The organism is Halalkalibacter oceani, from assembly GCF_023715605.1.
In the GTDB taxonomy this organism is placed as follows: domain Bacteria; phylum Bacillota; class Bacilli; order Bacillales; family Bacillaceae_D; genus Halalkalibacter; species Halalkalibacter oceani.
The window spans coordinates 1-57,671 of record NZ_JAMBOL010000017.1; the positions used below are offsets into that span (position 1 = coordinate 1).

Sequence of the window (57,671 nt, forward strand, 5' to 3'; positions counted from 1 at the left end):
AAGGAATCAATCAGGTTCATCCGCTCGACTTGCATGTATTAGGCACGCCGCCAGCGTTCGTCCTGAGCCAGGATCAAACTCTCCATAAAAATGGTGAGCTGATTAAGCTCTTACGTTAATAATTTGACAGTCGCTTCACACTGCATCCTGTGCAGGCTCCGCTGACTTTTTTGTGGTGACATTCGTCACCTTTTTTTCGCTTGGCTTTTGTTCAGTTTTCAAAGAACTCGTTTTTATCGCCGTTCATCAGCGACGATTACTATCTTAACATAACTTAAGTTTCTGTGCAATAACTTTTTAAAAGTTTTTATCTCAACAGCAAACAAGATTAAAACAATGTAGATAAACATACTTTTTTCATGCCCAGATATATAAATTTATCACACTTCACAGGGAATGACAATAGTTAATGAGAAATGTTTTATCTGCTTTATATTTTTATTATAAGACGGAGTGATAAAAGGGTACAGGTCGCTTTAGAGCTTCCTGCCCTTGCGCCTATTTCTAAGTCTTTTTAACATTGCCTTATCCTCACTCGAAACTGCAACGCAATAACGGCAAAACAGTACGTATTGCCACTCCTGTGAAAGAGGCCATCCCAAGTTCTTTAATGGCGTCACTATGTCTGTTCCTGTTCTTATCTGTCCCTAAACTATATCTTTGAGGTAAGCTCCCAAATCGCCGGAGCGGTTACGGATTCCACCACTCGGTCTCCATCGAAACATTCGACAGTGGCTTGTCCGGTAAATCGAATATACACTCCGTCCATACTAATGATGCGCGCCACCATCCGGAGCGGCCTCGACATCGTATCTATGGCGCGAACGAACTCAATATCCTCTTCACGTTCGTACGTAACCCGATAATGCTGTTGGCCATCGTTGTAATCGTAGATCAGCCGATTGAAGAACGTTTGGCCCGTTTTACTGTCAATGTACGGATCTTCTTCCCTGAATTGCAGGAACCTTACAGCATCGTCCCCGATAATCTCCCCGTCTTTGGCGAGCATGAAGATCGGAAATTTGCTGTACCCGTATTTTTTTTCTCCGGTAATATAGGAAGTAATCGTTTGATACCGCCCGACCTTGGCACGGCCCCAATACCAATGGCTCATAATGCTCATCATCGAAATATTGCCCCAGTTATGATCATGGTAGCCGGTACCCGTATAACGGCTTGTGAAGCCGTTTATCCTTACCTTTGCCTCGACTTTCCCCTCCGGTACGGCAGGCAACCAGGCAAAGTAGTGCTGTTCTTTATTTCCGAAATAGAAGTATCCAGTTTCCGGTCGCCACGCAGGAACGTTGCCGACCAGATGTACATCAGCCTCGATATCTCCTTTTTCGAAATGAATATGGTATTCATTTAAATCCCCTCTGAAATAACAGTCCCCGAGCCGGACATCACAGCTGTCTGTCGAAGAGGAGAAGCTTGATATTGGCAGTTCCAGCGCCTCTGTATATTCTTTTCCATCTGCCGTGTGCAGAGCAAATGTTACCTGCGGAGAAGGACCACGACTTGGCGCCAGCGTCCACTTGTTGGAATAAAACACGATGACAAGCGTGGAGCCGTCATCCATTTGCGAGTCGAAATACAACCATTCATAAGTGCCCTTCTCCCCCCGGGTACGATAACCGTCCTCCCAAGGCATGATCTGATGTTTCAACGTACCCAATCGTTTATAATGTTCCGGTGTCGCTCCCATGACAGAATGAATTTTAGCTTTCATCGTAACACTCCTTTTCCTCCTGCATTCGCAAAAAATATGTGTGGATCCCGTTCTCAAGTGCAATCCGATTTCCTTGGATCATTTCCCCACGGATGACATCAACACCTACCCGCTGGCGGCAGTACCCTTCATCCGCTCTAGTGGCCGATCCTCGTGTTGGCCGGAAAAGTGTTTTGCTTTAACTTCACAAAGCTAAAAAAACAGTCAAGTCATATAAGCGATGGGCAACCTGACAGTGAAACTCCTCCAAATCTACCCATCTCCGCTGTGCTATTTTTTCATAAGTCTGTGCCATTAGTGGTGAGTGTCATCATCTTAACACATTAAAAAGACCCTTTATAACTTTTCCCAAAACTTCTTGAGACTAACCTGAAAGAAAGAGATTGGGCCAAAAGGTTGGTCCAAAGCTAGTTTTGTCTCAAGCTCTTTAGCTTACAAGCCTCCCACCATTTGAAACAACGGCAGCATCGTCGCCAGAAAAAGCAGAAAAATAATGCCGCCAACCACAACAAACAGTGCAGGTTGAATCACTTTTAGGAGACGCTGAACAGCATCCTCCATCTCTTTGTAGAGCATTTCACTGTAATGAAAAAGATCATGGGCAACGTAGCCAGTTTTCTCGCCGTTGGCGATCACAAAACCGAGCTCTTTCCTGAAATAAGGTTTCTCCTGGACTATTTGAGCAAGGGAGTGTCCCTGATGAAGCTGATGCATAATTTCAAGACATTCCTGTTGAAAAAAAGGGAGATAGTCCTGCTTGTTAAATAAACTTAATGCTTGTTGGAGAGTAAGACCAACCGCTAACAAATGGCCAAGCTGATAAGAGAAATAATACGTGATCGACGTTTGGACATAACGCTTTCCTTTCGGGAGGGAGAGAAGGAATCGTACCCGTTTAGCCGGAGAGCTTTGCTTCAACCTCATCCAAAGAGCAAATGCGCCACATAACAAAATTGTGACTGCACCAAAAAGAAAATAAGGAAGTAAATCTAAGGTCAAAAGAAGCAAAGACGTCAAGCGGGGAATTTCCACCATCGCAAAGAAGGAATGAAAATGAGGTAAGACAAAATGATACATTAAAATGATCAGCATCGCGCTTACCCATAGCAATAAAATTGGATAACGCAACAGCTTCAACAGCTCTCCTTTCGTTTGTTCACGCTTTACCAGTAAGGAACCCGCTTGGATGAAGCCTTCTGCTATATTGCCTTGCTGTTCAAAAAAGTAAAGAAAGGATTTAAGACTCGGGGGAAGAGAAAAGACTTGAAAAGCTTCGTGAACTGGATAGCCGCTTTCTAATAAAGTGAGCACTTCATCATAATGCTGCTTAATTTTTGCCGGAACATGCAATTGAATGAAGGTGAGGGCGGTACGAAGAGGATAGCCTTGTTTGAGGAGGCGGCCGATGCGGATAAAATGTTCCGCTGTCGTCTGCAGCGAATGATGCTTATCATGGAAATTAGTGTTCATGGACAACCCTCGCAAATTCCTCAGTTGATAAATAGCCCAAGGCCCACGCTTTTTGTGCTTCTTTCGTAAATCCTTTTAAGGAGTCCGCCACCGCCTCTGAGATGGCCGCCATGAGTTTTTCTCCGGCCAATGATTCAAATAAGGCAGCTCTCGCCATTTTGCGCCTGCGCTGACAATACGGAGAACAACGGTCTCCACAATACGGGCACCTTGTCTCGACAAGTCGCTGTGATAAAATAAGCCGGCAGCATTCCTTTAAGTCCAATTGCGAAGCACCGAGATCCAACATTCGCAAAATCGTACTGTAGCAGTTGTTGGCGTGAACCGTTGCCAATACGAGATGCCCGGTCAGCGCCGCTCTAATCGCCAGGGATGCCGTCGCTTCATCACGAATTTCGCCAATTAAAATGACATCCGGATCATGACGGAGACTGGCCCGCAAAATTGCATCAAAATCGAGACCCGATTTCCGATTTACTTCGACTTGAATGACGGTTGGAATCGGCCGTTCAACAGGGTCCTCTATCGTAATAATTGACCTTCCTCCCTGTTTCAGGATTTGCTCGACAATCGCATAAAGAGTCGTCGATTTCCCTGAGCCTGTAGGGCCCGATAATAAGCACAGCCCCCGTCTGAGCTGACTCACCTTGTTAAGCATTCGCTCTGAATGCTGGAGAACAGATAAAAAAGATAGTGTCTTAGTGGAAAAATGAGGTAATATGCGAATGGCCAAACTTTCCCGTTCAAGGGTGGGGAGAGTGGAGAGACGTAAGGAGTAGGTTCCTTGCTTTGTTTCGTGGATCATTGAAGCGCTTTGTGGCTTGCGTCTTTCACCGATATCCATTCCTGATTTGTACTTGAAGTGGCTGATTAACCGTTCCGCCAGCTGCCGGTTCAGCACCTTCCAATTAAGCAGCCTGCCATGTACGCGATAAGCCAACGTATAATGATCGGCAGCTGGAAGGAAATGAATATCGGTTGCTCTTACATCAATGACTTCATCAATCACAACCCTGCTGTAGGTTTCAACGTCATACAATTTAGCATCGACTCCTATCTTGGTAATATAAGTGAAGAGCTCTTCCCTACTTACATTCCACATCATTAAAAAAAATCCTTTTTTCTTTTGCATAAAACCTCACTCTCAGGTTACACTTATTGTTGTAAGGCGGTGGGCTATAGCCAAGCGGTAAGGCAACGGACTTTGACTCCGTCATGCGCTGGTTCGAATCCAGCTAGCCCAGTTAAGAAAAAGATGAGACATAAATAGTTAGCAGGGGCTGGGCCAAAAGGTAAAAAAAACAACCTTTTTTCCCAGCCCCTCTTTATTATGATGATTGCTGCTTCCTCTCTTCACGTTCACGCTTCATTTGGACGAAGCTGATAAACAGAAAGTTCAGTCCAATCAGCGTCGCAATAAATGGACCAAATAAAAATTGTCCTCCATAAAGCCATCCATGAACAAATAACGCCAAAGCGCTAAAGGTCAGCATGCAGCCTATTAGAAAAAAAGTCAGCACCCCTTTCACCTTCCTTTCCAAACCAATTCACCGTTTAGTCTTTCCTTTTTTCAAGAAAAAGAAGCACATTCGAGACAAAATTTGCTACGATAGACAGGATGTTAGAATTGAGAGGAGAAGCAGTTGATGCAAGTCGCTTATTATCAAGATAAATTGATCGCCCTTCATACATGCGAGCGTTCCGAATGGCAGCAGCTATATATGGCTAGCAAACGGGACGAGATCACCTGCCCGCATTGTCACACTCCTGTAAGGATGGAATTAGGCATAACCGCCCCACCGCTGTTCAGCCATACCGGGCAAACGGAAGAGTGTGAAAACGTGGCACAGCTTCTCGCCAGAAAGCAGGATGAGCAACAGAGAGCAGCTGAACAAGAGAGCACAACGATCCAGCTGCCGAAACGCAGGTCGATCTCGGACTCCGGAAGCAGCTCTCTTTCTCGATGGAAGGAACCGGAACCGTTAAAAGCTGTTCCTCCCTTTTCCGTCCGGTCAAACGATAAAGACACAATGGCCAGCGGTTATCGCCACACATTGCTGGAACAGGGCATTCTTCTTGATGATCAGCAATGGACGGCTGTAACGACAACAGAAGGTCCGTTACTCGTGCTCGCCGGCGCCGGAAGCGGCAAAACGAGAGTATTGACTGCCAGAGCAGCCTATATGCTCGTGGAGCTGGGCCATTCTCCAAAGGAGATGATCCTCGTCACGTTTACCGCCAAGGCGGCTAAAGAAATGAAGGAACGCATGAAGCAGTACCCCGGCCTGACAGCAAAGCACCTCCAGCCACTTGTCGTCGGCACCTTTCATAGTATCTTTTATAAGATGCTGCTTCATGCTGATGCGGAACGGTGGAATCAAACAAATTTGCTAAAGGCGGATTGGCAAAAGCAAGCGATGGTAAAGGAAGCCGGGCGGGAAATCAACCTGGAGGAAAAAGAATTCGCTTTTGATCAGGCCCTCACGCAAATCAGCTGGTGGAAAAATCATCTTCTCTCACCTGAGCAGGTCACTCCCCGTGATCAGTGGGAGGAACGAACTGCCTATTTATATAGACGGTATGAACAGATGCGCAGCCAAAGAAAATGGTTTGACTTTGATGATATGCTGCTCGGTACATATGAGCTGCTGCATGAGCAGCCGGGATTATTAGCCCGTTATCAGGAACGTTTTTCTTATCTTTCAATCGATGAGTTTCAGGATATTAATAAAGTGCAGATGGAGATTATTTCTTTACTGACTACCGCTACTCAGCATATATGTGCAGTCGGGGATGATGATCAATCGATTTATTCCTTCCGCGGCAGTGATCCATCGTACATCCTGACCTTTCAAGAACGGTTCCCGCACGCAAAAAGGGTCGTTCTCGATGAAAATTACCGTTCCCATCATCACATTATCGCAGCAGCCAATAATGTGATCGCCGCCAACCGTAAACGTTTTTCCAAAAGGCTTCGTGCCCAGTCTGTTGACGAGCATCTTCCCTATCTTTTCTTTCCTTATGATGAAGAAGAGGAGGCGACAATGATCGTCACCGATATTCGCAAGCGAATTGAGCGCGGAGAGAAGCCGGGTGATTTTGCCGTTTTTTTCCGTACTCATCACTCGGCGCGGGCCTTGATTGAGCGGTTTATCGAATCAAGCCTTCCGATTCAGCTTGAAGTCGATGGAGAATCGTTTTATCGCCGGAAGACGATCCGCAAGCTACTTGCTTACTTGCAGCTCGCTCTCGATCCCGAGCATGGCGAAGCGCTCCGAGAATTGGTAGGTGCGTTATTTTTGAAACAGGAAACGGTTCAGGAAATAAAAGCGATCAGCATCACAGCTGACTGCACCCTGATTGAAGCGCTAACCAAATTAAAAGGGCTGCCGCCATTTCAATTGAAGAAACTCGCTTCTTTACCGGACAAATTCTCTATGCTTGCTGCAAAACAGCCGCTTGAAGCCATTACATATATTGAAAGTGAAATGGGACTGGACGATTATTTAAAAAAGCAAGGAAATGAGGGCAACAAAATGGAGCGCGGCTCGGACGATGTCCGCGACCTGAAAGTCGTGGCAAAACAATTTCAGTCGCTGGCAAGCTTTTTGGCTCATGTCGAGCATATGACGGCAAAATACGAAGCGCTGCGCCAGCACCCGCCAGCTTCCCCGGCGATCCAGCTAATGACCGTTCACCGCGCGAAAGGACTGGAATTCCCGCATGTTTATCTGATTGGCGCGGTCGAAGGCGGACTGCCTCATGACTATGCGTTAGATGCACTGCGGGAAGGAAGCGACCAGCCTTTAGAGGAAGAAAGGCGCTTGATGTATGTCGCGATGACGCGGGCGAAGCAAAGTTTGGCGATCTCTGTCCCGATGATGCGCCGCGGAAAACAAGCCTTCCGCTCGCGCTTTGTTCGTGACATGCAGCGCCTTGCCACCACACAGCCCCTCGCTGTCTCAGAAAGGAGATCGTAGCATGAAGGATGCCATTACAAAAACAACGAAATGGGTCAAAGCGCAATTGGAAAATGAAGGGACGGGTCATGACTGGGACCACATCCGGCGCGTGACCAGACAGGCCGAGGAAATTGCTGAAATTGAAGGAGCTGATCGCCACATTGTTACATTGGCCGCCCTCCTCCATGACTTGATTGACGACAAGGTTGTCACTAGTGAAGAAGAAGGACTGGCCAGAGTCAACGAGTGGCTTGCACAGCTTGCGCTTCCGGCAGGCGCGCAAGCTCATATTATCGAGATCATCACAACGATGTCGTTCAAAGGCGGTAACAACAAGCCAATGTCGACGCTTGAAGGGCAGGTTGTTCAGGACGCCGACCGCCTGGACGCCTTGGGTGCGATCGGGATTGCCCGCACCTTTCTTTATGCCGGAAGCAAAGGACAGCCGATGTATGATCCGGCTGTCCGTGTTCGTGAGAACATGACGGCTGAACAGTATCGTCATGGAAAGTCATCCGCGGTTCATCATTTTTATGAGAAACTGCTGAAGCTCAAAAGTCTGATGAATACGAACGAAGCAAAACGACGCGCTGAAAGGCGCCATGCTTTCATGGAGCAATTTCTTGAGCAGTTTTATCAGGAATGGGGCTAATACCGCCGTACTTTGCTACGCCCCTTCCTCAATTCCGAGCTTCTTTTCCAAAAGCTCTTTATTTTGCAAAATTGCCGGGTCCTCCGGCCGATATTTTCTCGCCTGCTCATTATGATAATAGGATTTCTCCCAATCATGAAGTTGATAATAGCAAACGCAGAGCTGTAAATGAGGATACCAGGTGGAGTAAGCTAAATAGCTGAAGCTCCACTGGTTCTCATCAGGCTTTAGGGCAATTGCCTGCTCATACCAGTAGGTTGCATGTTGAAATTCCCGCCGGCGATGATAGTAATAACCGATCCTGCTGCACGCTTCCGGTCTTGGCGTTTTCGTATATTCGAACGATTGCAGCAAGGACTTTAGCTCGCCATTATCATCTTGATTCAGTTTGCGCAGGCAGTCGGCTTTATGGATACACGCATAAAATTTATCTTCTACCCAGCCTTCTTGCAGGGCGAGATTTTGATTGTATGCTTCAATCGCTTCTTCCAGATGACCGTTTTCCCGCAGTTCATTTCCGTAATAGAAATAGTCCCTTGCGCTGAATGTGTCTCCCCGCTTAATTTTCTCACGGTAAATCGATAGGTTGCGACTAACGGCATGCTTGATTTTTTTATGGGTAATCGCGACGTCCGAGTTGATGATTTTCCCGAAAACATTTAAGTAATTATGAACATCTCCACCCCATTTGAAATTACGCTCCCGTTTCACCAGACGGTTGCGCCGGTAGCGCAATGTCACATTGCCGAACTCATCCTTCCCGGCATTATAAAACATCGAAACAGAGTCAACACTCGGATCAAGTGTTTCTTTTAACGTCTTCAGCTTTTCCCTGTCCTCCTCCTCGACCACATCGTCCGCGTCAAGATAGAGAATGTAGTCCTTCGTTGCATATTTGAATGATTCATTGCGTGCCTCGGCAAAGTTTCCTGTCCATTCGAAGAAAAAAACCCGATCCGTGTATGCTTTGGCGATTTCCACAGTTCGATCGGTTGATCCGGTATCGAGAATATTGATTTCATCAACAATGTCTTTAACCGAATCGAGACATCTTGCCAGAACTGCCTCCTCATTTTTAACCATCATACATAGACTGATTGTGACCACTCGTTGTTCAACTCCCTTTTCATTCTCGTTGTAATAGAATATGCACGCCAGCCATGTTTGTTTAGCCTATATCATAAAAAAACCTGCCACATATGATAAATAAAAAAGGTGAGTGGAACATGACAAATACGAGCATCCGCGTTCTCCAGGGCACAATCAATATCGCCAACCAAATGAATACGCAGGCAAAAGGATTAGAACGATTAGGGGTACCGATAAAAACGGCAAACCATTATCAAAATTACTTGAACTATCCAACGAAATACGATTTAAACATCGAGTTGCCCCGTGAGATAATGGCAGCTCAGCTCACTATCCAGGATCAGATTATTCCGGCATTCGACCTGTTCCATTTCCATTTCGCGACCAGTCTGCAGCGGGGAAATGTTGATTTACCTTTGTTAGCCGCCAACGGCAAACCGATTTGCATGCAGCATTGGGGCAGTGAGGTTCGCATGCTGTCTAAGGCTTTGAAAACAAATCCGTTTGCCAAAGTAAAGCTGGAAGATGAAGGGAGATTACAGAAGAAACTCGAGGAACTGGGACAGTATATCCCTTTTTGTGTCGTTGCCGACCATGAGCTGATCCAATATGTACAACCATTTTATGAAGAGGTGCACGTCATTCCTTCGATGATTGACCTTCGGGATTATAAAAAGAGCTGGTTCCGGAAAAAGAGGAAAAGACCACTCATTGTCCATGCGCCCACCCATGTCGACGTAAAAGGAACACCCCACATTTTGCAGGCGGTTGAACAATTGAAACTATCCTACTCATTTGATTTCAAGCTCATTCACGGCATGGCTCATCACGAAGCAAAAAAATGGTACAAAAAAGCGGATCTGATTATTGACCAGCTTCATATCGGCAGCTATGGGTTATTTGCGGTTGAAGCGATGGCCCTTGGCAAGCCTGTGATCTGCTATATTAGCGATTATATGGCGGAGCATTATCCTAAAGACCTTCCGATTATTTCCGCGAACCCCGAAACCATTTTCGATACATTAAAAAATTTATTGAAAAACCAAGATCAATTGACCGAGCTAGGAAAAAAAGGGAGAGCTTATGTCAAGAAAGAGCATAATATGGATAAAAACGCCGCCCGTCTTCTAAATCTTTACGAGCTGATGATGGGAAATAAAAAAGGTTGAGGCATTCTCTGAAAAGTACAATTTCACCTTTTTAGCAGCTTCCGCATTCTTCCGAGCCTTTCAGGAGAAAAAAGGTCCATACCTTTCTCGCTCCAGCTGGAAGCTGTAAAAAGCCCATACCGAAGCAAAGTTCGGTATGGGCTTTGTGCAAAATGAAGCAGCTGTCCCGGGCTTCATCGCATCTTATTTTTTGTCCACGTTCTGAAACAGAAGCATCCACTCTTGCTTATCGAAAGGTTGTTCTCACTCTCCATTTATTCAATCGTTAATCCCGCGCTAGCATAACCGGCAACTGTCGCGGCAATATCCAGCCCTGCTGTGACATCCGCAGAAAATACCATAAGCAGCCGCGTTTCCGCCGTGACGGGGATACTTAGTCCTGTCGTGATACCATTGCTGATGTCCCCCACTGCTATCGTTCCTGTTAGTGGCGGCTCAAGCGTTACCGTTGCACCAGGAACAGCTGTAAACGTGTTATCAGGTGTAGTCGACTCAAACAGCTGTGCTGTGATCGTAACAGTGGATCCTATTAAGCTCAATGCAGCTGTTCCACTGAAAAACGCTGCCAGTGACGTAATCGTTCCATCGCGCGGAACTGAGAAGGCCATATTCGTTACGCCGCTAAGATCAATCGTTTCCCCTACTGCACTTACTCCAGGCGTATTAAGACCGAAACCGACGATACTTGATGTATTCGCCAGACCGCCTAATACAGTTGTCAGGACAGCTGGTGTTCCGGAAGCGTAAGGAATAATCGCGCCTCCTCCTGCCGGACCTGTTGCTCCGGTTGCTCCCGCTGGACCCGTCGCTCCCGTGACTCCCGCGGGCCCCATTGGTCCAGTGGCTCCGGTCACTCCTGCTGGGCCCATTGGCCCAGTGGCTCCTGGGGGACCCGGTGGACCGGTTGGGCCAACCCCAGAGCCTCTACAGTTAATAAAGCGATATCATCGACGATAATATCGGCGGCTCCCTCGGCTGGTAGGGTGTTGACGAGAACCAATGCCTGGGCAGTGTTCTCCGGCGCAGGTGTTGAGGTGTGATAGACCCTCATCCACGTATTATTTTCTATAACTGGAATTCGATCTACTTCTACATGCGTAATCAGGCCATAGCCTATAAAATTAAACGCACTGTCGTAGTAATTGATCGCCAATGTCATCGGCGGTGCTGGCGAACTGCTCGTTTTAGTGAGAGCAACAGACAACCCAAAGCTTTCATCAGGAGCAGCTGGAATAAGATGACATACATAGGAATTTATTACTTCTCCTGGCAAGTGCACGGCCTGAAAACCTGAATGACTTGCGTCCGTTATGATTGTCCCGTTTAATGAAATCCAAGGCTCCATGAGATCCGCTTCAAAACTTCCGTTCAGCAAGCGATTTCTTACCATTTATTCCCTCCTATTCACATACTTCTTCTCTCGGTAATACCAAGGTCACTAGTATGCTTTGAATATTCGGACGCGCTTGCCTACTCCATTCACCCAAATTTAACAAACTTTTAGTTTTTTCCACTAATTGACCGTAACCATTCTTTCTGACTCAAGCGGATACAGTGTAGCCAACGCTTGCTCGATTGATAGCAGTGATTGGTTCGCAAGGTTTTTGCGCAACGGCTCTTCCGCCTCTAACAGGCTCCGCTGCCGGTTCCCATCGGTAAATCCGCCCCGGCTTCCGTGCACGAGAATCCAGTAGTGAAAGCTCTCGAGCAGATCACCGAGCAGCTGCTCTCTCTCCGCTTGCAGCAAGCCATCTACAGCCACAGCGTAGGATGCTTCTTTATAGCTCAGCTCTTCCTGACTCGCTCTTAAATGGGCGACCGCTAAATTATTAAGCGCTTGATGGCCGATCCGGACGAGGCCGTGCTGCGATAAAGCAAAAGGAGTAAGAAGCATGCTTGAGGAAAGCAGCTCATTCCAGCCTGCTGTTACATTCAGCAAGTAATTTCCGATATGAACTAAGTCGGTTGTTCGCAGCGTCTGATAAGCGATGCTTTGATAATTAAGCACAACATCCGCCGAAGCTGTCTCAGCTAAATAATGTTCAATAACCGGAATCGTTATTTCCTGGATCGAATCATGAAACAATACTGCATCCCCTTGAGCAAAATAGCTTCCGACCGAAAAAGCGACTCCCGCATCAAGAGGCGGCTCCAGTTCAATATACGGAATTTGCAATGGCGCATCTTGAACGGTTCCTTTCGCCATAACAGGAATAACTTCGATATTGCGCGCGAGAAGCTGCTCGATAATCGAATGCAATTGTTGATGATAATGCCGAACATAGAGTACAACCGTATAAGGCCGAACCGGGCTTGAAGAATTCCATTGAAGCTTGCTTAACGCCTGTGGCAGCCCGGCTTTTTTGGCTGCTCCCTTTCCAAGTCGCGGACCGTATTTTTTCAATAAATAATCAAGCGTTTCAATCGTGTCCCCGTGCATGCGCTGATAAGCTTCGGACATCACTTCGCCCGGCTTCTTTTCATGGTTCGGACGAATTTTGTTATAAGCCAGCACATTAAATGTATTATCGACAGATACCGTCAGTCCGTGATCAATCGTCAGCGCATTCCCCAACAGCGGATTGCTTAGCGCTTCCTTCGTGATCGTCTGCAACGCTTTGGCACTGTAGGCGTGCGGAATCGTCAGCGCATTTTCTCCCCCAAGTTCCGGTTTACCTTGAATGTAATTCAAAAAATAACGCGCTGCTGATATAATATCCGACTTCGGATAGTTCATAATCCACTCAAGTGAGTTGAGGCTAAGATCGACACCCTTTTCAACAGCGTGGACAAGGGGCAGCAATTGACTTGCATCGATTCGAATATCGCCATCTGTGAAAAGATAAATATCGGCAGACACTTCTCTGGCACCGATATAGCGGCCAATATCATTTCCAAGCGGCTCACTGTATGTGATCACCGTTGCCCCCTGGCTCGCAGCAATTTGCGCGGTCGCGTCGGTAGAACCATTCACAACAACAAGAATCGTTGTTGGGGCAAGCCGCTTTACTTGCTGAATCACTTCACCAATCGTATCCGCCTCATTCATAGCGGGAATGACAACAGCAAGACTTTTACTCCGATCCCTTGGCAAAATCGTTGTGTTCGGCACAGCAGGAGGGGGCGGCTTAACCGGTTGCGTTTGCCGTACCGCCGGCATCGGGCTCGCCGGTGGTGGTGGTGGCACCTCATTGACTGCCGGAAGGGAAGGCGATAATGGCCGCTCCTGTGTCTCATTATTCACTTCAGGGGGAGGCTGAGCAGGGGCCTGCTCAACCGGCGGCTCCTCTCCTCGTAAACGTCTATAATAGTCTTCCTTATTTTTGATTACTCTGTAGTGAAATGAATCATTCATATCGTCTCTCCTTATTAAGCCTTCCGATATTTACTTTCGATGCGCTATCCACAAATGATCCGCATAAGTACGTCTTTGTTTTCATATATGAATAGAGATAGTTTGATTGTGGAGGTGAATGATTGATGGCCAAACGAACCATTTCATTGACAAGATTAACTCCTGTTCAATTACAGCAAAGACTAATTTACACGCAATCTGAATTAGCGAAATATAAGCAGCAGGTCGAACGCTATCAAAATGATTATTATTATGGGCTGATTGATGAGCTGCAGCAAAAGAACGAACAGCTTATTCAGCAAAACGAAGAACTGAACAAACAAGTGACTCTGTTAAAAGAAGAGCGTTCGTTACGGGAAAAGCTGCAACAAGAAAATGATAAACTGATGACAGAACGGCAAAAACTCGAACAGCAATTGACCGATCACGACTCCCTTCAACCACTGCAAGAGAAAAAACAGCAGCTGGAAACAGAGATTGCTGAAGCGAGTCAGCAGTTAGCCGATTTGAAAAAGGAACGTGAACGGCTAACAAGTGAAGAAGAAAACACTGTTGAAGAAAGCGACATTCCAGTTGAAACGAATGCGGATTCGTCCCCCGCTCTTTCCGTTAATCAAGAAGAAAGCAGTTGGTTTGTGCGCAATTTAAGTGAAAAGAAGAAAAAACGCTAACCTAGGGTAAGTGAGCACGATACCAGTCAATTGTTTCAAGCAGCCCTTGCTCTAATCTTACGACCGGCTCATAGCCGAGAACCTCTTTCATTCTCGTAATATCGGGCTTTCTGACAAGCATATCCTCATACCCTGGGCCATACGCGTGCTGATAAGAGACGGTACTGATTTTTGACGGGGAGGCAGTCAGCTTCTTAATACGCTCAGCCAATGAGGCAATCGTTATTTCCGCTTCTGTTCCGATATTAATGACCAGACCATCTGCCTTTGGGCTCATCGCGCGCGCTGTCGCCGCTGCCGTATCTTTGACAAAGGTAAAGCAGCGGCTTTGCTTTCCGTCCCCAAAGACCTCAAGCGGCTCACCTTTCAATGCAGCTTTGATAAAGATCGGTACAACACCGCCATAGGAAGTGGACGTCGCCCGCGGTCCGAAAGCATTAAAGTAGCGGAGAATCGTAACCGGTAACCCTTCCTTGCCGTAAGCAAGACATAAATGTTCTTCAAGCGCTTTAACACTTGAATAGCACCATCTATGCACGCTGGTGGCTCCTAGAATTCTGTCGCTTTCGTCCTCTGAAAAGGGGGTCGCTGTGTTTTTTCCATAGACCTCAGAGGTCGACGCAAACACAACCTTTTTGTGATGGCGGAAGGCTTTCTTTAATAAAAGGCTCGTGCCTTCCAAATTGCCATTGATCACATGCAAAGGGTGTTCAACCGTATGTTTAACACCGAGCACGGCCGCCAAATGAAAGATGCCATCCACTTTTGGGATCAGATCATCCAGCAGTTCTTCATTCTCGCAGTCTCCTTTTACAAATATAAAACGATCCGAAGCGGTTAGATTCTGTATGTGAGAAAAATCGCTATTTGATAAATTATCAAGGCAGTAGACATGATGACCTTCCGCAATTAAATGCTCACACAAATGAGAACCAATAAACCCCGCCCCTCCAGTAACCAGTACCTGCACAATCTCACCTCTTTACAATCGAATCACATTTTTTGAATGATCTGAAATTCGATTTCTTGTATCCAAAATTAACTTCGCATGTGCTTTCAGTGCCGTGTAATCAATTTGACTATGGTCTGTCAAAATCACGACGCAATTATAGGATTCAATGACTTTCTGCTCTAACGCGATGCTTTGATACATTTGTTGATTGATTTCGATCTCTTCTACATAAGGGTCGTAATAATCAGCCTGATAGCCTTTGCCGATTACATGCTCCATCACCGGAACAGACATTGATTCACGAATATCATTGACATCACGCTTATAGGTCATGCCGATTAACAACACGCTTTTTTCCTCAGCCGGCTCCCCGATCAATTCCTCAATTCGTTTCATAATATAGCGAGGCTGGGCATCATTGACATCCTTGGCCAAATCAATGAACGCCGTTGGCATATTGGCATTATTTGCTTTCCACTTTAAATAGAGCGGGTCGACCGGAATACAATGACCACCGATCCCAGGCCCAGGGTAGTATGGCGTAAATCCGTATGGCTTCGTACTGGCTGCCTGAATGACCTCCCAAATATCAATATCAAGTCCATGACAGATTTGCGCCATTTCATTCATGAACGAAATGTTGATCAGCCGTTGAGCGTTTTCCAAAATTTTCGTCATTTCCGCCACTTTCGGTGAGCTTACCGGCACAAGCGTCTCAAACGCCGCCCCGTAAATGCTTGTCACTTTTTTTAGACATTTATCCGTCACGCCGCTGACCACCTTGGGGATTTGCCCCAATGTATACATATGATTTCCCGGGTCAATACGTTCCGGAGAATAGCCGATAAATAAATCTTCTCCAACGGCAAAGCCGGCTTTTTCCACCATTTCAAGCATGACTTCTTCTGTCGTTCCAGGGAAGGTTGAGCTTTCCAGAACGAGCAATTGCCCTTTCTGCAAATGAGGCAGAAGCGTCGAAATAGCCGTTTGTAAATAACTTAAATCCGGATACTTGTGCTCTCTTAAAGGAGTCGGTACACATAAAAGAATCGCTTCAGCCTCTTTAGCCCGGCTGAAATCTGACGTTACGTCTACACGCCCTGTTTTCATGAAAGCTTCCACTTCTTGATCACTCAAGTCAGATAGGTACGACTTTCCAGATTTTATCTTCTCTACTTTCGATTGATCAATATCAATCCCGATAACAGGATAGTCTTTCGATGCGAATAACATGGCTAATGGTAATCCGACATAACCAAGTCCAATGATAGCGATTTTTGTATTCATCTCATTAACTCCTTTACGTTCGCAAAGATATACATATATATGTCGGAAAAGGGCGTTTTGCACTAGACATACATGGAAAAACGGAAAGATGGGCTTAACAAAAGGGTTTGAGACAAAACTAGCTTTGGACCTACTGGCAATGGCTTCACACGCCACAAGCCCGTTGTGAGAAACCCACTCACAACGGGCTTTAAAAGATCGTGGCGGTTCCGCTCATTGCTTAAAGGCTGTGACAAAAAGGTAAAAAAACAACCTTTTGCCACAGCCTCTGAAAGCAAAAATTCGAAGCGGTCGTCCTCTTGACACGCCCCTTTATTTACGACGCGCCGGATTACCGACGACGACCGTTGAATCCGCTACATCCTTTGTAACGACAGCACCGGCGCCGATGACCGCATCGGCGCCAATGGTGATCGAAGGCAGTAATGTCGCGTGATTGCCGAGCTTTGCCCCTTTTTTAATATATGGTCCCGTATGAACACCTTTTCCGCTTGCCATGTATTTATCATTCGACATCGAGACACAAGGGCCGAGAAAGACAAAATCCTCAATCGTCGTATCTGCCGTTACATAACAGCCGGTTTGAACGGTAACGGACTGACCGATCGTCGTTTTTGGCTCAACCATCGCATGACGTCCGATCACGGAACGCCGGCCAACCTCCACTTCTTCCCTGATGCTGACATGATCGCCAATAAAAACCTCATCTGCTATGACCGAACCATGATACAACGTGACATGGCTGCCGATTGTCACCCCGGCTCCTATCGTCAGTGGAAATAAGGCAGCTGTCGGCTTTCGCGCCATTTTTTTATTTGCTGCCGGCTGTTTACCAAGCAGGGTAAAAGCCTGAATCCGGACATCGTCGCCAACCTTTGTTCCGGCTTTGATGACGACATGATGATCAATTGTCACATTGTCTCCGATTTCAACATCCTCTTCAATGACGACGAATTCGCCAATTTCACACCCATTTCCCAATGTCGCAGTCGGATCAATACTCATGCTTGTCGCTCCTATCCAGAAATCAAATTTTGGTAAATTTGCAGCACTTGCTTAATAACCTTTACGGAATCGTGGTTCGCTTCGACAAAGGCTCTTCCCTGGCGGCCAAGCTCTTGCCGCTTCGCCGGATTTCCGAGCAAATCGGCTAAAACGGCATCAAGATTATCAGGATTCGCCGACTGAATCGGCAGCCCCGGCGGAAACGTCGGGACTAAATCCGGGCGCAAATAGCAGATGACCGGCTTCCCCATCGCCATCGCTTCGATACTCAGGTTGCCGTAAGCGCCACATAGCACTTGATCGATGACGATATCCGCCTCTTTATACAGCTCAAGCGCCTTCTCGTGGCTTAGCTTCTCGACCAGCTTAAATTCAAATGGAAGCTGGCTCTGGAGCCGCTTGACGCTTGCCTCGATATAGGCGGTGCCTTTAAAATCCCGGTCTGTTGGCGCGTGAACGACAAGCGGTTTTGCTTTCACCTCCTGCTCGACGGCGACTTCGTACTGGCCGATCGGACAGAGTCGTGGCAGAACATAGACCGGCTTATTTTCTTTGCTGTAATACGGATAGACATATTTATAAAGCTCATAATCTTGGACAATCGCCGCGTCAACCAGCTTTGAAAAGGTTTCTAAATTCGATTGGATCGCATCTTCCGGAAACGAGGATTCGGCGTACGCGTAAGGATTTTCGTAGGAATCCCCCTTCACCGCAAGCGCCCGGGAACGAACATCATTCCCGCGGTGGTGCATAATGCTTTTCTTTCCCTTGTCCTTAATCCATTGCAAATCGCGAAAATCTTCAAGGAATGTATGGCTATTGTGAAAATGGAACAGATCAAAATGATCGAGTGCAACGTTGACAAGCTTCTGCAATTCAAAAGCATCGGTCATATATGTTCCTTTGTAATCGAGGAAAGAATGAAAAAAATTATAACCGGTGGCATGAACTCCTTCTTTTTTTAAGTGGTCGCAAATAAGCTCGACCTGCCCGGCTATTTCCATCGGCGCATGGCAAACACGAAGCATAACATCTCACCGTCCTTATTTCAGATAGATTTTTTCAAGAATTTCTGCTATTACCCGAACATCATGAAACTCTTCCACAAATCGACGGCTTTTCTGCCCGATTTCATACCGTAATTGCGGATTTCTAAGCAGCTCTTCTAATGTATCGGCGACCTTCTCCGGCGCCGTGCTGACAATTGGAAAATTGCTCGGCAGCTGGGCTCTCACATCGTCACGAATATAGGCGACGACGACTTTTCCTAGCGCCATTGCTTCCACGCTAAGCATCCCGTACGTTCCACACAATACTTGATCAATGATTATATCCGCCTCGCCATAAGTAGCCAACGCCTGCTCATGGCTCATATTTTCAACAGGCTGATAGCGAAACGGCAGCTGTCTGCCTTTAAGCTGTTCAATGCCCGCCTGAACATAAACAGTCCCTTTAAATTCCCGGCTCGTCGGAGCATGAACGATGAGCGGATTCGTCTGATCAACACGCGGATACCTCGGCACGAAGGAATCGACCTTACAGGCCAGAGGGACAACGTGGACGTTTTTGTAGTAATCCTTAACATAAGGAACCATTTCATAATCTTGAACGATGGCGGTGTCAATGTAAGTCGACAGCCGTTTTAACCGCCGATCAATCTCTTCGTCCGAGTAATAGCTTTTTGGTAACGCGTATGGATTTAGCCTTTTCACAGCCTGATCCGTTCTGACATCATTCCCCCAATGATGCATCACCATTTTTTTGTTTTGCAGCTTTAATGCCGGAAGCTCGAGCCCTTCGACCGAAAACGTATTGCCGTTATGAAAATGAAAGACGTCACTGTTTTTCGCCAGTGGAACCATATGACGTGCAAGCTCGTAGGCATCGGTATGAACGACTGAGTTCTTATAATTAATGTAGGTATGAAACCAATTATATCCATTTACTTCATGTCCTCTTCGCTTCAATTCATCGCATAAAACTCCCATTTGACCTGCTATTTCTGTAGGTGCATGCACAATCCGCATGTGTATTCCTCCTTGAATTCAGTCATATATTCATATTCACAAATGATAAAATCCGTTAACCATCTATGAAAATTTTAGATGCCAACTTATCAATTTATTCTTTCTTCAACATATGCTATAGGGTACATTGACGAAAGGTGGGATTTGATGAATTTTCTTAGTAGTAAAACAACAGGCTTTAACCAGCATATTGCCGTTCTCCCAATCGGGGGGTTTGATGCCACATCCCCTCTTGTCTGGTCCAAGGAAGCCTTGCTCCCGGCTGTCAAATATGTATTGAACGGGGTGGATACGGGAGATTCCTATTTTACCGGATTTGTTTTGACTCCGATTAAAACAGGTGCCAATAAATACCTTCACCCTTTATATACAGGCTTTGGCGAGCTTCCAACGATCCAGGACTGGCAGACATATATGGCATTGTTGTTTTCGGATCAATACAATTTAAAAGCGCTTGAAGAGCTGGCGGTCCGTCCTCTTGATATTTGGATCGGTCTTCCTTATCCGATTATCAGTCAAACAAACTTTGGAGTGGTCAATGGAAAATCATTATCCTTTGCCAATCAGGCCGACCGGGAAGAGGCGCTCAAATGGTGGATTACGACCTTCTTGGCAACATGGAACCAGCAAGGCTTCACGAAGCTGAATCTCAAAGGCTTTTATTGGTTAAGAGAATCGCTGATACCCGAAGATGAATCGCCAATCACGAACATTAATCAGTACATTCACACGCTTGGCTACAAGACGATGTGGCTGCCAAATTACGGCGGCTTCGGTGTCACGAACCCGTGGAAGGGCGAATCGATGAATTTTGATTTAACCGCCATCAACACAAACTATTACGGCAACACACCGATCACACACGATTGGATTAATCATTCTTCAAATTTCGCGAAGTTTTATCAAGCAGGCCTCCAGATCAATGTCGGCAAGGGGATTACCTTCAACCAGTATCATCTCTATGATTTTCTCAATCTCGGACTTCCTCATCGAAACAATTACATCGATGATTGTGTGCTCGTGTTTAACTTCCATGACATGAGCATTCAGGAATTCGCCAGAGATCGCAATGCTGATTATCAACAAATTTACCTGTTCATGAAAAAGCTCTACGTCGAGCAAAGCTATCCCGGACGAAGCTATTAAGAACAACGGTTTAAAAATAAAGCAGGAAAGCGGGTTTGCTTTCCTGCTTTATTTGTGCAGCACGGAACCGCCGCCTCCTTTTATGATTGATCGACTTCGCTTTAACGCATCTCAAAAGGGCAAATCAGCCTTTTGAGCTACCTCCTATAAAGTCGGCAGCTGCTTATAAATTTCCTCCAATTGCTTTGTCACAACCGCGCTGCTATGATAGGCTTCCACGTACCTTCGACCCTGCTTTCCGTATGCTTTGCGGACTTCAGGGTACTTAATCAGCAATTCAATTTTGTCATAAAGCGTATCAGGGTTGGCGTTGACGATCGGCGGAATTTCCGGGAAGGTTGGCAGCAGGTCATCCCTGACATACGTTACGACCGGCTTCCCCATCGCCATCGCTTCCACCGAAAAGAGTCCATACGAGCCGCAGAGAATTTGATCGAGAATAATGTCCGCCTTCTGATACATCTGAAGCGCCTTTTCATGATTCAGCTGCTCAATCCTCACATAATTAAATTCATAGCGTTCTTTCAGCTGCTCAATTGCTTTTTCAAAATGGGCCGTCCCTTTAAATAAAGGATTGGTTGGCGCATGAATCAATAGAGGTACTTTATTTTCAGCCTCTTCCACGTATGGGATGTGATCGAGGTTTACGGCGATTGGCAGGACGTGAACGCGCTCATAATAATCCTTAATATAATCGTAAACCTCATAATCCTGAACGATCGCGTCTTTGACGATCGCTGAAATAGCGGTCAGCTTCTTATCCATCACTTCATTTTCGGGAGAATCGCCGGTGTAAACATATTTATTCCGCTCTCTGGCCTGCTCATGAAACCTGACATCATTTCCCCAATGATGCATCACCGCCTTTTTGCGATGCTTTTTCAATTGAGCCAGATCACTGAAATCGTCGACCAATGTCTCCGCATAATGAAAGTGGTAAATATCATAGTCTGTCAAAATGTCTTCCACTTTTTTGGCCAGGTCTTCCTTTTCCAAGTTCAAAAGATTTTCCTCATAGCCTAAATAAGAGTGAAAGGTATTGTAGCAGCGGACATGATGCCCCATCTTCGTTAAATCACCTGCAAAGATTCCCATTTGTCCGGCAATTTCGTTTATACCTTGAAAAATTCTCACCTGCTCTCTACTCCTTTACCCAATGAAATGTTTGAGCGATGCCCTGTTTTAATGAGTACAAAGGCTGCCAGCCGATCGTATTCTGAATATGATCAATTGCCACTACCCTTCGCTGGATCGTATCTACTTTCCGTTTTGGGGCGTAAATAATTGGATACGTCTCCGCATCATAGCCTGCTTCTTCAATCACGCTCCTGGCAAGGTCCTGAATCGACGTCTCTTTCATCGTACCGACATTAAAAACCTCCCCAACAGCGTTATCACGGGAAGCGGCAAGTAAGAGAGCGTCTAGCGCATCCTCAATATAAGTAAAATCGCGCGTTTGCGTACCATCTCCGTAAATCGTTAACGGTTCGTTAGCCATGATCGCATCAAAAAACTTGGCGACAACACCGCAATAAGGGTTGGAGGCCAGCTGACCAGGTCCGTATACGTTGGAAAGCCGCAAGATCGTCATAGGAAACTGATAAAGCTGATGAAAAACGTGGCAATAATGCTCAGCCGAAAACTTACTCGCGGCGTAAGGCATCGCAATTTTGTGATACTGTTCCACCGTCGGCAAAACGTCGGCATCCCCGTAGACGGACGCTGTAGAGGTGTAAACGAAACGCTGTAAATGCTGGCAATGCTTGTGGGCGAGATCGAGCAGGGAGTAGCAGCCTAACAAATTGACTTCTAAATCCTGTTCCATGTTTTCCACGGAATGGACAAGATTGCGACAGGCAACGTGAAACAAAATGTCCACGTCGGCTAAATGCGGCGTTACCGCATCTGCATCCGTGATGCTTGCTTCGACAAACGTCACATGGTCAGCCACGGGAACAGCCTGCCGATTGCCTGTCGTTAAATCATCAATCACCGTAATCTTTTTCGCCAACGGCATGAGTCGTTTGACTAGTTGCGAACCGATGAAGCCGGCTCCTCCAGTCACAAGCACATGCTTATTTTTCATGATCTGCCTCCCCTTCCTTCATATTTTTGGTGGCAAACGTATGAAGAGGAAGTGATACGGGGCGCTTTTGCCGACTTGATTCATAAAGGGCGAAGATAAGCTCCAGCGCGTTTTCTGCCTCTGTCCCACTTACCGTCAGCTGATCCCGCTTTCCTGCTAACTCGGCAAGAATATGGTTGTACATGCGTAGCTGCTCGCTCCGATCCTCCAAAAGCTGATCAAGCTGTCCGGTCAAGGGTTCCTGCCCTGTTACTTCAAATCGTTCGAGGTGATCAAAGTTCTTCCCGCTGACGACAATCGTCCCTTTTTCACCGAATAGCCGAATAGAATAGCCGAGATTAGCTGGCTGCGTAACCGTATTGGCCTGGATGAGTCCCCGTCCGCCATTGGAAAACTTCACCATGCCAAGGGCGATATCTTCCGTTTCCTTCCGCTGATTGACTTTATGGAGATCACCGTAAATTTCCTTCGCTTCTCCCATATACCAAAGCATTAAATCGACTAAATGGATTCCTTGATTAACGAGCATCCCACCATCCTGATCCCATGTTCCCCTCCATTTTGCTGCCTGATAATACGAGTCGGAACGCTGAATTTCCATCATCACGACAGCAAGATGAAGACGGCCCAACGCTCCGCGGTCAATTAGCTCCTTTATCGTAAACAATATGGGGCGATGACGCATTTGATGACAAACGAACAAGCTTTTTTCTACTTTTTTCGCTAATTGATTGAGCTCTCGTGATTCATCAAGTGACAGGGCCAGCGGCTTCTCCACAATCGTATGCTTTTTCGCCAGCAAGCAATCTTTCGCGATCGCACTGTGGGTGCCGGACGTTGTCGCAATCACAACGAGGTCCACATTAGGATCGGCAAGAAGCTCCTGATAGTTTTGATACATCGCAAACCGTGTCGTTACACGGTTTTGCGCGAGCAGCTCTTCATGAACTGCCTTCATTCTCTCCATTGAAATATCGCTGATCGCCGCGATATAGGCATCTGTCAGTTTGCCAATCGTTTCAATATGCTTTTGCGTCATTCTCCCGCAGCCAATCAGGCCGATTCCACGTTTCATATCCGGCTCCCTCCTTTGCGTTGCTCGAAGGCGAGGATTGCGGCAATGACCTTTTCTTGTTCGGAAGAGGTGAGAAACGGATGCATCGGGATCGCCAAAAGGCGTTCAGATGTTTGCTCGGCAACCGGAAAGTCGCCTTTCTTATAACCGAGACCGGCAAAAACATCCTGTAAATGGAGGGGTAACGGATAATACACGCCGCTGGCAATTTGCTGCTGCGCCAACGTCTCGCTCAGCTCTGCCTGATGCTCGACTTCTATATTATAGAGATGATAAATATGCGTCTGTTCTTTTTCTTCCATAGGAACACCGACCGTTGAATGTTGAAACGCTTTGGCGTACACCGCCGCTTTTTTCCGGCGCTGCTCATTCCAGAGATCGATTTTCTTCAAGGCCACCCGCAAAATCGCGGCATGAATTTCATCAAGACGGCTGTTATAGCCAATTTCATCATGATAATATTTTGCGGTGCTGCCGTGATGACGTAATTTGCGGATTCGTTTGGCGAGGGTCTCATCAGCGGTTACGACGAGTCCCCCATCACCAAGCGTTCCGAGGTTTTTCGTCGGGAAAAAGGAGAAACAGCCGATGTCGCCAAATGTTCCGACACGCTTTCCTCCAATATCAGCCCCAAAAGCCTGACAGGCATCCTCGATCACATAGAGCTGATGGCGTTTGGCGATCTCGTTGATTTCTTTCATCGCGCAGGGCTTGCCAAACAGGTGAACGGGGATAATCGCTTTCGTTTTTGAGGTGATTTTTTCCTCCAATAAAGCGGGATCGAGATTATAAGTGCCGGCTTCAATATCAGAAAAAACAGGTGTCGCGCCAACCCGGGCAATTGCTTCGGCCGTGGCAAAGAACGTAAAAGGGGTCGTAATGACCTCATCGCCCGGCCCGATCTCCAACGCTCGTAACGCTAAGACAAGAGCATCCGTCCCGTTCGCGACAGCCACCGGATGGGCCACTCCTAAAAAATGGGCTAATTCCTGCTCCAATGCTGCTCCTTCATTTCCTAAAATATAGTGGCCACTATCGACAACGCGTTCAAAAGCGTTCATTATTTCCTTTTTAATCGATTGAAACTGTCTATCCAATTGAATAAGAGGTATCATGCTCTTCACTCCAAACTTTGTTCAAAATTCATTCTGCCTTACATATATGTGTAAGCCTTGAATGAAGTCACGGCTCTTTTTTAGATCAATCGCCCGCAAATGAAAAACCACACAGCGGGATTTTTTTAGAAGGAAGGGAAGGGGCCGTTACGAGGGGGGAAGCTGACGCCCTTTCCCGATTGCTCCCAAACGATTTTTCCTTACTGTCTTTCATAAAAGAGCGGGATGTCATAAAAGGAAAACGATCTCCTTTTAGGACACCCCTGAGCCCCGTTATGGCTGAATCCGTTTTTTTCCACAGCAGCCCGTTGATTTTTTTTCGATTGCTGCTTTCGGTTTTGGTTTCGGCTTAGGGGAGCGAAATGTCGGCTTTGGAGCTGGTTGCATGCGAAATGTTTTTTTCATAAATGATCCCTCCTGAATCGTTCTTCTACTACTATATGCAGCAGCCTCCTCCTTGCCTGTGTGAAGTTCGGCTTCCATTGATTTGCTGTCCTTTTTTTGAAACATTTCCGTGTCGTTGCACAATTTCGGCAGGGCTTCATACTATACAGTAGTCCGATTACCTACTTCACACTCACCTAATTGAGCTTCATGAACAGGTAAATAAATTTTTTAGGAGGTATAGAAATGAGTCTTAAGAAACACAGTGTCTGCATTAGAGTGCCTAAAGTTTTTGACTGGGTGACTCGTCAGATTGACTTACCGACTATCAGTTTTCGCGAACCGGAGCTGTCTAACTTGTTCTCTTGCACACAAACTCCAACGCCAGCTGTTGATTTATGTACATTCCTAGCAAACTTCCCTAATTTCAGCAGCCAATGCCGCGTGCTGGAGGACTCCCTTTTCACTCAGGAAGTGTTCCAATCCGGTGGCCGCAGTGAAGTTGAAGTGTCATTAGGTGACGGGAATGACATTACTCTTGAAAAGGTCAAAGTATTAGCGAAAGGATTGCTTGAAGTTGATATTTTAGACCAAAACGGCAATGTGATTTGTACGTCTGATCCAATTGAGTTCGCGACAATCCAAACATTCTATTTATGCGCTCCGGAAGGAACAGTCGTTGAATCATTTATTTCTCACGGCGAGTGCGACTCTGAAATTGTCTGCACAGGAACATTCGATCAGCTGGATATTTCCTTAACCTTCTGCTTAGATGTTCATGTGATTGCTGACGTCAAATTGGAAGTGGAAGCTGCTTACTGCAAACCGCGCAAAGAGCTTCCTGTAGCCGACGTCATCTGCAAAACAGACAAATTCCCTCCACAATGCCCGCTCGTCTTTCCAGGAAAGCACTAAAGAAAAGCCTGACAGACTCTCCGAAACAGCAGGTGGAGCCACTGCAACATGAGAAACTCAGCTGGAAACAGATCGCTTCCGGCTGAGAGACAGTGCGCGATGAAGCCCTCTTCGAGGATGTTTCAAAAGGAAATAACCCCCTTTTGAGACATCCTCTTATTTTTTGATTCTTCTTCACCGCTTGCCTTCATACATATTTATAAGCTGGATGAGAGGAGGAGCATTATGGATTCACGATTATCAACGAAAAAAGATGATTCCACGATACAGCTGCAACAAAAATTAATTCATTATCGCTCTGAGCTGAAGAAATATTACCGTGTTATTGAGAAGCATCAAAAAAAGATTGCTGACCAGGCGGCGATGATTGCTTCATTAGAAGAACAGCTGCAGGAGGATCAGCCCGGGCAGGCGCTACCGGAAGGAGCAGAACCGTTTTCCTGCTACTTTATTTATTCATTGCTTGTTCCTTCGCGGGTCGAGCATAATGAGGAACCTGTTATCATTAAAGGAAGCTTCCTGATTAAAAATCATGGAATGGAGCCGTTATCAAGCCCTGTCATTTGCCTTGCTTTCAGTCAGCCTTCTCTTGCCAATATTTCAGGTAAAATCACCCATCCGCGGAAGCGGCAGCTCGATGAATTCATCGTCGAGGATGAACAGCTCTACGGGGAATGGCAGTACCTTGAAGGGCACAGCCATAAAAAGATGAAAGACAGTGGCGAAATCTGGCTGAGACCGCTTCACCTACAGCAAATCGACAGCGGGGAAACGGTTCGTTTTTCCGATTTCGAAATCGCGCTCCCTCTGACAACCGAATACAAAAACATGTCGGTAAAAGGCTTTATTTACGGAGCTGAAATTCCTGAAGGGCAGGCTGCTCTGAACCAGATCAGCGTTGCGCTCACATGATGACCGCCAACAGGCATGTGCTGGTGCTGCGCTCAGGCTATGGCAAGGTGTATCGGTATTTTGAAGACTCGATCGTTTCCGCGCTTCACAACCTTGCCCTCAGCAGCAGCCTCGCACCGGCCCATCCGCTGAACACCGAAGCACTCATTGAATCATGCCGGCAGGAAAAGCCGGATCTCGTCCTGACGCTGCTCGGCTACCAGCTGGATGTCCGTTTTTTTGAATGGCTTCAGAAAAACGAGATCCCCCTTGCTGTCTGGCTGACGGAGGATCCTTATATGATCGACCGATCCTTGCAGGTTTTGCCCTATGCCAAAAAAGCCTTTACGATTGACCGCCAGGCGCTGAGCTACTACCGGAAGCTCGGCTTCACTGATACAGCCTTTCTCCCTTTGGCGACGAATCCGGATGTGTACAAACGAGGAAAACAGCTTGATGAGCTGGCCTCCTCCATTTGCCTCGTCGGCTACCCTTATCAGGCGCGGGTCGACTTAATTCGTTTTCTTGCAGACCATCTTCCCCTTCCAATCACGGTCGTCGGCGAATGGAAGGATATTTCCTTGCCTTCGCATGTCAACGTCGTCTCAAGATGGGTTACTCCGCAAGACGTTGCTCTATTTTACACAAGCAGCCGGATCGTCCTGAACACATACCGCTCGGACAGCGATCCGGCAAATGATAATTCAACCGGAGTCAAAGGCACGAGCCTGAACAATCGTACATTTGAAATCGCCAGCTGTCGCGCTCTCCAGCTCACGGAATACCGTACTGAGCTTCATGATTTTTTTTCCGTCGATGAAATCCCGTCCTTCCGAACAAAAGAGGAATTGCCGGATAAGATTAAGCAGCTGCTCGCCAATCCCACCGACGCCGAGCAGGCCGCCAACAAGAGCTACCTTGCCGTCACCCGCCATCATACGTTTGAGAATCGCCTCGCCAAACTGCTAAGCTATTTTCCCGCATGAACGAGGAGGACTGTGTCAAAAGGTAGAAACACAACCTTTTGACAAGCCCTTTTTTCAGCTGTCACCGGGCCGACCGCTTTTTTTGCAATCGCCTTGCCGCCAGGCGCACCTCATCCGGCTGACTGAGAAGCTCCGCTATTTTCTGATAGAGCGCTTCGGCGTGGAACGGGGCAACGGTCCAGCCTCCGTCCGTTTCCTGGACGGCTTCGGCCTGGGCACCGAGTTCAAAGCAGAGCACTGGATAGCCGCTATTTAACGCTTCGCGGGTCGTATAAGAGAACGTTTCTGGACAGATTGATGGGATCAGGACGAGGTCGATTTGATCGGCAGCAAGGAGGGCCGGCAGCTGGTCACGTTGAAATTCCCCGCGCTGAATAAAAACGGGACTTGCTTTCTTCGCCAAGAGATGATCGGCGTTGCCATAGAGAAACAGCTTTACCGGCAATTTTCGCCGATCGAGCTTGCCGATCAGCTCCAGCACCTGCTTCGAGCCTTTATGGACCGCCATATGGCCGGCAATCCCGATCCGCAGCTCCCGTGATCGTTTCGATTCTCCATTTGGCGGCGGCTGACGATAAACAGGATGGGGCTGAACGACATAATCCAACTCGGGAAAATAGCCTTGCATCACTTGCTTTGCTGACTGACTGGGAACGATGATGCGCCGTGCTTTTTGCAAAAGCTCAAGCTGCCATCGCCTCCATTCTTCAATTGAACCCGCGCGCCCGACCATCTCCTCCATCAGCCGCCGTCCGATTCCTGTCCTGCTGCAGTGGCGGCATATTCGTACCTCTTTCTCCTGTCCGCAATAGTGTCCTTTTGGCGTAATAAAGAAAAGCTGGGGGCAGGCGGCGAGATAATCGTGAATGTGGATGTCATATGGCACCGGAAAAAGCTCCAAAAATGAAAGCAGCCGCTCAAGCGGAAATCCCCAAACGTGGTCAATCATCACGGCATCGAGTGGAGTCGATGTTAGTTGTTGGACAAAGGCGGGGCTGTCCAGCGCTGTCAGCGGCCACTCGCTTTCAGTCTCCGCTTCACAGAGAATCAGTCTTTGCTCGCGGACAAAAAGGATGAGTAGCTCGGCATTATGTTCGACTGCCCACTGCTGACGAAACAGCCTCACCCCGCCGCCGCCATGATGGGTCAGGACGAGCACCCGCTTTGCCTTCATCGATGCTTCGTCTCCCAATCAAATGAAATGAGAGGATCATCATAGGCAAGACGATATTCATCAGGCCGCTCCACCTGATACGCCTTCGTCGTCAAATACATCATGACGACCGGAGTTTCACCGAGCACCCGGTAGCCGTGAGCCACTCCGGCGGGAATCGTCAAAATGAGCGGATTGTCCTCTCCCATATAGCACACCTGCGTTTCCCCGTTCGTCGGCGATTCCTCCCGCAAATCATAGAGCACAACCTCGGCATTTCCCGCCACAAAAAACCAAACATCATCCTGCTCTTTATGATAATGAAACGCTTTGATCACCCCGGGATACGATTTTGAAAGCGACCATTGTCCGAATTGTGACAGCAGGTCTTCATCATTGCGGACAAGCTCCGCGAAAAAACCGCGATCATCACAATGCTTCGTAATCTGCTTCAGCTTCACTCCGGTAATCATCGTCTTTGCCTCCTTTCCTGCAAATAGCGAATAAGCGTCGGCTTCCAATGAGCCGGCTCCGGCAGTCCGGCAGCCGGCAACTGATCCAACCCTAAGATGGTGCGCGGTGGACGAACGGCGACTCCGGGCTGCCTAACAGTTTTGACCGGCTCGACCGTAATCTGATCCAGCTGCAACGATTCCATGATCACCTTCGCCATTTCATAGCGGCTGCAGCTCCCTCTATTCGTCACATGAAACACACGGCCACGCGCGCCGCCTTCGAATAAACGCAAACAATAGCTAACTACATCCTCAACATAGGTAGGGGAGCCGATTTGATCATCGACGACCGAGATAGTGCGCTGCAAAGCGGCCCGCGCTACAATTTTTTCGATAAAGTCGTTTTCATGACCGCCATATAGCCAGGCGGTGCGGACAATCAAGGCGCGCGGATGGGCCTGCAACGTCAGCTGCTCGCCAATCCATTTGCTCGCTCCATAAACAGATAGCGGAGAGGGGGGACTGTCCGGTTCATACGGCGTTGAGGAATAAGCGGAAAAGACATAATCGCTGCTGATGGAAATTACATCAGCCTTTACCTGGGCGGCGGAGCGGGCGACATGAAAAGAGCCATGACTGTTAATGCGAAAGGCGCGTTCCGGCTCGCGCTCACATTGATCAACGTCCGTCAGCGCGGCGCAATGAATGACGAGAGTCGGCTGTACTTTTTCCAGCACGGCGCGCACCTCTGCTTCTCTCGTCACGTCAAGCTGCTCTTTTCCACAGACTACGACATCCGCTTTGTTCTTCAGCCGCTGATAAAAGGCTCTCCCCAGCTGCCCCATCCCCCCCGTAATGAGCACCTTCATCGAAACGCCCCTTTTCTCCATTGATTCCGGTACCATAAAGCCGTATCCTCAAGTCCTTGTTCAAACGACGTGACAGGCTGCCAGCCGAGCTGCTTTTTGAGCTTTTCCGAGGATAGCGCATACCGTCTGTCATGACCCTTCCGATCCTCGACAAATGAGATCAGCTTTTCGTTTTTACCGAGCAGATGCAAAATACGTTTCACTGTTTCAAGATTTGTATATTCACGCGTACCGCCAATGTGATAGATGTCGCCTGGTACTCCTTTTTTCATAATATTGACAATCGCCATGCAATGATCCCGAACATGCAGCCATTGTCTGCGGTGCGCGCCATCACCGTAAAGCGGAATCGTTTTATTTTCCAACGCATGCACAATCACTTTCGGAATCAGCTTTTCAGCATGCTGATAGCGCCCGTAATTGTTGGCGGCACGCATAATAATGACCGGGAGGGAAAAGGTCTGGACGTACGAATGGATCAAAAGGTCGGCTCCTGCTTTACTGGCGGCATACGGATTGCCCGGTCGGAGAAGCGCCTCTTCCGTTAGCGGCTCCGTCGTCGATTCGAGCGAACCGTAAACTTCATCTGTCGACATATGAAGCAGCAATCCGCACCGTCCCTGCCTCACTTGCTCAAGCAGATGATACGTCCCGATCATATTCGTATCCAAAAACGGTTTCGCCTTCGCGATGCTCCGGTCAACATGGGTTTCCGCCGCCAGATGAACAACGACATCATAGGACCTCTGAAAAAGCTGCTCCACCTCCGCTTGCTTTGTCACATCCCCTTCAATGAACTGAACCCGCGGCTCCTCTTTCAGCTTCTCCAACTCCCTGCGATTCGCCGCATACGTAAGTGAATCAAAGATCGTCACGTCCCCGTCATTCATTTCCAGCAGGTAATAAACAAGATTCAAACCGATAAATCCTGCTCCGCCTGTAATAAGGATTGATCGTCGCATGCTTATCCCCCTTAATAACCACCTAACCACTCATTTGCCAGCTGATAGGATTGATGCGTTCCGGCATCAATCCACCACCCTTTCAGCCTGCGCCATTCCAGTTCTCCTTTTTTGAGGTAACGAATGAGAACATCGGTAATTTCCAGCTCATTTCGTGCAGAGGGTGCAATGGCATCAATATGACGAAAAACAGTCGCATCAAAACAGTAAATTCCCGTCACCGCCCATTGCTTTCCTTTTAAATCAGGCTTTTCCTGCAGAGAGACGAGCTCATTTTCTGCTGAAAATGTCGCAATCGCAAATTGCTTTGGAGTGACTGTCGGCGAAAGCAAAATTTGCGCAGGTTGATCCGATTGTAGATAGACGGCGAGATAATCGGTTAAATCGTCTTCAAATAAATTATCACCAAGCAGTACGACGAACTTCTCTCCGTTCGCAAAATCCTCAGTGAGTGCCAGGGCGGCGGCAATCCCATTTGGAGCGGACTGCTCAATAAACTGATAAACAGGGTAGAGATGTTCAAACGGCTGGAGTGCTTCAGTGAACATCGCTCTTTCCCCGCAATTAATGACAATGGCGGCTTCTGTTACTTCGGCTTCTTTCATTTTCACAAGCGCCCAATGGATCATCGGCTTACCGTGAACATGGAGTAAATGTTTATTGACGGACTTTGTTAACGGATAGAGCCTTTTCCCCCTTCCTCCTGCTAAAATAATCCCCTTCATATCATCACCCCTTAGTTATTCACCGACTGATTTAACCCACGCTTCCAACATCGCTGCCAGTGCTGCCAGCGCGAGGATGACGAGGACCGGGTGAAAAACAACAGGATAGAGCGTTACCCCTGCATATAAAAATAGAGCACACCAGACCCCCATACACCAATAGCAGCTTAAAAGCATGCCAATAAAGCGCTGGATGCCTCTCCCTTTAGGTTCGATAAACGTCACCGTTTCCCCGTTTTCCTGTTTTTCTTCAACGAGGGTCTGAAACGGTTTGCGGATGAATTCACAAATCGTATCAAAGACGAGCAAATGAGTGAGGCGAAAAACCGCTAAAGCAAGAATCAAAAACTCAAATGGCGTCAGGCTCATTGCGCCCACTTCCTCTTTTTACCGGCGTTACTATTACGTTATGCAAAAAGCTGCTTGTATCAATCCACTTTTCCCGGCTAGACAAACACCTTTTTTTTCTTTGTACATAGGCTACTAGCATGAAAAAGGAAAAGGAGTAGATTGAGATGAATGAGCATTATCCTTACCCTCATCAGCCGATGCGCCAGCAACCGTCTGTCCAGTTCCTCCCTCCGAATGTCGTCGGCAATTACGTCAACCAGTGGATTACGACTTCCATTTCCGGCTATGGTCAGGTCGTTGCCTACATTACTGATTTCAACCGGCAAAATGGGATGGTTTCGATGTTTTTGTATCAGCCCCCTTACTATCAGCCGCAGTTCCTGCAGGTCAGCCATGTCGATCTCGTCGGCATCGCTCCTTACTACGGCCCGATCCCGCCAAGACCGGGCATACCACCAGGTGGAGGCGGTGGATGGCACCCTGGCGGAGGCCAGGGAGGCGGATGGCCTCCTGGTGGAGGCCAAGGTGGCGGACATCATCCTGGCGGCGGGCAAGGCGGCGGCTTTTGGCCATGGTTATTCCAGCAAACGTTCGGTTCAGGTCAGCAGCAAGGATAAAGCTGCAGCACAGAAGCAGTGATAGCCTGCTTGTTTACAAAATGAACAAAAAATCTCCATTGCTCATCTAAAAGATGGGACAATGGAGATTTCATTTTCTAAACCTTATTCAGTTGTATCACCATTAGTATACATAAGCCTCCAGCATAAGCTGCATCACTTTCGCCACTTCCGCGCGTGTCACATCTCCCTTAGGATCGAAGACATTTCCCGGCTTGCCGTCAAGAATGTCGGCTTCCTGCAAGAGCTGAATCGCATCCGCCGCCCAGGCAGCTATCTGTGCATCGTCTTCAAATCCTTCGTAGCTATTTTGTGTTCCAGCTTGAATCCGGGCATGCTCCATAAAGCGTACGACCATTGTCGCCATCTCCTCGCGCGTCACTTCGCGATTCGGGGCGAACTGACCGTTGCCGGTTCCATTGACGATGCCATGCTCGCTGGCGTAAGCAATATACGGTGCATAATAAGCCTCCGCATTCACATCGGTGAATCCGCCAGATCCTGCATTACTTTCTTCTACGCCAAGCAGTCGGCCAAGTACGGTCGCAAGCATTCCTCTCGTCATCGAACCGTTTGGCGCGAATTCATTCTCCGATACACCTACGAACATTTCCCTTGCCGTCACAAAGTTGACGTGCTCATCCGACCAATGTCCAGGCGTGTCCGTGAAGGATTTCTCATTGTTTCCGACCGTGAACGTCCCTGAGCCATCGGCGATGAACACGATTTGTCCGTCCACAACTCTCGATAGCGGCACGATCACTCGACCTTCATCCGTCACTTTGTAAACAACAAGGCCGTTAGCGGCTTCCTGCTCATAAGGAACCGACACCGTCACTTTACCGGTAAAATCAGCTACTTCCTCACCGTCCGACAGCAGCTTCACCGTTCTCACCGGCTGGCCATTGACCTGTGCACCTTGTCCAATTTCAATGCTTAGATCGCGCCCCGCAAGCTGAGCGATCGTCTCCGCATCAATCGTCATGTCGCCAAGTGGAGTTTGAACGACGACTGAATGACCGTCCTGAACGATTTGATTGACAGAGTTATTGTCCAAACTGACGTTAATATTTTCCGTCTCCGGTGAAGCTTCTACCTTGATCGCGACAGCTTCTCCTTCACGTTCTACTGTCACCTCGTCCACTTCATTCTGGTCAAACCCTACCTCTACTCCAAAATCGTTCTCTTCCTCATTCCCTGGCTCTGATCCGTCACCAGGCTCCTGATCAGCTGGCGGTGGGGTTGATCCTCCACCACCTGGACGTGATGATCCACCGCCTCCACTTCCACCACCAGAACCTCCACCTTGGTCTTGGTCCTTATCCTTATCTTCATCTTCATCCTTTGGCGGTGTAGGATTATCATAAAGATTCAACGGCATCGTAAACTGGTTTCTCTCACGATAGAAAAGGTCATATTTGACCGAGTACCAATTGACCTCCACGTCATTGCTGCCTTCCTTGAACGTCATCATCATGATCATGCCAAGATCTCTAGGTTCCATGTATTGGGAGTCCGCCAGCACATTCTGCACAACATTGCCATTCACGCCGATGTCTTCTCTTACGACGATATCGGGATAACCAATATGGCCGGACAGAGCGAGCACGATATTGTCATGCTTGCTGACGAACTCTTCCCAGATTTCAGGGCCGTCCATGGCATCACTAAAATAGTGCCTGTTAGAGTGATGATGATCCGTGCTAATAAACTCTCCGTTATGGTACATATACGTATGTGTTGTTACAATGACTCGCTTGTCCGGATTCTCCGCCACGACTTCGTTGGCCCACTCCAACACTTCGGCAGTTGGCGCGAATTCAAGTGAAATAACCATATATTCCACGTCGCCAAGCTCGTAGAAATGATAGGTGTTCTCCATCTTGCCTTCTACCATCGCCCCGCCAAAGGTCGGCTCTTCTGAATATTTGCTGTAAGGGAAATGATTATTGAAATTTGTGTAATCCCGATTCAACCCGTTCCGAACGACGTCATGATTGCCCGTCGCCAAAACATAAGGAATGACACCATCCAGATAAGAGTAGGATTCAGCAGCAACCTCCCATTCCGTTATGCTGTTTGGGGTATCGACAATATCGCCAACGCTGATCGCCAAATCGATATTCAGCTCTTCCGCATTATCTCTCATCCAGGCAAAATAGTTTCTCATCCCCTCAGGAAACTGACGCGCCATATATTGTGTATCCGGAAGAACGGCGATTCTGTAGTCGCCATCAGGAAAATCTGCCGGCTGCCACGTAAAAGCCCCTGGATCAAAAACAATCGCATCATTTTGCTGCGCCGAGTTGTCCGGATAGAGGTCGTCAACCCTCTCATCCAGCTTCCAGTTGCCGATTAGTCCGTCCTCATTTCCAGTCAAAAACGTATTGTAATTCTGCTGGATCTCTTCTGCCGTCCGCACCGTTGACCAGACGCGAACATCGGCGATTTCCCCTCCGAACGCCATTGTAGGTGTCCCGTCGTCTTCATACCGGTAGTCAGAGCCGATCTTCAGACCGAGAGTACCTGCTTTGGACGGCAGCAACTCCGGCATCTCTTCATCATCACGAAGCGCTGCTGTATGCTCCTGCTTACCGTTAATATAAGTCGTTGCTGTGTTCTCTTCGTCATCCAGCACTATCGCGACATGAACCCAATCGCCCCGATTGATGCTGACACCGTTGGCAATATAGTTCAAGGTATTGTCCTTAATGCCTTTCCAATAAAGTCTCGGCGTACTGTTGTTGTAAACTTCGAAGCTAAATTCCGGGATATCATCGTAAGAACCGCCCCAGTAGTTTCCGAGAATAACACCGACTCGTTGGCTGCCCGGCGTATTGACTGGTACGTTCAGCCATGCCTCAACCGTTCGAGGCCCTTCCTCCATGATGTCTGTAGCCAAGTCCGTACGTCCATCGGCAAAATCAATACCGGTTCCTGTAAACTCGCCTTGATATGGCGCCTCATATCCTTTCGCCACACCGTTGATATTGCCCGCTTTGTCATGAACGATAGGCTGTTCCTCGGTCAGGTCTACTTTATCCAGCTCCCAGAGGTGCATCAAGCCCGCTTCACCGCCCTGAAGCTCAGTATCTCTATTCTCTGTTAGCTCATCAAGAGTACGCACCTCGCTCCACAAGCGTACTTCTTTAACCTCAGCGCTCATATGCAGGCCATTCCTTGGATCCGTGCCGATGCTGTGAAGATGATTCAAATCAAACTGTGCAGGTAAATCCGTGGCAAACGCTTCATGCACAATTTTGCCGTTCAAAATGAAAGTCACTGTGTCCTTCTCTGCATCCCGGATCCAAGCGAGGTGAACCCATTCGTCAGTCGGAACAACGGCATCCGTCCGCATGTTTCTTGTTTCATTGGATACCTCGTAATAACGTAATGTGTTGTCAGACCAAAGTTCGATGCTAAAGGATGGATTGGAAGCAGCGGAATAATTACCAAACAATATTTGGCGTTCATTCCGGTCTGGCTCAAATTTCGCGATCATCTCAAACGTTGCCGGGACATTTTCCAACGGTTGCTCAAGTTCTACAGAGTTTTGCCTGTTCGGGTCAAACACCAGCCCTTTCAAACTTTCTGATTCTTCGGCTAAGACGGTAGTCAGGCTGAAGCTTTGCACAATTAACGTTACTAACACCATCCACGTCACGATCCACCTTTTTTTGAACATGCTTTGTTCCTCTCCTTTTTTAGAATCTGCTATCTATGTGCAACAGGGTCTGTCAGCTTGCTGCGCGTTGTGACAGGAGAAAAAAAGCGGCTTTCTCCTCTGCGCAGTAGGTCAAAGCAAATTCAATGTTCATTCAATTCTGTCGATTGGAGATGCAAATATAGCTGAACTTCCTCGACTTTCGCCGGCAATCTGTCGAGTATGCCGCGCCATTATTGCTCTCTTTTGGCTTTGGTGAACAGCAGAATTTTTCGACCTCCCTACTGAATGACCCATGGGATAGTAAGTCAGAGATTCATATCCCTTGTTCAATCCGAATATATTAAAAACAGTATTTTAACGCAATTGTTTTTGCGTTTTTTTGCAATATCTTAACATCACTTCATATTAAAAAAGGAATAATAGTGTATTAACCCTTAATATTATAAAAATTCCAATTTTTCGTACGGAACATTACAAATAACAATTGAAATGAAATATAAAATTAACAGCATCTTCAACAAAGTTAATCTTTCTTTCACAGCAAAAAAGCATTCGACCCTGTGGAGTGGTGTCGAATGCTTTACATGGCTACTCGTTTTTTAAAGAATATAAAATCAACATTATCTATGTACAATCTTTACCTCTGCTTTGCTATATGCGGCGATTGTCTCTTCGTTTACCGAGGAATCGGTAATGATCATATCAATGCCCTCCAGTGGGCATACGTTGAGGTATGATACTTTTTCGAACTTACTGGAGTCAGCAGCGATAATTGTTTGTCGTGCATTTTCCATCATTGCTCGTATAATATCAATCTCATGAATGCGGAAGTCGGTCAGTCCTTTGCTTAGCGAAATCGCATTGATGGAAATAAACGCCTGATCAATATTGTAGTTTCCAATGTCCTCCTCACACTTCTTACCATAAAGCGCGTATTCCTCCTGATCGAGAATCCCTCCTGGAACGATGATGGTAAACCCGGGTTTATGAGAGAAGTGTTCGATAATGCGCAGGCCATTGGAAATGACCGTCAACCGCTCGAAGCTCTCCGCCAGCTTCTTCGCGATTTCCATTGTCGTCGTGCCGGCGTTCAACGCAATCGCTTGCCCCTCCGAGACATATTCACAGGCCAGCTCAGCAAGCTCCATTTTTTTCTCTTTATTTTTGCTTTCCCGATAGGAGAATACATTTTGATCGCCCCGATTCTCGGGTAAAATGGCGCCGCCGTGCACACGTTTCAACAGCTTTTTCGTTTCCATATTTTCCAGGTCACGCCTTACCGTATCGATTGATACATTGAGCACATGAACTAGTTCCGTTACTTTGACGGAGTCGTTTTGTTTTAGTAGGTTCAGTATTTTTTTATAGCGCTCTTCCTGCAACATCCTAACCGCTCCTAACTTCGAATATCATTTGCGACAATCTCAGTATAGCGGCGAAAGTTCCGCTGCTCAAGGTAGTTTTCTGTTTTTTCTCTTATTTTGCGACTTTCCCCGTGCATTTTCGTGGTTCCCCAAAAATCAGGCTTTCATTTCTGGCAAAATAACAGCTTTCCACGAAGAAAGAGGCTGGAGCAAAAGGTAAAAAAACAACCTTTTATTCCAGCCTTTTTTGTTAGGATAATGACAAAATATTGTAGCCGCTATCGACATGGAGCATTTCCCCGGTCATGCCGCGCGACAGGTCACTCATTAGAAATAATGCCGTATCGCCGACTTCTTCCTGCGTTGTCGTCCGGCGCAGCGGCGCGCGCTCTTCAATTTCCTTCAAGACATCATTGAAGCCGCCGATTCCTTTTGCGGCTAGAGTGCGGATTGGGCCTGCTGAGATCATATTGACGCGGATATTATCCTTCCCAAGATCATTGGCCAAATATTTTACGCTTGCATCAAGCGACGCTTTGGCGACGCCCATAACATTGTAGTTACGGACAACCCGTTCTCCTCCCAAGTAAGTGAGAGTAACGACGCTGCCTCCTTCCGTCATGAGCGGGCGCGCTGCCTTGACAACAGCTGTCAACGAATACGCACTGATGTTATGAGCTAGCAAAAACCCTTCCCGCGTCGTATTCAAATACTCACCTTCAAGTTCCTCTTTATTGGCAAAGGCGATGCAATGGGCGAGACCATGAATGACGCCCACTTCCTCTTTGATTTGCGCAAACGTTTTCTCGATTTCCTCATCGTTTGTCACATCACACGGTAAAATCAGGTGATCTTCCCGTTCCAGTGTCTCAACAAGGTCGCGGACATTTTTCTCGAGGCGTTCTCCGGCAAAAGTAAAGATGAGGCGCGCGCCGGCATTCGCCAATGATTGTGCAATTCCCCAGGCAATACTGCGCTTATTCGCGACACCCATCACCACATATGTACGATCAGCTAAAGATAGTTGAATCATTTGTTTTCCCCCATTGCGAGTTGTTATTAATACCAAGTACTAAGAATTATATCATACCTTTTTGTTCTATAGATAGGTTCGACACAAACTGATTGATTCCTTTGAGTAAAACAGCCGTTATTCATAGCGGCTGCTGAAAAAGTACGATTTTCACTTTTTCAGCAGCTTCACTGGCCTCTTATTCATATGACTTTTTCCCCAAGACAGTGCGCGGCACCGCTGTTCCTCTTGTTCCGCGCAAATCAACCGGCTCCGGTTCCGGCGGATAGAACATAATAAAGCTTTCGGGTCCGGAATGGGCGAGCGTTCTCGGTAGGCTTTCCAGCTGTGGATGCCAGGCGACCGTCCCTCTGCGGGCGCTGAACACGACGACGATGTCATCGCGGCGGAGTAACGGCATATATGTCTCGTGCCATTCATTCCATGAGCTCAACTGCTGCCAGGACACCTGAACATTTGGCCTGACTTCCTGAAAGCTTTCTTCATAACTAGCGATTGAATCTTTCATAACAAAGCAGGCGATCGTCGCTCCGACCTGGTTCGCGATTTGCTTAGCATGGCGCACCGCTTCATAATACCCAGGCTTATGATCAAAGCCTGACGGAATCAGAATGACGATCCTTCTTGTCGTATTTAAGGAGTGACCCAGCTTTGCCACCATAATCATCTGCGTGGAACGTTCAAGTAAATTATCAAGAATGCCGCCGAATATTTTTTGCGGCGTTGACAGCTTACCGTTCCAGCCAATTACCGCTGTCGTAATCCGTGATTCCTCAAGCGCCCTCATCATCCCGCGGGTGACATTGGAATCCGCTCTCGTCAGCATGTGAACCGGCACCTCCGCACCCGACGCATACGCAACCGCATTTTCGAGCAGCTTCTCAGCCTGAGCGAGGCGGGCTTGTGCTTCTCCCCTGCCCGCCTCGGCCACGGCAAGCACATAGAGCGGCTGTGGGGACGGTCCGCGAACGATAAAAGCCAAATCGAGCAGCGAGGCCATCGTTTGTGGGTTGGCCACCGGAACGATGACCCGTTCCGGCGCGGTATTCGGCTCATATGGCCGCTGTTCTTCCTTGACGGCAATGATGCGCGAAAATTTTTCAACCGTATAAGGCCCGATCATACACGTAATTAAAATCATCACAATGACACCATTAACCGTCGCCTGATCAAACAAGCCAAGGTCAAACCCGACAAGAGTCGCTGCCAGCGTCGCCGCAGCCTGCGGGATCGACAGGCCGAAGATCAGCTTAATTTCCTCCGTCGAATAATGAAAGATCTTTCCTGAAACCCAGGCCGCCAAAAACTTTCCGGTAATGACGAGGACGACAACGATCGCTGCCATGATCCAGGCGGACGGATCGTTAAACAAAATCCGCAAATCCATCAGCATCCCGACCGAGAGCAAAAAGAACGGAATAAAGATCGAATTACCGATAAACTTAATTCGGTTCATCAGCGTCCCCTGTTCCAAAATAAAGCGATTGAGCGCCAGTCCGGCGAGAAAGGCTCCGATAATCGGTTCAAGCCCGATCACGGTTGCAAAAAAAGCCGCCACAAACAGCATCGTCATCACAAAAATGTACTCCAATGACCCTTCACTGGCAAACGTCCGGAAAAAGAAGGTCGCAACAAGCGGAATGACAATAAAAATAGCCGCTACATATAAGCCGAGTGAGACGATCAGCACAAACCAAAAATTTGCCGTCAGCTCCCCTTGTGTAGCGCCGGCAACGACAGCCAGCACAAGTAAGGCTAACGTATCTGTCATGATCGTCCCACCGACTGCTGTAGTAACGGCCTTGTTTTTCGAAATCCCAAGCCGACTGGCGATCGGATAAGCAAGCAACGTATGTGAACCAAGCAAAGAACCTAATAATATCGCGGCACCAAGCGTATAACCATATAGATAAGTCGCAATCAGACCAAGAAGAAAAGGAATGGTGAATGATAAAGTACCAAATACTAAGCTCCGTGTACGATACTTCTTAAAACCGTCCAGATCAATTTCCAAACCGGCAATAAAAATGATATACAACAGGCCGACTGTGCCTAACAAAATAATGGTCGGATCGCGATCAAGCAAACCGAAGCCATTTGGGCCGATGGCCACTCCCGATAAAATCAAACCTATAATGCCGGGGATTCTCAGCTTTTCCATCAAAAGGGGAGCTAATAAGAAAATCACCATCGAAATGGCAAAAATTAATACAGGATCCGTAACCGGTTGAGAAAGCAAGCACATTCACACCCTTACCATTATTTCTGATAGTTTTTTCTATCTTAAGAAATTGTTTGATCTGCTGTCAACCGTCAACCCCTTTGGAAACCCTTTCATCATTAGCTTTTTTCATGAACAAGGTAGTTGTCTAAAACGTAGCGAATCGCTATGATGAAACTGACGAAGGAAGGTGCTGGAAATGAAACTGGATGTCATTGGCGATATTCACGGCTGTTATGAGGAATTGTCTTCATTACTTAAAACATTAGGCTATGATGCCGCGAACGGCTTCGCTCATCCAGATGGGCGGAAGCTTGCTTTTGTCGGGGATTTAACGGACCGGGGTCCCGATTCCGTTACTGTCATAACGACCGTCGGTCAGCTCGTGGGCGCAGGCCAGGCATTTTATGTACCAGGCAATCACTGTGATAAACTGTACCGCTATTTTCTGGGACGCAACGTTCAAATCCGGCACGGGCTGGAAACAACCGTCGCCGAACTGAAGGCTCTCTCTAAAAAGGAATACAAGAAAGTGCGCGATCAATTTATGACATTGGTGGAGAGCGCGCCGCTCTATCACGTCCTCGATCACGGAAATGTCGTCATCGCTCATGCCGGCATTCGCGCTGAAGATATTGGCCGGACGAGCAAGCGTGTTAAATCGTTTGTCCTTTACGGCGATGTAACAGGAGAAACACATCCCGACGGCACGCCGGTCAGACGCGATTGGGCGATCAATCATCAGGATGGGCCGTGGATTATTTACGGTCATACTCCGGTAAGAGAGCCTCGCTTTCTCGGCCGGACGGTCAATATTGATACGGGCTGTGTCTTCGGCGGGCATCTCTCCGCCCTGCGCTATCCGGAAATGACTGTATGCCAGGTGCCTTCGACGATGCCTTTTGTCGAAGAAAAATTTCGCAGCTTTGACTAGCCGAGCAGCGTCTTCATATCACCGGGAAGCGGCTGCTCAAACACAAGAATCTCCTCCGTAAATGGATGCTCCACCTCCAGCCGGTAGCAATGGAGCGCCTGCCGCTTTATCTGCTCAACCGGGCCTCCGTACAGATCATCGCCGAGCAGGGGATGTCCTACATGAGAAAAATGAACGCGAATTTGATGTGTTCTTCCCGTTTCGAGGGCGATCTTGACAAAGGTCGCATGCTCCAAATAAGCCTCAACTTCATAATGGGTAATCGCCCGCTGGCCACGCGCGTCAACTTGACGGGTGATAATGCTGTCATCCTGTCTGGCGATGGGAAGATCAATCGTCCCCCGCTCCTCGCTCAGCTTACCGGCGACAATCGCCAGATAGCGTCGTTTTAGCCGCCCCTGCTGCTGCAATTTGGAGAGCCGGTCGTGGGCAAAACGATGCTTGGCAACGACAAGCAAGCCGGATGTGTCTTTATCAAGCCGGTTAACAGCATGGAACGTCGCCGGGATGGCTTTTTCCTGATAATAACCGAGTACGGCATTAGCGAGCGAATGCCTCGGGTGTTCGCGTGAAGGAATGGTCGCCATCCCGGCCGGCTTATTCAGCACGAGCAGATGACTGTCTTCATAAACGATTTTCAGCTCAAGCTTCTCCGGCTGCATCGACGGGCTAACTTCCTCCGGCGGCAGTTCAACAGTGACGCGATCTCCTTCATAGACGGTAGCCCTGACGGTTGCTTCGCGTCCATTAAGCAAAATCCGCCCTCCATTAAATTTAATATCAGCCAACGTCCGCTTCGACAGCTGGCACCCCTCTCGTAAAAAAAGCCGAAGCAACTGCTGATCACAGTCGCTTCCGACAATCCAGTCCACCTTTGCTGTATACTTATTCACGGATAAACGACTCCTTCACCCGCTTCCAGAAAGGAAACGGACGGAATCTGGCGAAACGGACCTTCTCCTCGGCAACACGGCATTGCAACGATTTGATCCGCTGATATTTAAAAGAATAATGATCGATCGTCACTTGAATATCGACATCGTTTAATGGCTTCAGCAAACAGGTATGGTGCTGCGGCAGAACGAGCGGCGAGCCGATCGTCCGATAGACGCGGTTATTGATCGAGGCCATTTCCGCGATTTGAATCGAAGCAAGCGACGGATGAAGAATCGCCCCGCCAAGCGCTTTATTATACGCGGTGCTTCCGGAAGGAGTCGAAATGCATAACCCGTCGCCACGAAACACTTCAAATGTATCTCCCTTAATTTCGACAGTACTGACCAGAGAGCCTTCGATGCTCTTGATCGTGCATTCATTGAGCGCCAGATGACGCTCGGCTTTAAGGTCGCCCTCATGGCGGACAATTACTTCCAGCAAAGGATATTCCACGATCTGATAAGGGGTTTTGGCAATATGAATCACAAGCTTTTCGACTTCATCCGGCACCCAGTCCGCATAAAAACCGAGATGCCCCGTATGTATCCCGACAAAAGCCGTATTCTCCAGCCGGTCGCTGTAATCATGAAAAGCCTGTAAAAGCGTGCCGTCGCCTCCTACCGTAATCACCATTTCAGGAGCCTGTTCATCATACGTTAAGCCGAAGTCTAATAAATAGCGTTTAATTCGTTGTTGCAATGTGTTTGAGACATCGTCTCCTCTGGACGTCACTGTAAATTTCATCACATGGCTCCTCCTTCACCTTATAGCTTGCGCTCCTGCTCCTGCTTTGTTGTAATAATCTGCTGAGCCTCGCGCACTTCATCGCGAATAATCGACATTTCCTCATCAAGCCGGAATGCAGCTTCGGCCGCCCGTTGCAGCCTCATTTTAATATCCTCTGGAATTTCACCGCTATACTTATAATTTAAGGAATGCTCGATCGTCGCCCAGAAGTTCATCGCCATCGTCCTCACCTGCAGCTCGACGAGGATTTTTTTCTCTCCTTCAATCGTCTGAACCGGATAACAGAGAACCAAATGATAAGAGCGGTAGCCGCTCGGCTTCTTTTCGGCGACATAATCGCGTTCTTCCATGATCTCAAAATCCTTGCGCCGCCGAATTAAGTCCACAACTGTTTCAATATCTTCGACAAATTGCGTGACGATGCGGACGCCGGCCAAATCCTGCATGTCTTCCTCCAGCCGGTCCAGCGGAATATTCTTCCGTTTGGCTTTATCCAAAATACTGGAAACAGGCTTCACTCTACCAGTGACAAACTCTATCGGCGTGTGCTTCGATGATTTTTGATACTGCTCGCGGATTCCTTTTAACTTTACTTTCAACTCCTCAACTGCTTGTTTATAAGGCGTTAAAAAAACATCCCAATTGCTCATTCAATCACCGTCCGATTTTTCTATGAATCTTGACCGAAAATCTCCTCGACAGCATTTTCAAGCTCTTCGCCGTAATTGCTGTTTCCTTTAATATTTTCCGTTAAGAAAGCCAGCTCCTCCACCAGCCCGGTCAACTTCACTGTCACTCCGTTCCCCAGGTCGAGGCCGAGCCCGCTCTGCTGCACATAGATTTCATGCAAGCTTGCCCACGTAGGCTGCGGAAAGCTCACATAATAAAATTGTTCTTCATCTTCTATTATGTAAATAAACGCCAGCTGATCCGAATCAACGAGCATTCGTTCTCCGGCTTTTAATGCTTGCGCGCGCTCTTTTGCAATCTGTTCAGCTATTGACGCAACATATTCGCCCTGCTGCTTTTCAATTTTTTCAACAACAAACTTTTTCATTCTGTACCTCCACTTATCACTAGCTTCATTTTCCATGAGATTCCTATTTTAGTTTAACATATTTCAATGAGCAATACGCAGCAAAGGGCATTGTCGGATAGATACAGGTATGCGATAATAAAGGATAGGAAGAATCAGAACGTTGAACAGGTTGTGATGGAATGAGCCAGGAGATTGAAATGGAGGTCAAGTCCATTTTAGATAAACAAGCCTTTACAGCTTTGCTTAATGGCTTTCAATTGACGGCGGACCAGGCAGTCACCCAGCATAATCATTATTTTGAAACCGCGTCATTCGCGTTGAAGGAACAAGGCGCGGCCTTGCGAGTGCGTGAAATTGCCGGGGCTTACACATTGACGTTAAAACAGCCTCACCAGGACGGAAAGCTCGAAACGCATCAGCCTTTAGATGCCGTTGAATGGGAGCAGCTGAAAGAAGAGCAGCGGTTTCCGAACGGGGATGTTTATCAGCAGCTCTCCTCGCTGAAGATCCCGCTGGCGGAGCTTGCTTACGCCGGAACGTTGACGACAAAGCGGATTGAGCTTGCATACAAAGGCGGTCTGCTCTGCTTTGATGAAAGTCATTTTTTCGATCAGGTCGATTATGAAATTGAATTTGAAGGAATGAGCCTGACCCATGCGGAAGAAACCCTTTCACAGCTTTTACAGCAATACGGGATTTCCGCCAGCCCGGCTGAAAATAAAGTGAGGCGCTTTTTCCGCCGCAAACATCAATTGGCTGACTTTGAACAGCATCCGTAATCCTTAGAAAAGAGGTGTCCATATGAATCTGTCGTTTCTTCAGCAGCTGAATGCCATTCAGTCATTGCCGTTAGGCACATCGTCTGCAAGCCGGCAAACGGAGCCGCTCCCCTCGCTTTTTTCTGCTTTCCTGCAGGAGCAGCTGAACTCGCTCTCCTTCCAGCAAGAAGAGGAAGTGAACAGAAAAGCCGATCTCTTTCTCGATCCCGCCCTGCAGCAGCGCTTCCTGCAATTGCAAAGCTCAGCGTCGGATCGGACAAGCTATCAGCCTGTCACACAGACCGCTGAACTGAACTGGACCACTACATTGCCTGATCGTTCAGCCCGCTTTCAGCCTTTGATTGAGGCAGCTGCCAAAAAATACGATCTTGATCCGAAGCTGATCCATGCTGTCATTCAGCATGAGTCCAATTATAATCCAACGGCCAAGAGTGCTGCCGGAGCAGGCGGGTTAATGCAATTAATGCCTGGAACCGCTCGGTCGCTGCAAGTCCAAAACATTTACGATCCGCAGCAGAACATTGACGGGGGAGCAAACTATTTGCGACAGATGATTGACCGCTACAACGGTGACATCAAGCTTGCCCTCGCTGCTTATAATGCCGGCCCGGGCAATGTCGACCGCTATGGCGGCATCCCGCCATTTAAAGAAACACAGGCCTATGTCCCTAAAGTTTATAATACGTATATGAACGTGTAATAAGGCAGGCGCTTCGGAGACGTGACAAATCTAGCTTTGACCAAGGGCAGGGCAAAAGGTAAAAACGACCTTTTGCCTTGCCCTTCTTTTTGTGTTGCTGTCGTTTTAGCTTATGTCAAAAGGGCTAGTCCTTCGCACGACAACGTTTGATGCTTCCCTCTCCTTATTCCTAAGCTCCAATGAAAACAACGGCTTCTCTCTGAATAAAGATACTATTTGCTCCATCTTCCCTGTGATCGAGACAGCTTGGAATCATGAAATTTGCCGTACGCGGCTGAGGTTGCTACAATATGTACATAGTTACTATTATAGATACTGAATTTTCTTACAGAGTAAGGAGCACTTATATGATGTCTGATCACCATCCCACACCTTATGAGGCTTTAGGCGGAAGCGAACAGCTTTCGGCTTTGGTTGACCGTTTTTATTCTTATGTTGGCAAGCACCCTGACCTGGCCCATCTCTTTCCTGAGGATTTGACTGAAACAGCCCGTAAACAGAAGCAGTTTCTCACCCAATTTCTCGGAGGGCCGGCCTTATATACAGAAGAACATGGCCATCCGATGCTTCGCGCAAGGCATATGCCGTTTGTCATTACCCCTGTACAGGCCGAAGCGTGGCTGGCTTGCATGAAAAAAGCAATGAATGATGTGGGAATTACCGGGCCGATTTACGACTATATACTTGAGCGCCTTACGATGACAGCCCACCACATGGTGAACCACCCCTCATCTTAGAAAGGAGAATGACCATTGAACCAAAAAGATACATCTTCAGCTTGTGATCAGCAGCTTGGCGTTTGTGGTCTCGATCCTACGCAAAAACATGAATGGAAGCGGCCTAAGCCAATTGAACTTTATACGTTTATTGATCCTCTATGTGCAGAGTGCTGGGGCTTTGAACCGACCCTTAAAAAGCTTCAGGTGGAATACGGTGCTTATTTTCGAATTCGCACACTTGTGGCAGGCCGCTTGCTCGCTTGGAATGCGTGCAAGCAATCGGCAACCGGTCTTGCCGCAAAAAAACAGGAGATTGCTTCCATTTGGGAGAAAACCGCCTCGCGTTCCGGTATGTCATGCGATGGCGATGTTTGGATGGAATTGGAATGGAATTCTCCATATTTAACGTCAATCGCCGTGAAAGCCGCCGAGTTACAAGGCCCTCACGCCGGTGCCCGCTTTTTGCGCAAGCTGCGGGAATACCTTTTTCTCGAGAAACAAAATATTACTGAAAAAGAAGTACTGTTGAAATGTGCGGCAGAAACCGGACTCGACTATGATGAATTTGAAAAAGACCTCAGTTCCTCCGCCGCGACAAAAGCGTTGCAATGTGACATCAAAACAACGAACGAAATGGGCGTCGAGGTGGTCCCGACCTTCGTTTTTTTCAACAATAATGTCGAGGATGAAGGAATCAAAGTAACAGGGCATTATGAGTATCACGTCTATGTCCAAATCCTTGAGGAAATGCTCGGCTTCACGCCGACTGCCTCTGCCCCGATCACGATTGAGCAGTTTCTCGAGCGCTACCGTTTTGTCGCCACAGCGGAGGTAGCCACTGTATTTGACTTGTCTGAGGAAGAAGCGGAGCGCCGTTTAAAAGCGCTTGTGCTCCAGCAGAAAGCTGAAGCGGTCCCGGTCAAACACGGCTTATTCTGGCGCATGATCAAAGAACCGAAATAATCGTATGGAGAATAGAAAACAGGAGGCTGGGCGAAAGGTTGTTTTTTTACCTTTCGCCCAGCCTTTTGTCTCAAGCTCGTTTTTGCCGTTAAACAGGCACTTCTATTGTTGAAGACTCGGACATATTGTGTGGTAGAGCCGATTTTGTAGACAGGGAAAGGAGACATATGATGAAATACTTTAGGCTTATTTCCGGACTGTTTCTCATGATCGTCAGCTTTTATTTCTTTCTTTTAGCGCTGATGAATTTAGTCCCTATCATCCTCGCCGGCCCGCTTTTGTTTCTTTCCATCGTCTGGACATTATCTCCGCTCGCTGCCTATAAGCGTTTCAAAGGCTTCCGTCCGTAAAAAAACCCTACAAGCGGCGCGCGGAGCCGCTGCCATTCCTCAAATGCCAAACAGGCTATCCCGGCCTCCGTTTATTCCGTCGCTTCCAGCAGCCGCTCCATCTCCGTCAGCGTTGCTTCAAAGACGGACAATGCCTGTTCAATTGGCTCAGGCTTTGTCATATCGACGCCGGCGTGCTTCAGAATATCGATCGGATATGCCGAGCTACCCGCTTTTAAGAAGTCGAGATAACGCTCAACCGCCGGCTGCCCTTCTTCCAGCACTTTCTTTGATAAAGCAGCAGCGGCGCTATAGCCGGTCGCATATTGAAAGACATAAAAATTGTAGTAAAAATGCGGGATACGCGCCCACTCAAGACCGATTTCCTCATTGATGACGATATCGTCGCCAAAATACTTCACATTCAGGTCATAATACGTTTGCGTCAGTAAATCAGGTGTCAACGCTTCTCCGTTCGCCGCCTTCTCATGGATCACATGCTCAAATTCAGCGAACATCGTCTGGCGAAAGACCGTTCCTCGGAAGCCTTCCAAATAATGATTCAGCAAATAAAGCTTTTCCTGCGGATCTGTTGTCTTTTTAACAAGATAATCATTCAACAGGGCTTCATTCAGTGTTGACGCCACCTCGGCGACGAAAATCGTATAATCGCCGTATAAATATGGCTGATGCTTACGCGTGTAATAGCTATGCAAGCTATGCCCAAATTCATGCGCCAAGGTAAACAAGTTATTCACATTATCCTGCCAATTCATCAAAATATAAGGCATCGTACCGTAGGAACCGGAGGAATAAGCACCGCTTCGTTTCCCGATATTTTCTTCGACATCGACCCAACGGTTGTCAAACCCTTCTTTAACGATCGACACATACTCTTCCCCTAGCGGCTCAACCCCTTTTATGACAAGCTCCTTAGCCTCTTCGTAAGAAAATTCCATTTTCACATCCTTCACAAGCGGCGTATAAAGATCGTACATATGGAGTTCATCAACGCCCAACACACGCTTGCGCAGCCGGACATAACGGTGAAGCAGGTCAAGGCGGTTATGGACGGCCTCGATCAGCTGATCATAGACCACTTCCGGGATGTGATTTTTACTTAACGCCGCCTGGCGCGCTGAATCGTATTTTCTGACATTCGCATAAAATAAATCGCGCTTCACCTGGCCGCTTAACGTGGCAGCGAATGTGTTTTTATATTTGTCATACGTTCCGTACACCGCTTTAAAAGCTTCCTCGCGCACACGACGGTCACTGCTTTCCAAAAAGCGCACGTATCGGCCATGCGTCACCTCGACCTCTTCGCCGTCTTCGTCTGTAATCGTCGGGAATTTCATATCGGCATTGTTCAGCATCCCAAAGACATTGCTTGGATTATTCGTCACTTCAGCAGCCTGGGCTAAAATCGCTTCCTCGTTCTCAGAGAGCACATGAGGACGCTCTTCGTTCAATTCGGCAAACATTTGCTTATAGAGCTGAAGACCTTCGTGATCACTAATAAATTGGTTAATCAATGTTTCTTCAAGCGCCAACAGCTCCGGAACGATAAAAGAGGCAGCCTGGCCGACTTGCGTAGCGAGGCTCGCGGCGCGGTCATGTAACCCCTGATAGAAGGAATTTGTCGTATCCTGGTCATAGCGCATATGGGCATAGGCGTACAATTTCCCGAGCTTCTCCGTTATTTCATTTTGCTTCTCAAGCGCAGCGTACATCGTCTCGGCAGAGTCACCTAATGTCTGCTTAAAAGCGGTTAACTGTGGAAGCTGGCTCTGAATTTCCTTGAAGGCTTGCTCCCACTCCTCATCCGTCGCAAAGATCGCCTCTAAATTCCACGTATTCTCAACTGTCACTTCTTCTCTTTTTTTGACACGCTTTGTCATAAATTGATCGGACCTCCATGTTGGCAAAAATTTAAAAATCAGGACGCCCTCCTTCTTAATCTGAGCAAGACGCCCCTTTTTGTTCTCTGTTATATATTCGCTTTTTTTGAATTGATTCCTTTATTGTCCCCGGAATTCTCCGCTTCATCCTCCAGCTTGAAACACTTCCGCCCATACGCCGCGTCCAGCCGGAAGGCTTCCTCGATTGTCCGTGGTATAACGATGTTCCGCGCTCGTTTAAAGCGTTCCACTCCCGCCTGCTCTAAATAACCAATTTGGCAAAGCCAGGACAGGTAGCCTTTCACTGCCTGAATCCAGCCTGCCTCCTCGTGAATCTGGCGTCTCGAAAAAAGGCCATTCAACATATAAGGCTGAATGCAGCGGCTGACCATTTGCAAGGTGAAGGTGTTACTCAACGGCTGGTGCTCAAGGCATTCGAGCAGGAGAAAGGTTTGCCAATAATAAGGAGGGGCTTCAAAATAATAATAATGCGGTGACGGCCAGCCGGCTTCAACCGGAAAGAGGTTACGCGAGAGAGAATAGCGGTATAAAAGCTGGAGGAAGTATGCTTCCAATCGACTTCGGTAAGAAAAGGGATGCTGATAGCGCCAATGCTTTTTGATTTCAAGCCATTTTTGCTTCACAGTGGGCACTTGTGCCGGCTGTTGGAAAAGATCGGCAGGCTGAGTCGCTTGTAAGGGGGATTGCTGCAATGTGGCGAGTGAACGGGTTGCGGATATGGGAGTGATGTGCTGGAGAAAAACGAACGATTGCTGTTCTGGGCAGTAATAGCTCAGGCTGAGGTTATCAGGGGGATAATGGCGAAATGCATGCCATTCGAAGGCTTGAATCGAGTAAGTGAAAGAACGTTGACGTTTGAGACGGTTACCGCCTAATAACCAGATCGGGCTAATGCCGACTTCATGATAGCCGCGAGAGCGCTTGGCGATTAAAGAAACGGGAATCGGGGAGCATTGGAATTCGATGGCATACAGCCGTTGCTGATAGCGGACGAGTAAATCGGGGCGCTGATGAATGAGCGGGAGATATACTTCCAGCCCTACATCGAGAGAATGGCCTTTCAGCCAGTAATAGAGCTGCTTTTTTCCTTCCAGATGATAGGGTGTCTCCGCCTCGAGCATCGCTTTGCACACCGACTTTGTGCGATGGGCGAAGTGCCACTGTCGTTTGCCGCCAAGCTTTAACAGGAGCGGCTCTTTGCACGAGCGGCAATAAAAGTCTTGTTCACGCCGGAGCTTCTTCAGTTCAGCCAGCTGCCAGCCTTCCAGGAGAGAAATCGTTGTACCATCCTGAAATTCTGCTGTAAACATTATGTCACCACCTTTATCGAACTGTAGCTGACTACTTCGAGCCGTTTTGCCAAAATCCTGCAAAAAAATTTTTATTCTCCATGAAAGTGAAGGTCTTTCATGGAGAACGTAACGAGCGAAGCCGGGGCCTTCCCTGCATCTTCCTGCAAATGTTCAAGTGACATTACAACAATGGTGACAACAAGCGCGATGTTGATTCGATCAAGCGATAAAAAATAGAACGATTGCGGAAAAGTTCAAAGCTGAGCTGGTTTGAGTGCTCAAGGTCATAGACAAAATCACTAACGAGCTTTGTGACGCTTTTCGTCCGGTAAAGATACGCGTTCACTTCAAAATTCAAATGAAAGCTGCGCATATCCATATTGGATGTGCCGATCGATGCCAGCTCATGGTCAACGATGATCAGCTTGCTATGCATAAAGCCGCGGTTATACTCATAAATTTTCACTCCTGCTTCCAGCAGCTCAGGGAAATAAGAGCGTGAAGCGTGAAAGACAATCCGTTTATCCGGCCGGTTGGGGACAAGGATACGGACATCTATTCCGGAAAGGGCGGCAATTTTTAACGCGCTCAATATGTCATCATCGGGAATAAAGTACGGGCTGGCGATCCAGACGTTTTTCTTAGCCGATGTAATCATCGAAAAGAAAAGCTTCTTATTGACTTCCCATCTCGTATCAGGCCCGCTGGCGATCATCTGCACGCCTCCATCGGCTTTCATCGACGTTAAAATAGGTGACAAATACGTCGGGTTGAGAATTTTTTTACCAGTTTGATAATACCAATCCTGCAAAAAAATCAACTGCAACGTTCGCACTGCTTCTCCCCTGACATAGAGATGCGTGTCACGCCAATAACCGAAGTATTTGTGCTTCCCTAAATATTCATCGCCGATATTAAGGCCGCCGACAAATCCGACAATGCCGTCAATCACAATGATTTTACGATGATTGCGGTAGTTCAATTTATGATTTAAAAACGGCAGCCTCACTTTCGCAAAAGCGGCTACCTCGACACCGGCAGCCTTCAGCTCCTCTATATAGGCTTTCGACAATCGCCAGCTCCCGACAGCATCATATAAAAAGCGGACTTCAATGCCGGCTTTCGCTTTCTCAATTAGCACCTGCTTTATTTCCTGGCCGATGCCATCATCCCGGACAATATAATATTCCAGGTGAATATGATGGTCAGCCATTCTCAGCGCCTGTAAAATATTGGCGAACGTTTCTTTCCCGTCAGTCAGCACCTTCGTTTCACTCGCAAACGAAATCGGATTGTGCCCAAGGCGATGGGCGAGCCGGAACAGCAGCTGCTGATGGTCTCCCATTTTCCGCAGCTGGTCTTCATTTAACTGCTTCGTTCCTTCAATTTGGCGAAACGCTTCTTCATCCTCAATCGCCTTCATCGAAAAGGAGCGCTGTTTCCGGTGATTCTGCCCAAACAGCAAATAAAAAAAGAACCCGAATAACGGGAACGCTGCCAACACGACGAGCCACGTTACTGTTTTCGTCGGATGTCTGTTTTCAAAGAAAATCACGACCGCGATAAACGCGACCGAAAGCGTAAAAGCAATACTAATCGTCCCGACAATCCATCCCTGTAAGAAAAAACGCGACATATACAAGAAAGCCAGAACAAGCGCTAAAAAAGCCAAAATATTGAATCGATTCTTCATATAAAGTCTCCTGGCTGAATACTTGGCTTATTCATCCGGAAAAAGCGGACAAAGGCTTTTCCCCCGAATCAACCTGCAACATTTTATCCAATCTGTAAAAAAAGCGAGCTGATTGCCTAAGTAATCAACTCGCTCTACCTGAATTACTGAGAAAAAGAAGTTCGAATCACCGGAAGTGCATTGGCCTTCACAATCTCTTTACCGTATTCCATTATTCTGTAAATCGAAATGTCTGATTCGAAACCATATTCCAGTATTTGACTAAGCATGTCATCCTGCTGATCTTCGTTATATGTTTCATCGTCGAAAATAACGTGAAGATAATAAGTACCTTCAAAATGATAAAGCTCGTTGTGCAAGTCGTTTATATGGAAATTATGACTTAAGGAAATCACATCTTCAAAATCGTTAAAGCCGATGACGATTTCTAGTGGTTCGCCAGTCTTGTCTACCTTGCCTTCAGCATTGCCAGACATCAGGTCAACCAGATCCTGTTCATCATGATCCTTATCATGCGTCACCGGAATTTCCAGCTTGACATTTCCGCCGGAAACTTGACCTCTCGTCACGACAATTTCAAGCCCTTTATCTAAGGCGTGAACTTGAATCCACAACGGACCGTCCAATTCAAATTCATCATTATCGCTGGCCTCGTTCATCATTTCGAAGAAGAGCTCTTCTCCACGCTCACGATTGTACCAGATTTCATCTCTGTCAAATCCTCTGTCTTCAATATCTTTATACGTGATAAAAAATTTAATGGTCGTATCATTGACGCGTTCAATATCCATGTTCGCTCTCCCTCCTACTCGAGTCATTGGTTAATGGATTCATCCAGCAAACACCTTTCTTACGTTATACCCGTAAACCTTTCGATCAATCAACCTTGAATGAGCAGAGAACGTATGGGCTGGCTGGTCAGCAAATGGATGATCTGCTTTCTTCTATTTTATGATAAATCCTTTGAAAATGGAAATCTAAAAGCTGCATTTTTCTCCGATTTTTCAGAAAAAAATACCCTTCAAGTCTGCAAAACCCCGCCATGACAGGATTTCCTCCATTCCATTTTCATTAAAAAACTTCTCCTTTTCTCATCATAAAATCACTGCCTTAACCATATGGTGATTCTATAGACGAATAAGACAAGCCTTTCTTAATTTTTTATTGTCACTGATACATATATGAATTGTCAATGATTTTTATGAAAAAATAAAATGTTTTTACTAAAGGATGGATGATCGAACGTGGATACGGACTTTCTTATTTCACTCTTTACCATCATTGGGGTCGATATCATTCTCGGGGGAGACAACGCAATCGTCGTTGCGCTTGCCTGCAGGAATTTACCGGCCTCAATACGTCATAAAGCCATTTTACTCGGCCTCGGTTTAGCTCTTATCATTCGCATGGGACTGACGATCATCGCCGTACACTTACTGGAAATCCCCTTTTTACTCGCAACCGGCGGCGCCTTGTTAATTTACATTGCTTACAGTCTGTTGACCGAAACAGAAAACGGGCGCGATATAAACGGCGGTACTAGCTTATGGAGTGCGATCAAGGCCATCATCATTGCCGATTTTGTCATGGGCTTTGACAATGTGATCGCCGTCGCCGGAGCCGCTCATGGAAATCCGTTGCTCGTCATGATCGGTCTGCTTTTCTCGGTCCCTGTCATCATTTGGGGCAGCAAGTTAATCCTGAATCTCTTTGATCGCTTTCCGATCATTATATATCTCGGAGCCGGAATCCTTGCCTATACGGCTTCAAGAATGATCACGCACGAGGAAATGCTTGCCCCTCTCTTTCAGCAATTCGACTTTTTTGCCCTTGGTCTGCAAATCATAATGATCGCCGGGGTGATTTTGCTCGGTGCTTATAAAAAAGCACTGTCTCAGAAGAACTAATTTTGAGAATACGAAGTCATTTGTCTAAAGCTGGCAGCGGCTTCGTTCAGCACAAAGCGAGCAGGAAAGAAATCCACTTTCCTGCTCGCTTTAAAATCATTGTGCAGACTCCACTCGCTGCTTCTGTGAGCTTGAGACAAAACTAGCTTTGGACCTACTGGCAATGGCTTCACACGCCACAGCCTCTGTTTCAGTTAACCAGACGCTGTGCTTCCTGAAGGTGGAATGTTCTCACCTTGCGCGGAAGGAAGCGGCGAATTTCCGCGTCGTTATAGCCAACCTGCAGACGCTTCTCGTCAAAAATAATTGGACGGCGTAGAAGGCCTGGGTTGTCACTGATGATTTGGAATAATGTTTGCAAGGAAAGAGACTCAAGCTCAACATCAAGCTCTTGAAACACTTTTGAGCGTGTTGAAATAATTTCATCTGTTCCATCCTCGGTCATTCTGACAACCTCTTTTACTTCCTCCACTGTTAATGGTGCAGCAAAAATATTACGTTCCTCAAACGGGATATTATGTTCTTCTAACCAAGCCTTTGCTTTCCGGCATGATGTACAACTAGGTGATGTTAATAAAGTGACCATGTACGGACCTCTCCTTCCAGGTTATGAGATCTATGTCGAGCTTGAATGCCATTTTACATGTCGATACTCTAATTATACAACTCTGTCTAACTTTTGTATAGAAGAAGTTAAACTTTTCTTCTAAATAGAGATAATGAAAAATACCCTTGCAATGTTCTTCCTAAACCTATTATACAAAAAAACTTTCTAAACATATATGTTTATTTAGTTAAAAAACAATTTTTTTCTCGATCAGCTCATAGTTGTCACATGATTGTCACACTTTATAACGAAAGATTCCTTATCGTTTCTTTAAAATATAGTACGTTTTGATAAGCTAAGATTTATACATTATTTACGGGGGTGAAGCGCATGAAAAAATGGGTAGCATCCTTATCCATTCTTCTGCTCCTGGCAGGTTGTGCGACGGAGGATATTACAAATGAGCAGACAGAGCGGCAGCAGCTTCTCGTTGAACTTGCCCCTGTTCAAATCAGCTCTATTGGGGAAACACTTGAATTATCAGGACAGCTCCTTCCTACTAAACAGGTCCCATTAGTGACGGCAATGCCGCTAAAAGTAACGGACGTACATACACAAATTGGACAAGCCGTAGAAGCGGGAGACCTGCTTATTTCCTTGGATGACGGGGAAGCGCGGCGCCAGGTTAACCAGGCCAATCAAGTACTTGATGAGCTGAAGCAGGCGTTGCATCAGGCTGAGCAGATCAATCAGTCTGTTGAACAAAACATCTCGGCGGCGGCTGATCTCGAAACTGAATTGCTCGCCTCAATTGAACGAGCTCAAGAGCTTCTACAAGCTTTGGACGAAGCGGAAGGTGCCGCTGATCAGCAGGCGCTGACCGATCTGCTTCAAGCAAGTCTCGATGTCTCCCTAAAGCAGGCGGCACTGACTCAGGCAGCTGGTGCCGGAAGTCTTTCTGCTCCGCTGAACACGGCAGAGCTGTCGATGCAAATCAATCAGGCAGAGGAAGCCGTTCGTCAGGCGGAAAGCGCTCTGGCTGAGACTCGCATTACAGCTCCGATTGCCGGTACGATCGCTCAGCTTGATGTTACGGCGGGGCAAACGGCTATTCCGAATCAGCCGCTGGCCATTGTCAGCGACTTGAGTAAAATGGATGCCGCTTTTGCCGTGAACAGCTTTCAAGTTGCCAGACTCGCTGCGGGGATGCCGCTCTCGCTCAGCATTGCCGGCTGGAACGAAACGATCGAGACAGAGCTGACTGCTGTGTCGCCGGTCATTGATCCGCAGACAAACGCCTTTATGGCCCATGCGACAGTTCCAAATGAATCTCAGCAGCTAAAAGGCGGCATGAGAGTGACGGCGACGGTTGAGCTCGGCACCGTGCAGGAGGCGGTCGTTATTCCTGCTGACGCCGTTCTTTATCAGGATGGAGAGCCATATACGTTTGTCGCCGAGGAAAATCGCGTGCGCAGGCAGGAGCTTGAGCTTGGCACGCGAGACGGCGCAAGCATCCAAGTGATAGACGGAGTGAACGAGGGTGACGAAGTGGTCACAGTCGGGAAAGAGCGGCTTACAGATGGAGCCGCGATTACAGTAAGAAGCGAGTGAAAACATGAATCTAGCTAAATTATCAGTATTACGCCCTGTCGCGATGGCGATGTTTATTATTTTTCTGATTATACTCGGAAGTGTATCTCTGCGTCATTTACCAGTCGATCTCTTTCCGGAGCTGACATTTCCCGTCGTGGCGGTAACGGCCTCCTACGACGGAGCCGGCC

At 47.4% G+C, this 57,671-nt stretch carries 55 protein-coding genes, 1 tRNA gene and 1 rRNA gene (1 of these 57 running past the window's edge); 19 read left to right on the forward strand and 38 right to left on the reverse strand.

Annotated features, from left to right (window positions below; all coding sequences use genetic code 11):
- The 4 genes from M3202_RS15885 to comGA all read right to left on the reverse strand — a co-directional run.
- A 16S ribosomal RNA gene (locus M3202_RS15885) occupies positions 1 to 89 on the reverse strand; the annotation flags it as partial.
- 563 nt (positions 90 to 652) lie between these two features.
- Complete coding sequence (locus M3202_RS15890; RefSeq protein WP_251224286.1) at positions 653 to 1,729, reverse strand: hypothetical protein; 1,077 nt, start codon at positions 1,727 to 1,729, stop codon at positions 653 to 655.
- A gap of 432 nt (positions 1,730 to 2,161) precedes the next feature.
- The gene (comGB, locus tag M3202_RS15895; protein WP_251224287.1) at positions 2,162 to 3,199 is read right to left on the reverse strand and encodes a competence type IV pilus assembly protein ComGB; all 1,038 of its coding nucleotides are present in this window, start codon (positions 3,197 to 3,199) and stop codon (positions 2,162 to 2,164) included.
- Complete coding sequence (gene comGA / locus M3202_RS15900; protein WP_251224288.1) at positions 3,189 to 4,304, reverse strand: competence type IV pilus ATPase ComGA; 1,116 nt, start codon at positions 4,302 to 4,304, stop codon at positions 3,189 to 3,191. The genes comGB and comGA overlap by 11 nt, the downstream gene beginning before the upstream one ends.
- Before the next feature lie 67 nt (positions 4,305 to 4,371).
- Here comGA and M3202_RS15905 point away from each other — a divergent pair.
- A tRNA-Gln gene (locus M3202_RS15905) sits at positions 4,372 to 4,443 on the forward strand.
- An 84-nt stretch (positions 4,444 to 4,527) separates the two neighbouring features.
- Here M3202_RS15905 and M3202_RS15910 read toward each other — a convergent pair.
- Positions 4,528 to 4,719, reverse strand: a complete 192-nt coding sequence (locus tag M3202_RS15910; protein ID WP_251224289.1) for a hypothetical protein — start codon at positions 4,717 to 4,719, stop codon at positions 4,528 to 4,530.
- Between the two features lie 126 nt (positions 4,720 to 4,845).
- Between M3202_RS15910 and M3202_RS15915 the strand changes: the two genes are divergently transcribed.
- Together M3202_RS15915 and M3202_RS15920 are read left to right on the forward strand one after the other, a co-directional pair.
- A complete protein-coding gene (locus M3202_RS15915; protein ID WP_251224290.1) occupies positions 4,846 to 7,179 on the forward strand; it encodes an ATP-dependent helicase in 2,334 nt (777 codons plus the stop codon).
- A gap of 1 nt (position 7,180) precedes the next feature.
- Positions 7,181 to 7,813 (forward strand): HD domain-containing protein, encoded by a 633-nt coding sequence (locus M3202_RS15920; RefSeq protein WP_251224291.1) that lies wholly within the window; start codon positions 7,181 to 7,183, stop codon positions 7,811 to 7,813.
- Positions 7,814 to 7,828: 15 nt separating this feature from the next.
- Here the strand turns inward: M3202_RS15920 and M3202_RS15925 are convergent, their stop codons facing one another.
- Positions 7,829 to 8,920 carry a glycosyltransferase gene (locus tag M3202_RS15925; RefSeq protein WP_251224292.1) on the reverse strand — a complete coding sequence of 364 codons (1,092 nt, stop codon included), beginning with the start codon at positions 8,918 to 8,920 and terminating at the stop codon, positions 7,829 to 7,831.
- Between the two features lie 119 nt (positions 8,921 to 9,039).
- On the opposite strand from M3202_RS15925, the gene M3202_RS15930 reads away from it, so the two are divergent.
- Complete coding sequence (locus tag M3202_RS15930) at positions 9,040 to 10,071, forward strand: glycosyltransferase family 4 protein (RefSeq protein ID WP_251224293.1); 1,032 nt, start codon at positions 9,040 to 9,042, stop codon at positions 10,069 to 10,071.
- Between the two features lie 254 nt (positions 10,072 to 10,325).
- On the opposite strand, the gene M3202_RS15935 is transcribed toward M3202_RS15930, so the two are convergent.
- From M3202_RS15935 to M3202_RS15945, 3 genes are all read right to left on the reverse strand, one after another.
- Positions 10,326 to 10,940, reverse strand: a complete 615-nt coding sequence (locus M3202_RS15935) for an exosporium glycoprotein BclB-related protein (protein WP_285890540.1) — start codon at positions 10,938 to 10,940, stop codon at positions 10,326 to 10,328.
- A complete protein-coding gene (locus tag M3202_RS15940; protein ID WP_285890541.1) occupies positions 10,922 to 11,461 on the reverse strand; it encodes an NTTRR-F1 domain in 540 nt (179 codons plus the stop codon). The genes M3202_RS15935 and M3202_RS15940 overlap by 19 nt, the downstream gene beginning before the upstream one ends.
- Positions 11,462 to 11,584: 123 nt before the next feature.
- Positions 11,585 to 13,426, reverse strand: coding sequence for a glycosyltransferase family 2 protein (locus M3202_RS15945; protein ID WP_251224294.1), 1,842 nt, complete (start codon positions 13,424 to 13,426; stop codon positions 11,585 to 11,587).
- A 125-nt stretch (positions 13,427 to 13,551) separates the two neighbouring features.
- Between M3202_RS15945 and M3202_RS15950 the strand changes: the two genes are divergently transcribed.
- On the forward strand, positions 13,552 to 14,097 hold the full coding sequence (locus M3202_RS15950; protein ID WP_251224295.1) for a hypothetical protein: 546 nt from the start codon (positions 13,552 to 13,554) through the stop codon (positions 14,095 to 14,097).
- 1 nt (position 14,098) lies between these two features.
- Here M3202_RS15950 and M3202_RS15955 read toward each other — a convergent pair whose 3' ends face one another.
- The 5 genes from M3202_RS15955 to M3202_RS15975 all read right to left on the reverse strand — a co-directional run bounded on the left by M3202_RS15955 (position 14,099) and on the right by M3202_RS15975 (position 19,368).
- Positions 14,099 to 15,067 carry an SDR family NAD(P)-dependent oxidoreductase gene (locus tag M3202_RS15955; RefSeq protein ID WP_251224296.1) on the reverse strand — a complete coding sequence of 323 codons (969 nt, stop codon included), beginning with the start codon at positions 15,065 to 15,067 and terminating at the stop codon, positions 14,099 to 14,101.
- Positions 15,068 to 15,079: 12 nt separating this feature from the next.
- Positions 15,080 to 16,336, reverse strand: a complete 1,257-nt coding sequence (locus M3202_RS15960) for a nucleotide sugar dehydrogenase (protein WP_251224297.1) — start codon at positions 16,334 to 16,336, stop codon at positions 15,080 to 15,082.
- Between the two features lie 312 nt (positions 16,337 to 16,648).
- Positions 16,649 to 17,341 (reverse strand): acyltransferase, encoded by a 693-nt coding sequence (locus M3202_RS15965; protein WP_251224298.1) that lies wholly within the window; start codon positions 17,339 to 17,341, stop codon positions 16,649 to 16,651.
- Between the two features lie 11 nt (positions 17,342 to 17,352).
- Entirely contained in the window at positions 17,353 to 18,369 is a 1,017-nt protein-coding gene (locus M3202_RS15970; RefSeq protein ID WP_251224299.1) for a glycosyltransferase, read from the reverse strand.
- A 15-nt stretch (positions 18,370 to 18,384) separates the two neighbouring features.
- A complete protein-coding gene (locus M3202_RS15975) occupies positions 18,385 to 19,368 on the reverse strand; it encodes a glycosyltransferase family protein (RefSeq protein ID WP_251224300.1) in 984 nt (327 codons plus the stop codon).
- A gap of 147 nt (positions 19,369 to 19,515) precedes the next feature.
- Here M3202_RS15975 and M3202_RS15980 point away from each other — a divergent pair, with 147 nt between their 5' ends.
- Positions 19,516 to 20,514, forward strand: a complete 999-nt coding sequence (locus tag M3202_RS15980) for a DUF4855 domain-containing protein (RefSeq protein WP_251194588.1) — start codon at positions 19,516 to 19,518, stop codon at positions 20,512 to 20,514.
- Between the two features lie 144 nt (positions 20,515 to 20,658).
- On the opposite strand, the gene M3202_RS15985 is transcribed toward M3202_RS15980, so the two are convergent.
- From M3202_RS15985 to M3202_RS22400, 5 genes are all read right to left on the reverse strand, one after another.
- Positions 20,659 to 21,648 carry a glycosyltransferase family 4 protein gene (locus M3202_RS15985; RefSeq protein ID WP_251224301.1) on the reverse strand — a complete coding sequence of 330 codons (990 nt, stop codon included), beginning with the start codon at positions 21,646 to 21,648 and terminating at the stop codon, positions 20,659 to 20,661.
- Positions 21,649 to 21,655: 7 nt separating this feature from the next.
- Positions 21,656 to 22,600, reverse strand: a complete 945-nt coding sequence (locus M3202_RS15990) for an NAD-dependent epimerase/dehydratase family protein (RefSeq protein ID WP_251224302.1) — start codon at positions 22,598 to 22,600, stop codon at positions 21,656 to 21,658.
- Positions 22,590 to 23,675, reverse strand: a complete 1,086-nt coding sequence (locus M3202_RS15995; protein ID WP_251224303.1) for a Gfo/Idh/MocA family protein — start codon at positions 23,673 to 23,675, stop codon at positions 22,590 to 22,592. Before M3202_RS15995 ends, M3202_RS15990 begins: the two co-directional genes overlap by 11 nt.
- Positions 23,672 to 24,790, reverse strand: coding sequence for a DegT/DnrJ/EryC1/StrS family aminotransferase (locus tag M3202_RS16000; RefSeq protein ID WP_251224304.1), 1,119 nt, complete (start codon positions 24,788 to 24,790; stop codon positions 23,672 to 23,674). Before M3202_RS16000 ends, M3202_RS15995 begins: the two co-directional genes overlap by 4 nt.
- Positions 24,791 to 25,063: 273 nt before the next feature.
- Positions 25,064 to 25,195, reverse strand: a complete 132-nt coding sequence (locus tag M3202_RS22400; RefSeq protein ID WP_285890544.1) for a hypothetical protein — start codon at positions 25,193 to 25,195, stop codon at positions 25,064 to 25,066.
- Between the two features lie 225 nt (positions 25,196 to 25,420).
- On the opposite strand from M3202_RS22400, the gene M3202_RS16005 reads away from it, so the two are divergent.
- From M3202_RS16005 to M3202_RS16015, 3 genes are all read left to right on the forward strand, one after another.
- Positions 25,421 to 26,089: a BMQ_0737 family morphogenetic spore coat protein gene (locus M3202_RS16005; RefSeq protein WP_251224305.1), complete on the forward strand. Its 669-nt coding sequence runs from the start codon at positions 25,421 to 25,423 to the stop codon at positions 26,087 to 26,089.
- Between the two features lie 225 nt (positions 26,090 to 26,314).
- A complete protein-coding gene (locus M3202_RS16010; RefSeq protein WP_251224306.1) occupies positions 26,315 to 27,001 on the forward strand; it encodes a hypothetical protein in 687 nt (228 codons plus the stop codon).
- A complete protein-coding gene (locus tag M3202_RS16015) occupies positions 26,998 to 27,966 on the forward strand; it encodes a CgeB family protein (protein ID WP_251224307.1) in 969 nt (322 codons plus the stop codon). The genes M3202_RS16010 and M3202_RS16015 overlap by 4 nt, the downstream gene beginning before the upstream one ends.
- A gap of 61 nt (positions 27,967 to 28,027) precedes the next feature.
- On the opposite strand, the gene M3202_RS16020 is transcribed toward M3202_RS16015, so the two are convergent.
- The 6 genes from M3202_RS16020 to M3202_RS16045 are packed head-to-tail and all read right to left on the reverse strand — an operon-like array spanning position 28,028 to position 32,499.
- A complete protein-coding gene (locus M3202_RS16020; RefSeq protein ID WP_251224308.1) occupies positions 28,028 to 29,140 on the reverse strand; it encodes a glycosyltransferase in 1,113 nt (370 codons plus the stop codon).
- Positions 29,137 to 29,592, reverse strand: coding sequence for a dTDP-4-dehydrorhamnose 3,5-epimerase family protein (locus M3202_RS16025; protein WP_251224309.1), 456 nt, complete (start codon positions 29,590 to 29,592; stop codon positions 29,137 to 29,139). The genes M3202_RS16020 and M3202_RS16025 overlap by 4 nt, the downstream gene beginning before the upstream one ends.
- Positions 29,589 to 30,443 (reverse strand): dTDP-4-dehydrorhamnose reductase, encoded by an 855-nt coding sequence (gene rfbD, locus M3202_RS16030; RefSeq protein WP_251224310.1) that lies wholly within the window; start codon positions 30,441 to 30,443, stop codon positions 29,589 to 29,591. Before rfbD ends, M3202_RS16025 begins: the two co-directional genes overlap by 4 nt.
- Complete coding sequence (rfbB, locus tag M3202_RS16035; RefSeq protein ID WP_251224311.1) at positions 30,440 to 31,405, reverse strand: dTDP-glucose 4,6-dehydratase; 966 nt, start codon at positions 31,403 to 31,405, stop codon at positions 30,440 to 30,442. The genes rfbD and rfbB overlap by 4 nt, the downstream gene beginning before the upstream one ends.
- Positions 31,406 to 31,416: 11 nt before the next feature.
- Positions 31,417 to 32,130 carry a sugar phosphate nucleotidyltransferase gene (locus M3202_RS16040; RefSeq protein ID WP_251224312.1) on the reverse strand — a complete coding sequence of 238 codons (714 nt, stop codon included), beginning with the start codon at positions 32,128 to 32,130 and terminating at the stop codon, positions 31,417 to 31,419.
- Positions 32,131 to 32,145: 15 nt separating this feature from the next.
- Positions 32,146 to 32,499: a DUF1360 domain-containing protein gene (locus M3202_RS16045; RefSeq protein WP_251224313.1), complete on the reverse strand. Its 354-nt coding sequence runs from the start codon at positions 32,497 to 32,499 to the stop codon at positions 32,146 to 32,148.
- 146 nt (positions 32,500 to 32,645) lie between these two features.
- Between M3202_RS16045 and M3202_RS16050 the strand changes: the two genes are divergently transcribed.
- Positions 32,646 to 33,098 carry a hypothetical protein gene (locus M3202_RS16050; RefSeq protein ID WP_251224314.1) on the forward strand — a complete coding sequence of 151 codons (453 nt, stop codon included), beginning with the start codon at positions 32,646 to 32,648 and terminating at the stop codon, positions 33,096 to 33,098.
- A 124-nt stretch (positions 33,099 to 33,222) separates the two neighbouring features.
- Here M3202_RS16050 and M3202_RS16055 read toward each other — a convergent pair whose 3' ends face one another.
- The 4 genes from M3202_RS16055 to M3202_RS16070 all read right to left on the reverse strand — a co-directional run bounded on the left by M3202_RS16055 (position 33,223) and on the right by M3202_RS16070 (position 41,407).
- Positions 33,223 to 36,783, reverse strand: a complete 3,561-nt coding sequence (locus M3202_RS16055) for a LamG-like jellyroll fold domain-containing protein (protein WP_251224315.1) — start codon at positions 36,781 to 36,783, stop codon at positions 33,223 to 33,225.
- Positions 36,784 to 37,385: 602 nt separating this feature from the next.
- On the reverse strand, positions 37,386 to 38,150 hold the full coding sequence (locus tag M3202_RS16060; protein ID WP_251224316.1) for a DeoR/GlpR family DNA-binding transcription regulator: 765 nt from the start codon (positions 38,148 to 38,150) through the stop codon (positions 37,386 to 37,388).
- Positions 38,151 to 38,379: 229 nt separating this feature from the next.
- Positions 38,380 to 39,159 (reverse strand): enoyl-ACP reductase FabI, encoded by a 780-nt coding sequence (fabI, locus tag M3202_RS16065; RefSeq protein WP_251224338.1) that lies wholly within the window; start codon positions 39,157 to 39,159, stop codon positions 38,380 to 38,382.
- Positions 39,160 to 39,340: 181 nt separating this feature from the next.
- On the reverse strand, positions 39,341 to 41,407 hold the full coding sequence (locus M3202_RS16070) for a cation:proton antiporter (RefSeq protein WP_251224317.1): 2,067 nt from the start codon (positions 41,405 to 41,407) through the stop codon (positions 39,341 to 39,343).
- Between the two features lie 175 nt (positions 41,408 to 41,582).
- Between M3202_RS16070 and prpE the strand changes: the two genes are divergently transcribed.
- On the forward strand, positions 41,583 to 42,317 hold the full coding sequence (prpE, locus tag M3202_RS16075) for a bis(5'-nucleosyl)-tetraphosphatase PrpE (RefSeq protein ID WP_251224318.1): 735 nt from the start codon (positions 41,583 to 41,585) through the stop codon (positions 42,315 to 42,317).
- Here the strand turns inward: prpE and M3202_RS16080 are convergent.
- Genes M3202_RS16080 through M3202_RS16095 form a run of 4 tightly spaced genes read right to left on the reverse strand, consistent with a single transcriptional unit; the run spans position 42,314 to position 45,057 of the window.
- Positions 42,314 to 43,210: an RluA family pseudouridine synthase gene (locus M3202_RS16080; RefSeq protein ID WP_251224319.1), complete on the reverse strand. Its 897-nt coding sequence runs from the start codon at positions 43,208 to 43,210 to the stop codon at positions 42,314 to 42,316. The genes prpE and M3202_RS16080 overlap by 4 nt on opposite strands.
- Positions 43,203 to 43,997, reverse strand: a complete 795-nt coding sequence (locus M3202_RS16085; protein ID WP_251224320.1) for an NAD kinase — start codon at positions 43,995 to 43,997, stop codon at positions 43,203 to 43,205. The genes M3202_RS16080 and M3202_RS16085 overlap by 8 nt, the downstream gene beginning before the upstream one ends.
- A gap of 20 nt (positions 43,998 to 44,017) precedes the next feature.
- Entirely contained in the window at positions 44,018 to 44,650 is a 633-nt protein-coding gene (gene yjbM, locus M3202_RS16090; protein ID WP_251224321.1) for a GTP diphosphokinase, read from the reverse strand.
- Between the two features lie 20 nt (positions 44,651 to 44,670).
- Positions 44,671 to 45,057, reverse strand: a complete 387-nt coding sequence (locus M3202_RS16095; protein WP_251224322.1) for a UPF0738 family protein — start codon at positions 45,055 to 45,057, stop codon at positions 44,671 to 44,673.
- A gap of 179 nt (positions 45,058 to 45,236) precedes the next feature.
- On the opposite strand from M3202_RS16095, the gene M3202_RS16100 reads away from it, so the two are divergent.
- The 5 genes from M3202_RS16100 (at position 45,237) to M3202_RS16120 (ending at position 48,550) form a co-directional block, all read left to right on the forward strand.
- Complete coding sequence (locus M3202_RS16100; RefSeq protein WP_251224323.1) at positions 45,237 to 45,818, forward strand: CYTH domain-containing protein; 582 nt, start codon at positions 45,237 to 45,239, stop codon at positions 45,816 to 45,818.
- 22 nt (positions 45,819 to 45,840) lie between these two features.
- Positions 45,841 to 46,518: a lytic transglycosylase domain-containing protein gene (locus tag M3202_RS16105; protein ID WP_251224324.1), complete on the forward strand. Its 678-nt coding sequence runs from the start codon at positions 45,841 to 45,843 to the stop codon at positions 46,516 to 46,518.
- Between the two features lie 350 nt (positions 46,519 to 46,868).
- A complete protein-coding gene (locus M3202_RS16110) occupies positions 46,869 to 47,255 on the forward strand; it encodes a globin domain-containing protein (RefSeq protein ID WP_251224325.1) in 387 nt (128 codons plus the stop codon).
- Between the two features lie 15 nt (positions 47,256 to 47,270).
- Positions 47,271 to 48,200, forward strand: coding sequence for a ClpXP adapter SpxH family protein (locus M3202_RS16115; RefSeq protein WP_285890548.1), 930 nt, complete (start codon positions 47,271 to 47,273; stop codon positions 48,198 to 48,200).
- Positions 48,201 to 48,370: 170 nt separating this feature from the next.
- Positions 48,371 to 48,550 (forward strand): hypothetical protein, encoded by a 180-nt coding sequence (locus tag M3202_RS16120; protein WP_251224326.1) that lies wholly within the window; start codon positions 48,371 to 48,373, stop codon positions 48,548 to 48,550.
- A gap of 71 nt (positions 48,551 to 48,621) precedes the next feature.
- Here the strand turns inward: M3202_RS16120 and pepF are convergent, their stop codons facing one another.
- The 4 genes from pepF to mecA all read right to left on the reverse strand — a co-directional run bounded on the left by pepF (position 48,622) and on the right by mecA (position 54,227).
- Positions 48,622 to 50,430 carry an oligoendopeptidase F gene (gene pepF, locus M3202_RS16125; protein ID WP_251224327.1) on the reverse strand — a complete coding sequence of 603 codons (1,809 nt, stop codon included), beginning with the start codon at positions 50,428 to 50,430 and terminating at the stop codon, positions 48,622 to 48,624.
- A gap of 89 nt (positions 50,431 to 50,519) precedes the next feature.
- A complete protein-coding gene (locus tag M3202_RS16130; protein WP_251224328.1) occupies positions 50,520 to 51,761 on the reverse strand; it encodes a competence protein CoiA in 1,242 nt (413 codons plus the stop codon).
- 163 nt (positions 51,762 to 51,924) lie between these two features.
- On the reverse strand, positions 51,925 to 53,436 hold the full coding sequence (cls, locus tag M3202_RS16135; protein ID WP_251224329.1) for a cardiolipin synthase: 1,512 nt from the start codon (positions 53,434 to 53,436) through the stop codon (positions 51,925 to 51,927).
- A 143-nt stretch (positions 53,437 to 53,579) separates the two neighbouring features.
- Positions 53,580 to 54,227 carry an adaptor protein MecA gene (mecA, locus tag M3202_RS16140; RefSeq protein ID WP_251224330.1) on the reverse strand — a complete coding sequence of 216 codons (648 nt, stop codon included), beginning with the start codon at positions 54,225 to 54,227 and terminating at the stop codon, positions 53,580 to 53,582.
- 453 nt (positions 54,228 to 54,680) lie between these two features.
- Here mecA and M3202_RS16145 point away from each other — a divergent pair, with 453 nt between their 5' ends.
- A complete protein-coding gene (locus M3202_RS16145; protein ID WP_251224331.1) occupies positions 54,681 to 55,343 on the forward strand; it encodes a TerC family protein in 663 nt (220 codons plus the stop codon).
- 190 nt (positions 55,344 to 55,533) lie between these two features.
- On the opposite strand, the gene spxA is transcribed toward M3202_RS16145, so the two are convergent.
- The gene (spxA, locus tag M3202_RS16150; RefSeq protein WP_251194619.1) at positions 55,534 to 55,929 is read right to left on the reverse strand and encodes a transcriptional regulator SpxA; all 396 of its coding nucleotides are present in this window, start codon (positions 55,927 to 55,929) and stop codon (positions 55,534 to 55,536) included.
- Positions 55,930 to 56,280: 351 nt separating this feature from the next.
- Here spxA and M3202_RS16155 point away from each other — a divergent pair, with 351 nt between their 5' ends.
- Together M3202_RS16155 and M3202_RS16160 are read left to right on the forward strand one after the other, a co-directional pair.
- On the forward strand, positions 56,281 to 57,501 hold the full coding sequence (locus tag M3202_RS16155) for an efflux RND transporter periplasmic adaptor subunit (RefSeq protein WP_251224332.1): 1,221 nt from the start codon (positions 56,281 to 56,283) through the stop codon (positions 57,499 to 57,501).
- Between the two features lie 4 nt (positions 57,502 to 57,505).
- On the forward strand, positions 57,506 to 57,671 hold the beginning of the coding sequence (locus M3202_RS16160; protein WP_251224333.1) for an efflux RND transporter permease subunit. 2,900 nt of this gene lie beyond the right edge of the window; the window shows 166 of its 3,066 coding nt (coding positions 1-166); it begins with the start codon at positions 57,506 to 57,508; the stop codon falls past the right edge of the window.

Coding starts and splice junctions, on each gene's coding strand:
- M3202_RS16155 (WP_251224332.1), top strand. CDS start 56,281: ATGAAAAAATGGGTAGCATCCTTATCCATTCTTCTGCTCCTGGCAGGT.
- comGB (WP_251224287.1), bottom strand. CDS start 3,199: ATGAACACTAATTTCCATGATAAGCATCATTCGCTGCAGACGACAGCG.
- rfbD (WP_251224310.1), bottom strand. CDS start 30,443: ATGAAGGTGCTCATTACGGGGGGGATGGGGCAGCTGGGGAGAGCCTTT.
- M3202_RS15920 (WP_251224291.1), top strand. CDS start 7,181: ATGAAGGATGCCATTACAAAAACAACGAAATGGGTCAAAGCGCAATTG.
- M3202_RS15970 (WP_251224299.1), bottom strand. CDS start 18,369: ATGCTTCGTGTTTGCCATGCGCCGATGGAAATAGCCGGGCAGGTCGAG.
- pepF (WP_251224327.1), bottom strand. CDS start 50,430: ATGACAAAGCGTGTCAAAAAAAGAGAAGAAGTGACAGTTGAGAATACG.
- M3202_RS16040 (WP_251224312.1), bottom strand. CDS start 32,130: ATGAAGGGGATTATTTTAGCAGGAGGAAGGGGGAAAAGGCTCTATCCG.
- M3202_RS16100 (WP_251224323.1), top strand. CDS start 45,237: ATGGAGGTCAAGTCCATTTTAGATAAACAAGCCTTTACAGCTTTGCTT.
- M3202_RS15915 (WP_251224290.1), top strand. CDS start 4,846: ATGCAAGTCGCTTATTATCAAGATAAATTGATCGCCCTTCATACATGC.
- M3202_RS15940 (WP_285890541.1), bottom strand. CDS start 11,461: ATGGTAAGAAATCGCTTGCTGAACGGAAGTTTTGAAGCGGATCTCATG.
- M3202_RS15890 (WP_251224286.1), bottom strand. CDS start 1,729: ATGAAAGCTAAAATTCATTCTGTCATGGGAGCGACACCGGAACATTAT.
- M3202_RS16095 (WP_251224322.1), bottom strand. CDS start 45,057: ATGAAAAAGTTTGTTGTTGAAAAAATTGAAAAGCAGCAGGGCGAATAT.
- prpE (WP_251224318.1), top strand. CDS start 41,583: ATGAAACTGGATGTCATTGGCGATATTCACGGCTGTTATGAGGAATTG.
- comGA (WP_251224288.1), bottom strand. CDS start 4,304: ATGATGTGGAATGTAAGTAGGGAAGAGCTCTTCACTTATATTACCAAG.
- M3202_RS15965 (WP_251224298.1), bottom strand. CDS start 17,341: ATGAGTATTGATCCGACTGCGACATTGGGAAATGGGTGTGAAATTGGC.
- M3202_RS15990 (WP_251224302.1), bottom strand. CDS start 22,600: ATGAAAAATAAGCATGTGCTTGTGACTGGAGGAGCCGGCTTCATCGGT.
- M3202_RS16085 (WP_251224320.1), bottom strand. CDS start 43,997: ATGAAATTTACAGTGACGTCCAGAGGAGACGATGTCTCAAACACATTG.
- M3202_RS16020 (WP_251224308.1), bottom strand. CDS start 29,140: ATGAAGGCAAAGCGGGTGCTCGTCCTGACCCATCATGGCGGCGGCGGG.
- M3202_RS16000 (WP_251224304.1), bottom strand. CDS start 24,790: ATGATACCTCTTATTCAATTGGATAGACAGTTTCAATCGATTAAAAAG.
- M3202_RS16045 (WP_251224313.1), bottom strand. CDS start 32,499: ATGAGCCTGACGCCATTTGAGTTTTTGATTCTTGCTTTAGCGGTTTTT.
- M3202_RS16010 (WP_251224306.1), top strand. CDS start 26,315: ATGGATTCACGATTATCAACGAAAAAAGATGATTCCACGATACAGCTG.
- M3202_RS15945 (WP_251224294.1), bottom strand. CDS start 13,426: ATGAATGATTCATTTCACTACAGAGTAATCAAAAATAAGGAAGACTAT.
- M3202_RS16070 (WP_251224317.1), bottom strand. CDS start 41,407: ATGTGCTTGCTTTCTCAACCGGTTACGGATCCTGTATTAATTTTTGCC.
- M3202_RS15960 (WP_251224297.1), bottom strand. CDS start 16,336: ATGAATACAAAAATCGCTATCATTGGACTTGGTTATGTCGGATTACCA.
- M3202_RS16130 (WP_251224328.1), bottom strand. CDS start 51,761: ATGTTTACAGCAGAATTTCAGGATGGTACAACGATTTCTCTCCTGGAA.
- M3202_RS22400 (WP_285890544.1), bottom strand. CDS start 25,195: ATGAAAAAAACATTTCGCATGCAACCAGCTCCAAAGCCGACATTTCGC.
- M3202_RS16015 (WP_251224307.1), top strand. CDS start 26,998: ATGATGACCGCCAACAGGCATGTGCTGGTGCTGCGCTCAGGCTATGGC.
- cls (WP_251224329.1), bottom strand. CDS start 53,436: ATGAAGAATCGATTCAATATTTTGGCTTTTTTAGCGCTTGTTCTGGCT.
- M3202_RS15980 (WP_251194588.1), top strand. CDS start 19,516: ATGAATTTTCTTAGTAGTAAAACAACAGGCTTTAACCAGCATATTGCC.
- M3202_RS16110 (WP_251224325.1), top strand. CDS start 46,869: ATGTCTGATCACCATCCCACACCTTATGAGGCTTTAGGCGGAAGCGAA.
- mecA (WP_251224330.1), bottom strand. CDS start 54,227: ATGGATATTGAACGCGTCAATGATACGACCATTAAATTTTTTATCACG.
- M3202_RS16055 (WP_251224315.1), bottom strand. CDS start 36,783: ATGTTCAAAAAAAGGTGGATCGTGACGTGGATGGTGTTAGTAACGTTA.
- M3202_RS15930 (WP_251224293.1), top strand. CDS start 9,040: ATGACAAATACGAGCATCCGCGTTCTCCAGGGCACAATCAATATCGCC.
- M3202_RS15975 (WP_251224300.1), bottom strand. CDS start 19,368: ATGCGGATTGTGCATGCACCTACAGAAATAGCAGGTCAAATGGGAGTT.
- M3202_RS16120 (WP_251224326.1), top strand. CDS start 48,371: ATGAAATACTTTAGGCTTATTTCCGGACTGTTTCTCATGATCGTCAGC.
- M3202_RS16105 (WP_251224324.1), top strand. CDS start 45,841: ATGAATCTGTCGTTTCTTCAGCAGCTGAATGCCATTCAGTCATTGCCG.
- M3202_RS16025 (WP_251224309.1), bottom strand. CDS start 29,592: ATGATTACCGGAGTGAAGCTGAAGCAGATTACGAAGCATTGTGATGAT.
- yjbM (WP_251224321.1), bottom strand. CDS start 44,650: ATGAGCAATTGGGATGTTTTTTTAACGCCTTATAAACAAGCAGTTGAG.
- M3202_RS15950 (WP_251224295.1), top strand. CDS start 13,552: ATGGCCAAACGAACCATTTCATTGACAAGATTAACTCCTGTTCAATTA.
- M3202_RS15995 (WP_251224303.1), bottom strand. CDS start 23,675: ATGAAACGTGGAATCGGCCTGATTGGCTGCGGGAGAATGACGCAAAAG.
- rfbB (WP_251224311.1), bottom strand. CDS start 31,405: ATGCGACGATCAATCCTTATTACAGGCGGAGCAGGATTTATCGGTTTG.
- M3202_RS16060 (WP_251224316.1), bottom strand. CDS start 38,150: ATGTTGCAGGAAGAGCGCTATAAAAAAATACTGAACCTACTAAAACAA.
- M3202_RS16005 (WP_251224305.1), top strand. CDS start 25,421: ATGAGTCTTAAGAAACACAGTGTCTGCATTAGAGTGCCTAAAGTTTTT.
- M3202_RS16050 (WP_251224314.1), top strand. CDS start 32,646: ATGAATGAGCATTATCCTTACCCTCATCAGCCGATGCGCCAGCAACCG.
- spxA (WP_251194619.1), bottom strand. CDS start 55,929: ATGGTCACTTTATTAACATCACCTAGTTGTACATCATGCCGGAAAGCA.
- M3202_RS15935 (WP_285890540.1), bottom strand. CDS start 10,940: ATGGGCCCAGCAGGAGTGACCGGAGCCACTGGACCAATGGGGCCCGCG.